Below are 57671 nucleotides of genomic sequence, written 5' to 3'. Positions count from 1 at the left end.
CGAACCAGATCGGATCCCAGTGCAGGGCCAGCATGGTGGGCAGCAGGATAGGCGTTGTTATCAGAACCATGGATGCTCCGTCAATAAACATGCCCAAAAAAAGCAGCATAACTTGTATCATGAGCATGGTGACCCAGGGAGAGATGTCCAAAGAAATTACAAAGCCGGCACAAGCATCCGGAACCCTCAGCAAGTTTAAAAACTGGGTAAAAATCGATGCTCCAACAAGAATAATAAGAATTGTTGAAGTCACCTTGGCGGCCTGTTGCAATGTTCCGGTAAAAGTCTGCCAGTCCATATTCCTGTATTTAAAAAATGCGATCAGATATGCCCCGAAAACGCCTATGGCCGCAGACTCTGTAGGCGTTGCAATGCCAACATAGATAGAAAGGAGCACCGCGCCGATAAGGAGCAGGGGAGACCACAATCCCAATATGATCCGGACGATTTCATTTATGGTAAGATGCTCGACATCTTCGTTGGATTTTTTTTTGTGCTGCGGTCTGGTCTCGTGTACCAGGATATAAGCGCACATTAAGAGAGCAAGCAAAAGACCAGGGAAAAAACCTGCCGTAAAAAGCTTGGCAACCGAAACTCCGGAAACCTCGCCGTAAAGTATAAATAACAGGCTCGGCGGCACAAGCATGGCAAGCGCTCCGGGAGCGCATACAGAGCCGGCGGCAAGTTTTGGGTCATAATCCCGTTTCAGCATCTCCGGCAGGGCGATTACTCCGATGGTCGCCACTGCCGCAATACTAACGCCGCACATGGCTCCGAATATAGTAGAGGCGGCAACCGTTGCTATGGCCAGTCCTCCGGGCAGACGATGCAGCAAACGGCTTATAGCAGTATAAAGATCTGCCCCGATGCCGCTGCGAAATATTATTTCACCCATCAGGATGAATAAAGGCGCCGCCACAAGAGTGGTTTTTGAAACAGAACCGAAAACATTTGTTTGAAGTACGGAAAGTCCGACGCCGCCAAGAAAAATATCATTAAAAAATATACCTAACGCTCCGGCCAGACCGAGGCTGACGAAAACAGGACTCCCCAGAAAGAGAAGAAGGAGAGCGATCAGGATCGACAGGATAACTATAAGGGTTACGCTCATTTAAAATTTACAAGTCTTTCCGGAATCGACCCCTAATAGGCTTTTTATTGATTTTGCTATATCTATAACACACTGCATTAACAGCAAAATCATTCCCACAGGAATTATTGCATACATTAAAAAAAGGGGTGTTTCCATAAGAGAGTTAGATTTGGAACCGTATTGCAAAGCTAAAAGCGACATCCTGAATGAAGTGGAAAAGATCAACAATGCAAACAGTGCCACCAGAAAATGGGAAAAAAGATCCAGACACCTTCGAAGGCTTTCAGGAAACCTGGCATAGAGATAATCCATCCTGATATGCGCTTTCTGTTTCTGGGTTTCAGCCAAGCCGATAAAAGTCAAAAATACCATCATATATTCACATGTTTCCTGGGCCCATACGGTAGGTGAATTAAAAACGTATCTCATAACAACATCATAAAACATTATAAACGCCATGAAAAAGAGCACCCACCTGATAGATACCGAACCCAGGGCGACAGTTCCATAAAACAGTTTTTTTAAAAAATTATTATTCTGTTCCATTTGACTTATTGTGAAAGGACTCTTTAATAAACATTAAGACCCTTCTCCCCCGCTCCTCTCCCACGTCATTAACCCAACCTTTAATAACCGGTTCAGCGGCCTGCACAAAGGCATTTTTTTCCTCATCCGTTAAAAAAACAGCCTGCATACCTTTTTTCTTAAAAAATGGGATGATTTCTTTTGTCAATTGACCATCATTCATAAGGGCATTATTATTATACCCAAAGTATTTAACCCTTTTTCCCCAATCCACAGCAACCTCTAAAATCAGATTTTTAACTTCAGCAGGCCAGCTTTCCCATTTATCCCTCAACATATAGATAGGAGTAGACTGATAAGAAACAGGATAAACAGTCATATATTTACAAAATTCTTCAATCCCGCGACCCTTGGCCGTCCATGGACAGATTGCTGCGCCGTCAATAACTCCCCTTTGCAGGGCCTGGGGGATTTCTGCCGAAGCCATTGTAACCGGCGAAGCCCCCATGGCCTGAAACAGCATGGCCTGTATCTTGCCAGGTACCCTGATTTTTAATCCCTTTAAGTCTGATGGTTTTCGCACCAATTTTTTTTTGGTCCAGATACAATCAAAAACAGCTCCTGATGCTGCAAGCTGAAAAAAATTTTTTTTCTTTAATTCCTCATTTAAAAAATTGTACAAATCTGATCCAATTTTCTGGGAACAGTTGTATTGAATACAGCCATTCCAAACAGGTAATATCTGGAAACCTATAATAGGAAAGGTGCCTAATAAATAACCATTAGTCTGGATAATTATATCCGCAGTTCCGGCTATCAGCCCGGGCAGCAACTCCTTACCCTTTAAAAGTGTGCCGCTGAAATACGCATCCAGGTGCACAATTCCACGACCGCGCTCATTGACCATATCAATAAATAGCTTTTGAACATCGTAAAAATAAGGATACCCTACCGGAATATATGAAGCAAGAATTAATCTCAGTTCTTTGTTTCCGCTGCTCTTCGCATGAACAGCAGCAGGGACCAGCATAAAGACAACAAGAAAAATTATCAGAAATAATTCAAATCGTTTTTTCATTTAAAACTGTTCTTATTTATTATCAGCAATCAAAGATTCAAGCATCTCTTCAACAACGGAATAAGGATCACGTTCCCTGGCAATAACCTGCTTTACAGTATTATCCATTTCACCTTTTTCATCCCATCTTCCACGCACATAACGGGCCACCTCTTTTTCCAGCAAGGTAAAAATTTCTTCCCTGGCGCGCTCTTCCTGCCAGTTTTTTTTCCCGCCTTCGGATTCAAGATCCTCCAAAAGTACATCGATCAGCTCCGTAACGCCTTCACCGGTGGATGCGATAGTTTTCAGGATAGGAATCTTTTTATCTGATGGATTCGAAGTCATAGTAAGCATCATTTGGATCTCCGCAGCCGTTCTATTGGCCCCTTCCCTATCAGCCTTATTAACAACAAATATACTGGCTATCTCCATGATCCCCGCTTTTATGGCCTGAATCCCGTCTCCCATTCCCGGCACACAGATAACCATTACATTATCAGCGGTTTTGACAACATCAATCTCATCCTGGCCGACCCCGACCGTTTCTATCAGGATAATATCCTTGCCTGCCGCATCCATAATTTTTACAACATCCCGCGCTGCCAGGCTCAGACCGCCCAAGGCCCCGCGGGTGGCCATAGAACGAACAAAGACGCCTTCGATGCTGCATACTTTGGTCATGCGCAGGCGGTCACCAAGCAAGGCGCCGCCGGAAAAAGGGCTGGAGGGATCCACAGCAATTACGCCGATTGTATACCCCCGTGTTACAAGTTCACGTGTTAATTTATCAGTAAGTGTGCTCTTCCCTGCTCCCGGCGCACCTGTAATTCCCACAACCTGTGCTTTTCCGGACATGTTGTGCAATATTTTCATGGCTTCAAGCCAGCCCGGCGCACGATTCTCAACCCTGGAAATAAGCCTGGCCAGGGCACGCTCGGATCCTGCTTTCATTTCATCTATTAAATTCTGCCAGTCATTAAACATTTATAAAAAAAACCTCCGGTTTTATACCTCGGAAGGTTATAAATTGCATTTTTTCGGTGAGCAATGAGCATCAAGAGCAAGGCGGGAAAGCTCGTAATAGCGGGCTATTGCAAGCCTGCGCAACACAGCTATTGATGTTCAGGGCCATTGAAAATTAAAAAATCTATAATTCTTCCGTCAGTTGCTGCACATTATCAATTTGGTCCAGGTTGTTAATCGCTGCGACCATTTTCTCTGCCTTTTCATTGCCAAGATATGCATCAGAAAGATCAAGGAACTTGGCCGTAATTTTTTCTCTTTTCGTTTCCAGTCCCGGAATATCTTTCATAACATCAAGTTCCCGGGTATACATTTTACCGGTGGTTGTTTCCAAATCTATTATAGCCTCAACAAGCACAAAATCATCATTCCGGGCAAGAGATATTTTTTTCATAAACTCTTTGACCTGTGGGTCATTTACCTTTTCATCGGTAAAAGCCTTGGTGCCGGTATCGCCCCTGAGAAGCGCATTGGCAACACAGTACGGTATGCTGAACTTACCTGCAAGCCCTGTTTGCGGGTCTGTTTTTCCTGCAGCGCCCAGGGCAAGCTCGGAAACATGTAGTTTAATAGATTTAATATCATCAATACCCAGCCCTTCTTTTTCAAGAATGGCCAAGGTCCCTTCAATGGGGGAATGGGTGGCATGGCAGGAGGCGTGATATTTCTGAGCCAAATCAGCCGCTTCCCAAGGAGCGTTCAGAACTTCGGCTGCATTTTTATTCAATTTTCCATTAAGAACTTTAAGAAAACCAAAATCAACCTCAAGAATATTATCGGTGCTGGTAAAGCCATCCGCTGCCAGCAAGGCCGACATCAAGCCTGCCTGGGATGCTTTCCCGGCATGAAAAGGCTTGCACATGGTTCCAAAAGCGCTCTTTAGTCCTGAAGCCTGTGTGCCGGCTATGCCCAGGGCATAAACTGTTTGCTGTTCATCAAGTCCCAGAAGTTTCGAGCATCCTGCTGCTGAAGCAAAATGGCCTATGGTTGATGTACCGTGCCAACCATGCATATAATGATCCATCCCACCGCAATGGCCAATTAAAGCGGCTGTTTTAAGGCCTATCAGATATGCTGCCAGCAATTCCTTGCCAGAAAAGCCTTTCCATTCGGCAAGTGCAACCAGCGCCGGATAGAGTGTAACAGTTGGATGTCCAATAATAATTTCAAGGGTATCGTCAAAATCAAGGGCATGGGATGCCGCGCCATTGATCAAGGCGGTTTCAATGATATTTTTCTTAAGACCATAACCGATCACGGTTGCCTGTTCCTTGCCTCCCAGCAAATCGGCATAATTAACCAGTTTGGCAACCAGGGGGTCCTCTTTGCCTACCAGGGTGACCGCTATCCAGTCCATTAAAGTAACTTTGGCATGCTCTATATCCGGTTGAGGAATATCTGCAGCATCAGTATTGACTATAAAGTGCGCAATTTCACGGGTTAAATCAATGCTTTTTTCTACCATTATCAATTCTCCTCCTAAAATATCAAAACAACACAATTTTAAACATTTATGTCAACCTATAGATTTCCACCTAAATAATTTCACTTTCAAGTATCCCTTTTCAAAAATATAAGGGGACTCGCAGGGAAAGACGCGAGAAGGACAAAGTTAATGACATTTTTATCCGATCCATCATCGGCCAGATAAATAAAATGCAGACAGATAAATAAAAACCGGACAGGATGGAGGGGGTAATACATTCCATCCTGAATTACTGAAACTTACTAAGGGCTCCCACAAAAATAACTTTACATTTTAAGCGTCGATGCATCCTATCTGGCTGCGTTACGCAAACGTAGAAATATCTTGATATTCCTACGTTTGCGCGCCTTGCCAGCCAAGCGCCTCAACACTCAAAATTGCGAACTTATTTTTGCTCGAACCCTAAAGAAACAACTTATATTCCGATGATTTAATTATTGTTTCCTTGGTTTCCACATGAACCGCAAGGAGCAGGCTCTCAATTAAATCCCTTGATACAGAAAGACTATATATCAAGGATTCCCTTAAGGAGCCGCCTGCAACCATAAGTTCTGCAATCATTAAACTGTGCCGGACAGAAATAGTTTCATCAATATTTGGATCACTTCGTAAATTTCCGATTATTTTTAAAATCATCTCGGCTTGAGTCTCATCGATCCCGGTCTTGTTGGTAAGTATTTTTTTTTCAATATCAACTGAAGGATAATCAACCGGCAAGATATAAAATCTATCTCTTAGCGCGACATCTAAAGAATCAGTACCGGTAAACTCTTCTCCTTCATTCATACTGGCAAAAAAAACTACACCCTTAGCTACTTTTATAAGACCAAGCTGATCCGACCAGATTGACCGATCTTCGGAAAGGACTGAAAAAAGTTCATTAAGTGCTTTAGGATGTTCCGGTCGATTAATCTCTTCAAGGTGTACAACACAATTTGGAGTAGAGATAGCTCTTGGAAATAGGAATTCCTGATAATAGGTATCCCCGCCTTTTAAAGCATGTTCACCAAAAAGCTGGCCAGGCTCTGAAAGCTGGCCAATTTGGAAAACAGCAATAGGGCGTTTATAATAAGCTGCAAACTGACTTATCAATGATGATTTTCCGCAACCCTGGCGGCCAACAACCAGAATATTTACCGAATGTTTTTTCGTCAGTTTCTCAAGACTATCCAAAACATTAATAATTTCCTCAGGCAGGTAGAAAAAATTATCCAACTCAGGGATATGTAATTCAGGTATCATCAATATTACCTCACAAGTTTAGGAGCCTGCCAAAAACAACTTCATATTTTAACATTTTATTTTTGAAACAGGCCTTAATAATTAAAAAGATTCAAAGACACAATTAATTCCCGGAACAGCAAGATGACAAGGTAGACTCTTCAACCCAGCAATTTGGATCAGGGCCCATAAAATCGCCGGTCTGAATAAATGCTGAACGTCGACATCCTCCACAAACATACCGATAAACACATTGACCGCATTTTCCTTTTAATTTTTCCCGATTTCGAAGTTTTTTAAATAAATCCCCCTCATTCCAGATATCCCTTAAATTTCTTTCCAGCAGATTCGAATTGCCGACCTCTTCCTGTATAAGACAGCCGGTAGCGACCCGTCCTTGAGCTGTGATCATATAACTATAGATACCAGTAATACAGCCAACCCCAAAATTATAAAAATCGCAATCCGAGTGAGGATCAGCAAGAAGTATCTTTGTATTTTCCTGTTCACTAACTATGTAACGATTTTCAAACTGGATATCGTCCATTCCTCTTTCTTTCTGATATTTTAACAAAAGTCTTTGTGCCTTGCGGCGCTGCTCTTTGTTCAACCCCCATTTAATTAAACCTTCAGAATGACCAACCGGCAAAAACTCAACCATTATAAATCTGATACCAAGCTCGGCTGTTAATTCAATTAACGGTTCAAGGTCATCATAATTGACATTTGAGAGTGTCATTATCAAATAAACACTAGGTATTCCATTATCCCTGAACAGTTTTAAGGCATTGATTGCTTTATCAAAATTTCCTTTTCCTCTATTCCAGTCATGATTTTTTTTAAACCCGTCGACACTCACTTTTACCTGGGACAAACCAGCCTTCGCCAGCCTGCGAACAGTATCAGCCTTGATAAGAGTGCCATTGGTATTAAGGGCCACAAAAATATTGTTATTTACCGCATGCTCAACAATTTCAACCAAATCGCGCCGCAACGAAGGTTCACCACCAGCGAATTGAATAGCTACAGTTCCTGCTCTGGCAACATTATCCAGAATAGTAAAGACCTGATCGGTTTCTAACTCATCTTTAGGTTGTGTTCTTTTTATACAAAAATGAGCATCGGCGAAACAATAACGACAGTGCAGATTACAATCCTCAGTAAGACTGAACCAGGCAAACAGGGGGGTTGCATTTTTTATGGCGCGCTGATACTTTAATTTAGTAATTGTCAAAAATTCTTCATTCGAAATCTTGCCCGATCTTTTAAATTTCATATGCTGCCTTCCTTTTTTAAGCCGGTAAAGCTGGTATACGAAATAATCATAATTAATTAGTGCTTGAACGAAAATTAAAAACAGATACTATTTCGAATATTTAAACATTATTCAAGAAACAAAAATTTTCAAAAAGCTGTCAGCATTTAGCCGTTAGCTATTGGCTCAAAAACTTTGATTTGGAAAACACCCTTAATCTATTAACTTTTCGTTCAGGCACTATCTAAAAACATAAAAACATGCCCTAAATGTATCCTATTCAAATTCCGGGGTAGAATTTTATGATATCAATAAATATTATTATAACTTACTATTTTTATTAATGCTCAAAATTTGCTTTTTGAGATTAAACGGCGTTTACCCCGAAATTTGAATAGGATACCCCTAAAACTTAAGCAGCCGCTGAAAAAGGCGCTCAAGTGCGGCAGGTAATTGATCAATTGTTTCAATAAACTGCAAGGATTTTCCATACTGTTCAAGCATGGCCTCTTTACTTTTTTTACCACAACCAAGTGTTATTATATCAATATTATCTTGCTTACAATAATCAAGGGCATACTGAACATCCACACCTGCATTTGACTCTCCATCAGTAATATGAAGAATAAATTTCCTTGAAAATGTATTTCTCGGCATAAGCAAGCCCGCGCCAATTATAGCCTGACCGGAAGGAGTCCGTCCTGTCGGCGCTATTGAATAAAGCACATTGTTTCGTAATAGTTCAGATAAAATTGAAACACCATCCCATTCAAAGTATCCAAATATTCGTAAAGTATTTTGATACCCGGCCAAAGCCTTATGGAGTGCGCTCATTGAATTTTCAACGACATTCCATTTATAACCACCCATTGATAAGGATGCATCGACCACTACAGTAAAATTCCAGGCAAATTCCACCATCATCTGATCAACTTTGAAGCATCTTCCGGAAATAGGGGCGCGGTACAAACGTCTTCGGTCAATCTTGCCGCTTTCAAGGCCCCGGCTTGTTGTTTTCACTCTTTGGGCATAATAATAAAAAACATTTTTCAAACGTTTCACCAAAAGTCGATCTATAGCGGCATTTGCCGGAATAGTAAAATTTGACAAAGTTGTTCTGATTACCTTCTCATCATTATTACATATTTTCCTTATCAAAGGAGTCAGATCCCGTCCTCCACTGGCCAGCTCAACCTCAATCTGATTAAATACTTCACGGCTGATAGCCGTTTTTCTCTTTTTTTCTTTTTTTCTTTTTTTCTTTTTAAGCTCTTTTTCCTCGTATAAACCTTTTTCAAAGTATGAAACCGGATCTTTCTGCCATTCTTTTATAAGTGGTAAAATATCCTTGATTATGCTGGAATAAAGAGCAGCTCTTTTTTTACTTCTGGCAATAACAGAAGGACTTCCATTAGTTGCAACTGAACAGATTTCAGGTGTCCTTTTACGTAAAACATCTAATGGTTTTTCATAAAGAGGATTTAAAGGCTCATAATAGCGGCCGTCAACTGCCAACTGTTCCCATAAGTCAAAAAGGTGCCAGGCTGTTGGATTACGCCTCGGATCCCGCATTAGTCCGGAAATAATAACTTTCCGAGCCTTCCTGGTATACTCACCCAGTATACTGCTTGAAGCTTTTTGTTCCAGATATATATTTTCACAGGCTGAAAAAAACTTCCAGTATATATCCTTGATTAAATATTTTGAAGGCCTGGCAAGTTCCTCATTAATTTTCAGCAGTTCCAGCCAGGCATTATGGCTCCATTCGGTTTGGCGACGCGCTTCATGAGCTGTAACACCTATCAGAACATCCATTTTGCCGGGGGGGACCGGATATACATCTAATACAAATGCAGCCGGCAATACAATGGATCCTTCATCCAGGCCTGAGGCTATTTGTCCAGCCCAAACAACACGTCCCACATTTATCCCGATATGACCGACAAACAGGGTTAAGGCCCTTAAAACAGCAGCGAGCTCGGCTGCTTCATAACCCGACTTGAGTATCCGCCAATAATCGGAATCCCCTTTAAAATACCAACTTGGCTTAGACCAAATATTGCTTGGTTGATTCATGCAATAGATGTCCAGTCGATCAATATAATTCATAGGCATCTTTAGGTACCTCTTTCTCTCCTAACTCCATCTGAACCGTTAGCAGAATAGCTTCAAGAGCTTCTTTGCTCATTTGGAGGCTAAAAATTAAAGCTTCCCTAATACTGGCGCCGGCTTTTACCAAATTGCCGATCATCAGGCTATGCCTGGTTGAAACCGCCATGGGCATTTTAGTATTATATCTTAAATCATTCAAGATTGACACAACCCTTTGGGCTTCTACCTCATTTAGTCCTGTTTTACGGATTAAAACCTCTTTTTCAACATCAAGGGGTAAATAATCCATTGAAATAACATAAAACCTGTCTCTTAAGGCCGCATCAAGCATCTCAGTACCGGAAAATTCCTCGCCTTCATTCAAGGTTGCAAAAAATACAACTCCATCTGCAACCTTTACATTACCCAAATCATCCAGCCAAGCCTGCCGATCATCACTTAAAATTGAAAAAAGCATATTAAGCGCCTTGGGATGTTCAGGTCTGTTTATTTCTTCCAGGTGAATCACACAGTTTGGAGTCGAAATAGCCTGGGGAAATAAAAATTGCTGGTAGTAGGTTTCACCGTCTTTTAACCTTAATTCTCCAAATAACTGTCCCGGTTCTGAAAGAATACCAACCTGAAAAGTTGCCAGCGGCCTTTGATGCCTTGCAGCAAATTGACTCACCAAAGAAGATTTACCACAGCCCTGTTTACCTACTACAAGCAAATTAACAGGAGTACTGGCGGACATATTGTTAAATCTATCCAGAGTGGATGCTATCTCCCTTGATAAAAAATAGTGTGGATCATTTTCAGGAATAAGAACATCTTGTAATGAATCTTTTTTATCCATATTTATAATATTTCACTCCAATTTTTAAAAAATAAAACAAAAAAACAACCTGCAACAGTAAATGAAATAAATACAGATCGTCACATAAATAATTTCACTGCGTTATCTGTTATAGAAGTATTATAATACGCCCTCTTCCCTTTTGCCAAATTTTAAAATCAAGTAATTATCCGACAAGCTACGGTTATAGATACTGCTGTTGTTTTAATTACTTAACCGCCGATTGTACAATTAATCCCATATGTTTCAAGTATCTCTTTAAAATCTTCACATTCAATAGGGTCCATATTTTCTTCTTCTATAAGCGGCCAGTAAATACCCATCCAATTGTATTTATTCTGGCACCAGTTGTGAAACGGCAAAAGGTCTAACCTGTGGACAGGATTGGGGAGTCCTTTTAAAAATTCACCCATCTGTTCAAAATTTTCAGCAGTATCATTATAATCATACATTACCGGAACCCGAATAATAATCTTTGCACCAGCTTCTGAAAGTTTCTTTATGTTTTCAAGAATTTTTTCATTTCCAGCACCTGTTCCCAACTTGTGCAGTTCGGTATCCATGTTTTTCATATCAACCAAATAAAAATCAACAAAAGGAAGGGTTTGTTCATAAACCTTCCATGGAGCTGTGCCATTTGTATCGAGACAGATATGAATGCCCTTTTCCCTGGCCTTTTGGAGGAGCTCCAGCATAAATTTGGGATGCACGGTAGGTTCCCCGCCACCAAGGGTCATACCACCACCTGAATTCTTGTAAAAAAGTTCATCCCGCATTACCTCATCCAAAACATCATCAACCGTCAGCATTTTTGCAACCGGCACAAGAGCATCAAAATCACACGCTTCAACACACTTCATACAGTCAGTGCATTTACTCCGATCAATTTTATGGTAAGTGCTTCCTTCTGCTATAGCTTCCTCGACAGGAATGGGGGGCCTGATAGCCTCTTCCGGGCATGATTCAAGACAAAGGCCGCACTGAACACATAATGCTGACTTCCAGAAAATAGTATTATGCATCGGGATTGTTTCCGGATTATGACACCATTTGCATTTAAGATTGCAGCCAACACCGATTACAAGGGTTCTAATACCGGGCCCATCATTTGTCGAAAAGCGTTGCATATTTGTAATTAAACATTTTTCAGTCATCAAATTTTCTCCTAATATTTTTCAGTACTCTCTTGTTGGTGTTTACAAACAGCCCCTGAAAAAAATTTCACATAGATTCTCCTGAAAGTAATCCAGCTAAGCTATTTATATACAATTTAACAGACCATTGCAATATATTTCCTGACAATCCGCTGCTTGAATCAAACGGTCGGAGAGATGCTATAGCATTTTCAGATAATTAATTTCACGGGGATAGAGAAAAAAATCCGGGGAAGGTGTAATGGTAGTAGACAGTAAAATTATTTATATGGAAATCTATACCTTCAGAATCACCACACCAACTGAGCTAAAGAATTTTTTCGCCTGCAATACCCATGGTAAGAGCATAAATTTCGGTCACCTTCATCAGGATAACGGCAAAAGGCTTTGGCTCATCACAAAGCTCTTTAAAAGAATCTAGCAAATCACCGTTACGCGCAACACTTGCAAGCCTTCCTTTTAATTGAAAACCGACCATAGCAGGTTCAAAAACCGCTAAAGACAAACGTGAAAATTTTTTAAAATTATCCAAGATAAACTTACGTTTTTCATTAGAAAATGGAAAAGCTATAGTATCTTTATCAACTATTTTAACAGTATTAACCGAATCCAAATTTATACTTTCCGGTACGCTATCCGAACCATCAAGAGACCCAACCATTTTATATGTTTCAGGTTTTTCCAGTATTTCCATAATTTCTTCAGGAATTTTCAGATACACAATTATTTACCCTCCCAACAATTATTTGGTCCACCTAAATTTTTATCTAAATAATTTCAAGGGGTTATCGCTGAAAAACTTCGGCCGCCTATTATGCCTCTCCAGTTTTTTTCCTAACCTTGTGAAATTAATCGGCAGCGCCTGAACGAAAAATAGATGCCATATTAATACAATCTCTATTTCCAGCTTTTTTTCTAACAAAAATTTAAAGCGATTAGCTTTCAGGCGTTGATATTAGCTAATGAATCTTTATTTTTTATTTTATCCGGGCAGATCCAGGCCGGCTTCAGACACCTCGATTACGTTGGCGATAGCCACGGATCTAAGCTGATGCATCATCATTCTTTCATAAACCGCGTCATACCAGGACTCAAATATTGAGGTTTTGTTATCAAAATGAACAAATTTACATTTAATCTGATACGCCTTTTTTTCATATCCAATAACCCCTATGGTAAGTTTTCCATTTTGTTTAAGATTTGCTTTTGTTTTTCCAAGACAGACATCCGCAAATGCTATTTTTTCAGGAGTTAAAACAGATAGGGTTGATATAATTACCACATTCGGCTCTCCCAGATCATTTACAGTCCCCAACATTTTAACCGACTCTGGCTCAGCCAGGATATCAAGTACATTATCCGGAATAACAGCCATTTCCAGTTCCCCTCCATAGATTACATATAAAAATTCCTGCTCTCCTCCTTCAAGTTATCCGGAAAAAAGCAGGAATAAAAATATTAAAATCAGCAATCACCCTGATAATTGATTGATAGGATAATTGATAGGATGATTGCTGATCCGGGCTAATTAAAGCTCCTGAATTGTTCGTGCAATGATTGTATCCTGTGTTTTCTTATTAAGCCCTACAAACTGGGCGCTGTAACCCGCAACCCGGACGATCATCTCTTCAAAATCCTCCGGTTTTTCCTGGGCTGCAAGAAGTGTTTCATTATCCACAATATTAAACTGAACATGGTTAATGCCAAGATCACACCAGCTTTGGATATAGGAATTCCAAATATCAAAACCCTTGTCACCAGCAAGCTGGGTTGGTGAAAGTCTCTGGTTAAGCAGATTGGCCCTGAACATATTTTCATGCTCCAGTTTTCCAACTGAATTCAATACCGCAGTAGGACCTTTTTTGTCATTCCCCGCTCCGGGCGAACAGCCGCCGTCATAGCAAGTATCGCCTAATCGCCGGCCATTGGGCAGAGCGCCAAGGAGATTCGAGCAAACTGTGTAAGCAGCAACATTTTGCGGAACGCACGGAACGCCTTGAGCATGAGTACCCCAGCACTTGCAGGGCATGCAGACTTCATCACGAACTCTTTCATGAATCTTGACAATAATATCATCCGCATATGGATCATCATTACCCCACTTAGGAGCCTTGACAAAATCCATCCGTTCTTTTTCATAACCTTCCCAATTGGCCTTCAAGAACTCAAGAAGCTGAGCCATTGTATATTTCTTTTCATCATAGATCAGTTTCTTGCAGGCCACCAGAGCATCACACCCGTCCATCCAGATAAAGGTTGTAACCCAGGCATTACCGTATTCTTTCCGTGTAAAGGCATTAATACCGTCTTCCACACACATTTCATAGGTAGCGCTCAAATGCGGCCGCCCATGGATTTCTTCAATATGATGGACAATATTTCTAATCTTGACCGCATCCCAATGAATAACCTTGAACTGCTCAATAAACGCATCCATAAGCTGATCAAAAGTCATCTCGCAGGGATCGCCTGTCTTGGGGCCGATCTGCATATTAAATACAGGATTAAAGCCGTTCCACAAGGCGAGCTCCATACATTTTGAACCCAGTGTAGTGCAGGAAGAATAACGCATCGGCATGCAGCCGTGCTTGGTTTCCGGGGCAGGTACAATACAAGCCTGGGCAACCCAGGTCCGGGCCTCTTCTTCGGGAGTGTTGCTCCAGAACATATTGGCCTTGATGAGAACCTGATCATTACGGATATTTGGATAACCAAGCCCGTGGCGAATACAATCGAAACAGTTTTTCAAAATATCTTCCGGCATCTCTTTATTATAACGGAGTGCAAAGGTCGGGGATACGCATCTTACATACCTGGCTGCTTCCATAAATACATTAATCAAATCCCTGTAGTCCATGGTTCCATCAGGACGCATTCCGCCAAAGGTCCATACATACGGGCCGGGGTCACCTGTCATCAGCTCACGCCATTGCCTGTTCCGGCAGCTTCCGTATTCATAAGATCTGATCAGGTATTCTCCAACATAATCTACGGCATCCTCTCTTGTTATATAACCGCTTTTCATATCCGCGTCAAACCAGTCGCCGAACCACCAGTCAGGATGTGCCGGCCAGGCGCCATCCGGTTTTTCTCTTTTCCTGGCCATAGTCTGGAAATGCTCAAACTGAAGCGCTTCAGGGAAATTTCTGGGCCGATTTGCCGGTACCCATTCACATCTTTCGGAAATATCCAAAAGCTCTTGCTTTCTTTCAGAATCGGTTTCAAAATTTTCGGAAATAATCCGCGCCAGTCTTGCCAGACGTTTAGCATAAAGAATTTCAGATTGAAGAGTCCGCTTCATTGCCTCCCAAACAGGAACTCTCTGCAGGTAATGTTCTTCATCCGGAAAATTCGGCACCGCGCCCATCTTGTAAAGAACGTTACTTGCTTCTTTAAGGCCCGCGTCAATCTCTTCGATAATGGCATTAAAACCCTTACTGTAATAAGTAAACTGGGATGTGCAGTAAAAAAGGCCTTCCAGGTGAGGTCCACCGGTATAGGTCTGGGATGTACGGCACATGATTTTGTGACGCTTGCTCATAACCTTCTCAGCCATAAACTGCTGGGTATAAGGCTTCATGATTTTCAGGCATTTTTCAACTTCATCACGTTTATCCATGTCAACCAGTTCATCACGGTCATTAAATATATCTTCATTAAGACCGAATGACAGGTTCGGTACCCAGAATACCTCATGGGGAGCAGCGGCGCAGCAACCTACGATTCGTGAATTATCAACAATATAAACAGGCAACTTTTTATTAGTATTTTCCAGCGCCCTTGAAAAGGTTGTCATATAGGGATCAGACCTGGCATCCTCATCATCAAAAATTTCAGCAAAAAGGATTGGGCCGTCAGCACCGACTTTTGTGCCGGGCAGATATGCGCCTGCTTTAGCGCCTTTTGACCAAACTGCTTTTCTCAAATAATCAATCCTGGGTGAACGTGCTTGCTCGGCCCACCACCAATGCTGGTTATTATCCAAAAATCCTTGCAATTTTGCTTCTTTTGCGTCAGCCATTTTTATACCTCCACTATCTGTAATAATTTTTATCGGTTGGAGCGCCCATCTTTACACCTGAGGGAAGATCGCTCTTTTTCATCGGCTTTGATGTCCAATATCCGCAACGTGCATCAATAACACGTTCAACCAGTTCCCCCTGTTCTTTATCATCTTCAAAAGGGAAAAACCACTTTTCACCTTCATAACTTTTTGCAGCCATTATGTTTTATCTCCTTCATTTAATTTTACAAGAATTTTAGAATCCGAGATCATACTGTCAGATATAAGCGCAATCCATACTGGTTAATAATCAACCGAATTGCATTATGATCCTTTCGGCTCAAACTCACTTTACAATACAACTATCAGGATCAGGCCCAGCACTTTTTATCAGCCACCCTGTTTGTCGGAATGAATCCCGATACCCTTATCGGAATGAAATGGAAAACTTTTGCAATGCGCGGTAAAATCAGTAACTTCACCTGTTGCTTCGGCAATCCAGTTCATTGCATGACATTTTGGGCACTCATGCCAGCTCATTCCATCATCAAGCCTGATGTTATACAGATATGCAAAAGTCTCTTTTGGACCTTCATGGCCGCATTTCTCACATTTAACGTTCATTAATAAATTCCTCCTCAATTTATATAATATTTGTATCCTGATTTAATTCCCGGTCAGGCTTTTTCTTCTTCCCTTTAAACACCTTCCCACGGAATTTCCCTGTTCCCCAGGATTGCGGCCCCCTGTACTCCTCGTTGCTGAAAAACTCATCGCAGACTTCCAGATGCCCGCACTCGGGACATTGCCTGTATGCCAGAGTTCCGGTTACATTGAGATTACCGATAAATTTCCAGATACCCCTTCCACCTTCACAACCACATTTTGAGCATTTCATGACCACAACCCGCAACCTCCCATAGTATTCCTATTTCTCGTCAAAACCTCTGCCGGCCCGAACTGCAGGACCCCACATCTCTTCAGATGAATCAGTCTTTACCCTCTCAATTTCTTTGAACTTCGGACAACCTTTTATATCTTCATAAATATTAACGATTGCGGGGAATCCATCTTCATCCGCCATTTCCATACAAGTCCCTTCTTCAGCAGCTATGTTTGCTCCATCAGGCATAAAAAACTGGCAATCACCGTGTCTTGGCATTCTAGCTCTCCTTTTTTTTAACATGTTAATATTAATGCTTATTCAATTTGATAATATTTTTCAGTTTTCTGATGTTTAATAGAACATAAATTTCAATTTAGTTATTAACTTCATCACCCCCCTTTTAATTTCTGTTCATATGGATTAGCAGTAATTCATGTTCATGCTGTTTCTACAAGCAATAGATATGCCAAGATTTTTAAATAAATATTATTTTATTGATTTAATGTGATATCAATAAGTTATTTTAAACTTATTCCAAAAATAAATTTTTTCAATTTCGGCCAAAAATTCTTTTTAGGACAATATGTCCGATATGCCGGCCGGCTTTTTGAAAAACAGGCAAGGCGCCTTCTTTGAAATCAATCACCCCAGCCAGGTAACTTTTTGCAATGAACGATGACGTCAATTGTTATCTATAACGCAGTGAAATTATTTCTATTGAAATCTATCCTGGTTCCGTTTCAAATCAGTATTTTTGCTTGCTACTTTGGCTGAATTGATATATCTTAATAACATAATCTGCTTCAATATCTGGACGGAATTTAATTATAGATTTTCAGGCATACTTTATTTTTTAGTATGGGAACGGGGACGAAATTATTGAATGCCTGAACTAAAAATAGACAATAATTTTGAAATATGAAATCCAAAAAGATGAGTGTCTATGATGCAAAAAACAAATCTGCCTTTATTTGATCCAAAAAATTGTTCCTATTCTTTTTTAAAAATCCTGGCCCATGCTTTTGATCAAATGGATTCCATGACCTGGGTTTTAGATACCGAAGGAAAAATTTTATTTTCAAATTCAGCAGCTCTGAAGTGTGCGGATATCTCGTTAAACCGGGTTGAAGGGTCTTTTTTGGGCGAGTCACCCTGGAGAAACTATTCCCCTAAAGCCAAAAACATTACTGCCGCAATGATAAAAAACGCTCTTTCCGGCAGGTCTGTCGTGGCAGAAGACTCAATCGCCGCACCTGACAGGTTGATCCCTGTTCTGTTTTCAATATCCCCAATCCGGGATTCCAACGAAAACATTATTGCATTAATTTCTGAAGCAAAAGTAATCCAGGAATTGAAAAATCTTCAAAGAGAATATTCAACCCGCCTTGAAACCAAAATCCATAAAGTTGCCAAGGCGCTTAAAAAAACCAACCGGCTCAATAGAAATCTTGTTGATTCCGCACCTGTCGGTATAATTTTTATTAATGAACAGGGTCGACTTTTGTTTGCCAATCCCCGGATGAAGCATATAATAACGGCATTGGGAATTGCCGGGAACTCCATAAAAAATAAAAAATTATCCGAGATTGGTATTTTTCAAGCCGATTCCTTCTGGAAAAAGATAAATAACGATTCGCTCCTGGAAATCAGCCCGGGCCAGGTAAAAATGCTTTTTTGTCATAATAAAAATATAAAAATGTATTTTGAGGTTCATGCCGCTCCCCTTAGAGGCATTTCAAATAATTACAAGGGAACTGTTCTGATTTTTGATGATGTTACTGAACGTAAAGGTCTGGAAGAAAAATTACTTAAAGTACGAATCCGATCGGAAAAAATGAGCTCAATTAAACTCCTTATTTCAGGGATCGCTCATGAGCTTAACAATCCTCTAACCAGTATCATTGGCTGTGCGGAATTTCTTATGGAAGACGCAAATTTAACCAATGACGTCAATGAAGCAGCCCGGATCATAGAAAACGATGCCAAAAGAGCCGGCAAGATTGTGAAAAACCTGCTTGCGTTTTCATGGAAATCCACTTTTGACGGAAAGGCTGTCAATATAAATGAGGTTATCAGAACTGTTATGGGGATCAGGGTACATCAGTTGATAGAAAGGAGAATTAAGGCCGTTCTAAAGCTTACCGAAGAAATTAAACCGGTAAAGGCAGACTTGACCAAGATGCAACAAGTGATTCTCAACCTGCTCAGCAACGCAGTAGATGCGATTGGATCCAGCAGGATCGGGAATAAAATTATTATTCGGAGTAATATGGATGGGGATTGGATTGTTGTGGAGATAGCAGACAACGGTCCCGGTATCTCTGAGGAACACTTATCAAAGATTTTTGACCCCTTTTTCACTACCAAACCACATGGCAAGGGAACAGGCCTTGGTCTTTCCATTGCTTACGAAATTATCCAGGAGCATGGTGGTTCTATTACAGTGAATTCACCTCCAACAGGCGGCTCCACTTTTATTATCCATCTTCCGGTTTATACCGATTTTATACCCAAGCCTGTTCAACAAGTAATAGGCCATCCCTGGATTCCGTCAAAAGTACTTGTTGTTGATGATGAAAAAAATATTCGTCTTACCCTTTCAAAATATTTAACTGACCTGGGGTGCCGGGTAGATACTGCTTCAAATGGCAAGAACGCCCTGGATAAATTAAAAGCACAAGTTTATGATCTGATGCTTTCCGATTTAAGGATGGCTAACATGAACGGACTGGTATTATACAATCAAGCAAAAGAAAAATACAAAAAATCGGTGAAACAGTTTGCATTTATGACCGGTTTTTCAGAATCACATATGGAAAGTGTTATTGAAGCGCCGAATATTCCAATTCTGCACAAACCATTCAGCCGCCGGGATATTTTGCGTTTTTTAAGAAAAATTGAAATATAGATTATCAGATAATTACCCGATTTTAAAATTGGACGCAAGGCCGGGGGGTGTAGGGGTTCAAAATTTTGAACCCCTACACATACGACCGATAACGCAGTGAAATTATTTATGTGACAATCTATATAACTTACAAAACAAGGGATCTCCCAGGAGAAGCGGGAGCAAAAAATGAAATTAAAAATACTGGTAATTGATGATGAAAAATCAATCCTTCAAACGTTCAAGTTACGGCTTACCCGCTGGGGGCATGAAGTTTTCCTGGCTTCAGACGGAAATTTCGGTATGGATTTATTGTCCCAGGTTGATTGCGATCTTGTTGTTACTGATCTGAAAATGCCGGGTATGGGTGGAGAAAAAATAGTAAAATTAATAAAACAAAACCATCCTGAAACCGAAATTGTGGTTATTACCGGTTATGCCTCAGTGGAAGTAGCTGTAGATATAATGAAAGAAGGGATTACCGATTTTTTTGTAAAACCCCTTAATTTTGATCAAATACATATTGTTATTGATAAAATCTGTGAACGAATTGCTTTAAAAGAAGAAAACCGTCTCCTTAAAGACCGGGTCGGAGAGCTGAAAAATAAAATCGAGCAGCAAGACCGTATGTACAACCTGGTGGGTAAAAGCAAAAAAATGCGGGAAATATTTAAACTTATCACTAAAGTTGCACCCTTGAACACCACTATTTTGCTTTCAGGTGAGACAGGTACCGGCAAAGAAATGATTGCAAAGGCTATTTATCATGTAGGTACACGAAAGGACGGCCCAATAATTACAGTTGATTGCGGCACCCTGACGGAAACTCTCCTGGAAGCGGAACTGTTTGGTTATGAACAAGGGGCCTTTACCGGAGCTGTGGGAACTAAACGGGGCCGCTTTGAACAGGCTGACGGTGGAACCATATTTTTGGATGAGGTTGAAAATGCATCGCCGGCAGTTCAAAAAAAACTTTTAAGACTTATCCAGGAAAAAACATTTCAAAGGCTCGGTGGTGATGCCCCCATCAAGGTGAATGTTCGGGTTATCGCCGCTTCCAACCAGAATCTGCTTCAACTGGTAAGGGAAAAAAAATTCAGGCAGGATCTTTATTACCGCCTGAACGTAGTTCCCATTAATATTCCCCCTTTGAGAGAAAGAACCGAAGACATTCCTTTATTGACACGCTATTTCGTAGATATTTACACAAAACGCCTTGAACAAAAGCCTATGGAAATCACCCCGGAATCAATAAAATTACTCATCAACTATTCATGGCCCGGTAATGTCAGAGAACTTATCAATGTAATTGAGCGCACAATTATTATGACACCGGGCAATACGATCAATAAATTTTATCTTAGTGATGAGCATGAACCGGAAGACAACTTTTCAATAACAACAAAAATCAGTCTGGATCCTCCCTTAAAAGAACAGATTAGCCTCCTGGAGCAAAGGTATCTTTGTCTGGCACTTGAAAGATATCATGGCAGGATAAAAGATGTAGCGGAGCGATCGGGATTAAATGCCCGCACACTTTTCCGAAAAATGGAACAGTATAAATTGAATAAAAGAGATTTTAACTAGTGCATGGACGAAAACCATCTATCATTTCGAGCTTTTTTTCTAAACGAAGATTTAAAGCGATTAGCTTTTAGGCGTTAGGTATTAGCGGGTGCAATATAAAAAAGTTATTCGATTATCAGCCCTGAAAGGGCTATACATACCAGCCCAGGGCACAACGGCCCTGGGATTTTAATATCCTATAACCAACGTTAACTGTGAACCTATAACTGTGAACGGTTACAATTTGTGTAACTTTTTTGTATTGCACCCTAATTAAACCAATAATTTTGATTTAAGAACTTCTTCTAAACGCATTGGCAGTTGATCCAGGGAATCCAAAAGGATTGCATCATTACCATACTGCCTGGATAATATTGCTTTCATTTCTTCATCTTCGCAAACACCAATGGTAACAAAATCGACATGTTGCCTTTTGCAAAATTCAAGGGCTTTTTTTACGCTAAGACCACAGTTAGGTTCCCCGTCGGTAAGATGAATAACAAGTTTCCGCTTATCATCCGGCAATTTCATGGCAGTAGTAACAATGGCCTGACCTGTTGGGGTTCTTCCTGTGGGACGGACAGTGTAAAGTGTGCTGCTGTAAGATAAATCATTTACTTTGCAAATTCCGCCGCTTTCAAAATAGGCATACACAACCAGTCTGTTTTCAGTACCTTTAACTGCCTGGCAAAGTGATGCAAAAATACGTTCGGTTTTTACCCAATCCTTTCCCCCACGTGTCACCCCTCCCGACATGGAAGCTGAACCATCAACCAGGATGGCTATATTCCTGGTATTATCATTCAAAAAATACTGTTTTTGCCTGAATACCAAACCATCAATTCCGGATCGGTAGAGTCGTCTTCCATCAAGTTTTCCCAATGTCAGATAACGTCGATATCGATAACGCCTGCTTCTGAGGTTTCTCTGCTGCTTGAAAATCCGCCTTAATCTTGCCACCAGGTCTACATCCGGGTCAATGAGACAGCGCAAGGTTGATTTTACAAAGCAGGTTTCCATTATTCTACCTTGTTCATTATCGGAAATTTCTTCAATTTTTTCATCAAGAGTTTTACCTTCCCGTTTTTCCAAAGAATCCTTAATATTCTGCATTAAAACAAGATTTGATTCAATCTCCGGGCTATCCTCTTGCACTTCTTCATTTTCAGCAAGCTGATCTTCTCCTTCAGCTTCATCTCCTTCTTCAGATTCCCCTTCAGTTTCTCCTTCCTTATCAGGGGCTGAATATTTTTCATAAACAGGTTCAACCCAGGTATCGGATCCGGCTATTAAATCATACCAGATATTTAGATAAAACTCGATCCTGGCCTGAAAACATTTTGAGATAGACTTTATCTCCAAAAATTTAATGATTTCTTTTTTTGCCTGAAGCAGTCTTTCAAACAGGGGATAATATTCCGGATTCATATAAACAGCTAATTTATCGAGGAAAATATGGTCGGAAAAAACAGATAGAAGGTTTCTGAGGGTCGGCTTATTTTTTATATTAGATTTATTTTGGGGTCTAATATATTGCCAGCAATCCGGGAGATAATATCTCCAAACAGTATCATTGGCCAATTCCCTAATATAAATATCTTCGAAAATATTGACAAACAATTCTACGAGTTCCTCCCTTTTCGCAGGCATTGTACCAAATTTTTTGTTAAGCTTTTTTTTGAGCATTGATATAACCACATCTGAAAGAACTTTACAATGGAATGCCTCCCTTGCAGTGACGCCCACAAGAATATCCATCTTTCCAGGAGACAATGGATAGGCACCTTTTGCCAGATTAATGTCGATTTCAATTTTTTTTCTGGGATTGGGAGCAGACATTCCTGTCCATTCAATCTCTTTTAAATTAGTAGCTATATGCCCCCCAACTTTGCGCAAAGATAATAAAATCTTCAGCAATTCCTGGGATTCTACGGGAGACTTATCTTTTCTCCAATATTCAGAGTATCCATACGATTGAGAAGTGCTCATAATATTTTTCCTGTAAACGCTAACTCGACAAAAAACCTGGGAAAGTAATGTTAAAATATAAAATTATTTTCAAAAAAATCTTAAAAAACAAGTCAATAGAGTTTATCCGGCAAAAGGCTCGTGCGGATGATCAAGAATTGCACCAAATTTTTGAAGTGAATCCTTTCTTACTTTTTCGGCCTCTTTTTCACTTAAATTTTCCGATTTAATCCAATCTTCCAATAACCTGCCACCGGGGAGCCACATTGAAACTGTGTCCCTTTCAGGAACCCATGCTTTAAGTTTTATTCCGTACTGTTTCAATATATCCCAAACTTTTTCACTGTTCCGTTTATCACAATAAACATACATGATGCATTCTTCCAGCCCAAGATGTTCAAGCGGCTTCCGGTCATATTTAAAACATGCGATTAACCCTTCTTCCAAATAAGGATCCAATTTTTCAGCAAGCTTGTCATGCATATCTTTTGATCCCAAAACAAGCCATTTGCCCCAATAATCAAGATACTCTTGATTGGTTAAGGGCTTTCCTTTATAGGCTACGTATTTGTATCCTTGATAAATACGCGAATGGTAACCAAAAATAAAATGGCTGGCAGGTTGATCAACAATCATTATATGGAACCTGATCTATTACCTCATCCGGAAAGGTAATCTTTAAGGATTCATCCAAAACTTACTCCAGGTTAAAAGCCCGCGATAGAGACGCAAAATTTTGCGTCTCTACCTCATAGAAAGATATGTCTGTATATAAATAATTTCACTACGTTATCAGTCGTCGGAGTAGGGGTTCAAGATTTTGAACCCCTACCACCTCCGGCCTTGAGCCGAATTTTAAGATCGGATAATTTATATAAAAATCTATATTATGCTGCCCAAGCGGCAACTTTTTTTGTTTTAGATTTTATTTCCTTTAATTTTTTATATAAAATTCTTATTTCCTCCTCAATTCCAGGCAATGTGAGGACACGATTTTTTTCAGAAGCATTATTGATAAGTTGCTTTGCTTCATCATATTGTCCGTTTTTAATAAATTCCCGAGCCTGACGTAACTGGTCAGGCACTTCCGATTCTAATTCAATATGTCGATTGCAGCTCACCTGAGCGCCACAGCGAGGGCATTCCCTCACATCAACAGGGCCGCTTCAAGAGCTTTGACAGATATATTTAAAATCGGAAATCAAACCTTCATACTCACATTTATCGCATTTCATAAGAAAACCTCCTTTTAATTTTTTATATGAGATACTTATAGTATTTTCAGATAATTAATTGCACAAGGCCAGAGGTGGTAGGGGTTCAAAATCTTGAACCCCTACTCCGACGCCCGATAACGCAATGAAATTATTTACGTGGGCATCTATATCACCTCTTTAATCCCAAACAATTCAAGTCGGCATTTTTTTAGAAGCATACTTGATAATCAAGTCATGGCGGAAGCTATAACCGATATCTGTTTAGCAGCTTCTTTTGCGTTTCTTATATTACAAATCATCCTGACGGCTTCCACCATAGCTTTAAATTCATCAGTGCCATTAACATAAATTGGATCATTTCTTCTTATATTTGAGTCAACTACGGGTGATTCCTTGCCTTCGGGACGTAACCACACAGTATCTGTTTCAGCAACCGTACCATATTCAAAACGGTTATTATCTATGGTATAATAACCAGATGGATTTTCCCAGATCTCCCACATTTCCTCATCCCATAATCCATAATCACGTGTTTCAGACATATCCTTATCCCCTTTAGACATATTCTTATCTCCTTTAATAAAATGTTAGGGGGTACAAATCCTTTTTAACCTGCAGCTTTCATTCTTGTTACAGTTGCATATTTAAATTACCGGGGAAAACTCAATGCTTTTTTTCATTCCCATGCCCCGTCATCAGTAACATCAGGTTAAGGATACCCCTTTTTAAAAACCTAATGTAACAAATTAATCATGTTCTGCTGTTATGTCAATCATTTTATCCGGCTCCTGCTATACGTTCAATCCAATTATATAACATTATACCATAATATTATATAAATGCATAAAATTTTAACCTTGTGTAACCTTTTTTATATTGCACCCTGGAAAAGTTCTTTGACTTTCGTTTCATCTTCAATTATGCTTTCTAATAAGATTGATAGATGTTCAAATAAATAATTTCACTGCGTTATCGGTCGTCGGCGTAAGGGTTCAAGATTTTGAACCCTTACGCCACCCGGCCTTGTGCCAAATTTTAAAATAGGATAATTATCTAAAAATCTATAACAGTACGCCTCCCTCAGGTAATTATCCAAAAATCTATAAGTTAAAATTCCGCTTGAAATAAAATTAATAAAAGGAGTTACAAATGACGCAAGCAAAAACAGGTGATACCGTAGAAGTCCATTTTGTCGGAAAACTTGATGATGGGTCGATTTTTGATTCTTCGATGGAGCCGATTAAATTTAAAATTGGTAAAAAAACTATGCTGCCTTTATTTGAAAATAGCCTGGTTGGAATGCAAAAAAATGAGAGCAAGACTATTACAATTGCACCTCAGGATGCTTATGGGGAATATAATGATCAACTTTTATTCATAATAAACAGATCAGACTTTCCACCGGATTTTGTACCTAAGAAGGGAAAATTGATGCAGGGTAGATCTGATCAGGGAAATGTCGTTGATGCCTATATAAAAGATATCAATGAAGATAAGATAACTATGGATGCCAACCATCTACTTGCCGGTCAAACTCTTACTTTTGAGATTACATTGATGGATATTCTGCCTGATGATGGCAAAGATTAGGCTCATCGAAATGAGCACCAATGTTGGCCCGCAGGGGCACGATGCATCGTGCCCCTATTTTAAATTCGTAATTATTACCACTCAATTTGGGCTGATTTCCCAATCTCTTTTTGCAGTTCCTCCAGGTTAAGTTGATACTTATTATCAACCTGCCTTGTGACACTTTTGATTATTGACTTCATGTCATATCCCCGCATATCAGGTTTTTTATGCTCCTCTACCATTTTTTGTTTTAATTCATTATTATCTTTTTGAAGTTTGGTGATGTACTCATCGCCTTTATCAATATTTTCACTTGCTATTTTTATATTTTGCTCACTCAGGTTTCTCTGGGTCCTTTGAACATGTTTAGCATCCTGGGAACAATCATTGATCAATATATCTATTTTATTATCAATAACATATTTCATGATATCATACGTGCTTTCCCTGGATATCATCGGGGATATATAAAACTGGGACAAGTTCCGGTCCAGAACAGATCTGCCCAGGAAAGAATCATAAACATAGACTTGATTTCTCTGAAAATATTCAATGACTCTTTTATGTCCCTGGAGAAATTTTTGCATTTCGTTTACTCCCACCGTGCTCATTTCTCCAAAATTCATTTGATACACACCCATCTCTTCCAGGCGGTAGATCCACTCTTTATCAATCAAAAACTCCTTGAGCTTCCGGCATCCAGGGGTCTCTACATTTACATAATCCATTATTCCTGTCGCAATTTTGAGATTATCCAGGACTTTGGGATTAAAATTACTTCCTCCTATATGGAATCTTATTTCTCTTATACCGACATCATAAAGCATTTTCAGCTTATCCTCAGTAACAAGCAGACCATTCGTATATATCCACTGATAAATGTGATTATGATATGTAGAAATAAAATGAGCCAGGTTGAAAACCTTGTCCAGATATATGAATGGTTCGCCCCCGGAATAGCCAATGCCACCTGTATTTTTAGCTGACCAAATTGCCTCTGGATCATTGAACATATTTTTAGCGTCTTCAATATGATATGTATCATTTATGAGATCCGGACGCTCCGGATCCATCATTTTCTCCTGCTTTGTGCCCTGGGCGCAATAGACACAATCTATATTACATTTCTTGCCCATATACAGGCACAGCCATTTCCCGGCTTTACAGGCCTGACAGCCCTTTGACAGAGTCTTGGAGCTTGGAGTTTTAGTCCACACGGATAATTCATCATCAGAAATTTCAAGTGAATCTTTCAGCTCTTCCCGTCTTTTGTAAATTTTTTCAAGAAACTCCATCCGGCTTAATATAGGATATGGACTATTTATATTTATGTCTTTTAAAGAAATCATCAGTTAAGCTTTCTCCAGATAATCAATAATTGATTTTGCCAATTCTTCCAGTTTAATATGCCAGCCATTTTCGTCTTTGCGGGTGGTCCGCCGGATTAACGGTTTCAGCCAGTCCTGTGCCTGAGGTCCGTTGTATTGTTCCAGCATTTTCATCTTTTGTGATTCGATTTTTGCCAATTCTCCTTGAATATATTCAGGAGGCTGAAAAGCAGCACTTTTCGCCATGCTTGTCGTGAGTTCAATAACATTTCTCTGAAACCTTTGAAAATGCTTGGCATCCTGGGAACAATCATTTATCACAACATCTACCTTATTCTCCACTGCATATTTCATTATATCATACATAATCTCTTTAGAAACTATTGGAGATATATAAACTTCCGACATATCTTTAGCGGTTGTCGATTTCCCAATAACGGATTCACAAACATAAAGTTGGCCAAGTTTCTGAAAATATTCTATGACCCGCTTGTCTCCAATCTCATTTATCTTATTTAAATGTAAAATAGAAGTGGAGCCAAGTTCACCCATGCCTATCTGGTATACACCGACATTCTCCAGCCAGTGTATTCTCTTCTTGTCAATCAAAAACTCCTTTAGCTCAGGAGTTGCCGGTGTCTCTATGTTTACGTAATCCATAATTCCACTGGCCATTTCCAGATTATCAAGAACCTTTTTGCTGAAATTTGTTGCTCCGATATGAAATTTTATTTCTTTTACTCCATTGTCGTACAGCGCCTTTAGTTTATCTTCGGTAACAAGCAAACCGTTTGTAATTATCATCTGATAGATATGGCTGTAATATCTGGATACGAAATATGATAAACTTAAAACTTTATCCAGATATATAAAAGGCTCCCCGCCCGAATAAGCGATGCACCGGACATTGGGACCTGCCCATATTGCATCCGGATTATTAAACATTTCCATAATTTCCGTAAGATGATATTTGTCATTTATTAGGTCAGGGTCTTCCGGCTGATTCCACTTCTCCTGTTTTGTACCTTGAGCGCAATATATGCAGTCCACATTACATTTTTTTCCGACATAGAAACATAAATATCTTCCAGCCCGGCATGCCTGGCATCCCTTCGACACTATCTTGCCGCTGGGAGGTTTTGCCCAGACGGATAGTTCATGGTTGTCAATCTCGAAAAGATTTTTCAATCCCTCTTTTTTTTTACGAATTCCCGCACTGAACTCTAACCGGCTCAATATCGGATATTTTGAATTTATTTCAATATCTGTTTCCATAAATAATTCTTACTCCCTACCCTTGGAACCTGTTTCAAAGTTGCCAGGACTGCCGTTCCCATGATTAAAACACCACCGCTCAAAGTTCTAAGCGATGGAACCTCACCAAACAGGATCAACGCAAATATAATTCCATAGACCGGTTCAAGTCCGGCCACGATGCTTGCAATTTGTGCTTTTACATGCATCAAACCACTAATAAACAACGTATGTGCCAGGGCCGTGCAAAATATACCCAGAACCATCAAAAAAAAAATATCTCCGGTGTGGATCTCCCATTCTTCAAAAAACAGAAATGGAAAAAGAACAACCGCGGCAAATGAATTCTGAAAAAATGTTATTATTAAGGGTGAATAGGTTTGAACATACTTTCTGTTTAACAGCGATAATACAGCAAATGTAAATCCTGACAAAATGCCCCAGGAAATACCCTGGGTAATATTATTACTAAAACTAAAAGAAGGAATGATCAACGCTACCCCGATACAAACCAAAACCGCCAGGCAAACAGAGAAAAAGGTTAATTTTTCCTTAAAAAAATAAGGCTCCAGGATTGTGACGAAAAAAGGGTAAGTTGAAAAGGTTAACAACCCTACCGCCACTGTTGAAACCTGGATAGAATGAAAAAAAGTAACCCAATGAATTGATAGAATAATGCCCATCGCTGCCAGAATTTTAAAATCCCTACCGGATTTAATTGTTAAACTTTTTTTATGACAAGCTATTATTAAAATTAAACATATAGAGGCGAAAACGGTGCGTCCCAAAACAATCAGCAAGGGCGGCAACGAAAGAAACTTTCCGAATAAACCGGCCAGGCCGAATAAAAAGACTGCACAATGTATTTCAATCATACCGGGCTATTCCTTCCGAAGTATAACAGTAGAGACGCAAAATTTTGCGTCTCTACCCCTCTGGCCTTGTGCCAAATTTTAAAATCATGTCATTATCTAAAAATCTATATTATCCAATTTTTCTTCAGAACGACCGCGCCAGCAAAGGGGGTCTTCCGCAAAGACATCTTTTTGCATATGGTAGGCGTTTCTCCGACAGCCTCCACAGATATATTTGTAGGAACATTTTCCACACCGGCCGGTCAACTTTTCACGGTCCCGCAGCTCTTTAAGAATTTCTGAGTCCTGCCAGATTTTAGAGAGAGGCGTTTCCTTTAAATTCCCCAGCAAACCGTCACCATATCCGCCGCAAAGTCTTACTTCACCGGTGGGAGATACAAATAATGAGTATATTCCTGCAAAGCAGCCAACACAAAAATCATAAAAATTGGTGCCCAGGTTTAAATTGGTACATATTCGTTGCCCTTTTTTATCCTCGGAGATAATATAGCGGTTCTCAAAACCAATTGAGCCTGCCCCTCGTTCAGCCTGGGTTTTATAAAGGAGGCGCTGCATATCCCGGCGCTCCCTCCTGGTTAGGATCAGGGAGTCCTGACCTGCGGCCCGGCCTCTTGCAAAAAATTCCTGCACATTCAGATTAACGCCATATTTGGCTGCAATCTCGATCATTCCAGGAAGCTGATGACAATTGGTTCGGGAAATAGTAAAGGAAATGCGCACCGTCAGACGGGCATCCTGCAAATTCTTCATAGCTGCGATTACCTGGGCATAACTCCCGGCGCCCCGGTTGGCATCATGGGTCTCAATGTCGACCCCGTCCAGGCTTACCATGACCTGTTTCACACCAGCACTCGCAATCCGGCGGGCCATGTTGCTGTTCAGGGCCAGCCCATTGGAAACTATGCCAACACTATCTATCTTGCGAGCAGCATAAGCGGCCAGCTCAATAATATCCTGCCGTACCAGGGGTTCACCGCCCCCAAAGGATAGATGACTAATCCCCGAGCCGGCAAGGTTGTCAATAACCTTTTTAGCCTCTTTGGTGGTCAATTCGCCTTCAACAGGCTCTCCGGCACCTGCACCACACAACTTGCAGTTAAGGTTACAAGCATTGGTTATACTGAAACCAACCATTAAAGGAACCGGATTTTTAACCGCATCGTAATATTTTTTTTTAGTTATTTCTAAAAAATTCATTGATAAAATCGCTGTCAGCGTCTCCTCCAAAATTTCTGCCTTGACCGGCTGAACAAACGTAAAAGAAAATTTTACTTTCCAAGCCGGTTACAAAACACGTCAGGTTATAAAAATATCCTACTGCGGCCAGCCTGCAAAAGGCCTGTCCGGATAATCCAGGATTTGTGAAAATCTGCCCCTGGAATCATTCCGAACCTCTTCCGCTTTAATTTCATCCAGTTTCTCAGACCGAATCCAGTTCTCCAGCAATCTTCCCCCGGGCAGCCACATATTAACGGTTTCCCGATCATGAATCCAGGCTTTGAGCCTTTCTCCCTGGATTGCTAATATTTTCCAGATCTCATCCCGATTCCGATCATCGCAAAAAACACACATAAAACATTCCTGCAGTCTTAAATTAGTAAGAGGCCGACGGTCATATTTAAAGCAGGCAATCAGACCGGATTCTACATATGGATCCAGTCTGATTGCCAATGCATCAAGCTTGTTTCTATCTCCGGAAATAAGCCATTTCCCCCAATGTTCAAGATATTCCCGATTGGTCAACGCTTTGCCTTGATAAGCAACATATTGATATCCTTTATATATTTCAGAATGATAACCAAAAATAAAATGAGATTGAGGCTGATCGACAATCATGTTTTAACTCCTGAATTTTATACTATGGGTTTTCATAAAAATAATTTCGTGCCCTGTTTTAGCGCTTTCGTAATTGTTTTATTTTTTTTACCTTCAAGCTTCCTACCAGGGATTCAATTCATATTTTTTTAAATGTCTTTTTAATATTTTAACAGATGGTCTGTCCAGGGGAAGATCCTTTTCAAGGCAGTTCATAAAAATATGTAAAGGAGTATTCTTTCTCGCATTCATCATCTTGTTAATCAGGATATTATCGGTAAACCTTTTATACTTACGGATAATCTGTTTTTCCTTTTTAGAATTTACCACCAGCTCTCTTATGGCTTCAACTACGTGCATATAAAAAATCTGCCGCGTATCCGCCTCCAAAACATTGGCAGGGCCCTGCAGGGAGGCCTGGTTAAAAAACTCGGAAATCATGCCCAGCCTCTCCCTTTTCTTCTGCATGGGAAGGCCGGCATACTCCTGCAGAAAGCGCCCCAAGCCCCCGATTTCTCTGAGCAGGGCCTTTATCCGAACTTTGGTCTCCACATTTATATTCTTGATAATCCGGTTAATTCGGTTAACCTGCTTCCTGTAAGTCTTAATGCTTTTAGAAAGCTTGCGAAACCTTTTTTCTTCAAGTTCGGAACGACTTTGATTCTGCATCAACGTCTCAAGCTCTTCCTCCAGCAGCAGCAGATTCATAAAGGGATCGGCAGTTGTCCGAAAACGGTTCACCGGTGTGGGGAATGGGATCGATACCTCTCCGCCTGCTTTCTGCAAAGAGATATTTTCCAAACCCTCGACGAACTCAATATCAATTATACCTTCATCAGGGTCAGATAACTCTTTAATCTGAAAATCTTTTTTGACAGCACGATCATACAGAGGAGACCCACGAACAAGACCTATTTTAACAGGGTTAATAAAGACTGCGCTGATCTCGATAAAATCTTTATATGATTCCATTACCAAGAACCTTCGGCAGGTTGACTCTATGGCCTCTTCCGGATACGCATCAGGACTCGGCCAGATGACAAAATGTACAACCGTAATCCCCCTTTCTCCTGACTTTCTGGTCAAACGCATTGCATCAACAGCAGTATAACGCGCTTCCGGTTTCAGCCTTACAATATCCGCATCATTAAAGGATTCCGTGCCGAAGGATATCTTTTTCACTCCAGCTTTTTGCAGCAGATCAAGAAGTTCAACATTAATCCTGTGGGGCGCATATTTTTTATCATTTGATATGAAATTATCTATCCTGCCGTTAATCAAAAAGGTGAAACGTTTATTCAATCCCTCTTCAATAATTCTGCCAAATAGTTTATTTGCCCTCCTTAAGTTATAAATCATATTGTCATTGGAAAACATTACCCTCGTTATATCACGATTTTCAGCGATTTCTTTAAGGATAGCTATTATCCGATCTATCGAAAGAAACCTAAGCCTTTTGCCGAGTACCCGCGAGCAGAAAGTACACCCGTACGGACACCCACGTTCCGTAAAGACAGAGACCATATCACTTCCGTAATCACAATAATGTGAAAAATCAAGCGCTTCGAGTTGATTCCTGGTTAAAAGGGGGTATTCGCCGTTCATAAACAGGCGGCCGTCTTTCAGAAACATAATGCCGGGAATATTTTTTAATCGTTCTGAATCCGGTATTGTTTTAGTGATCTCTTGTATTAGCAAACTAAAGGTAAAATCGGCTTCACCTCTCAGGGCATAATCGGCCTTCAAGCTCCTGAAAAAAGATATCGGTCTGCTTTTAAAAGCAGGGCCTCCGAGTATAATCCTGGTGGCCGGCAACCTATCTTTAATTTCTTTGACCCATTCCCGGGCAAGAATATGTTCTGCTAACTGATCGTAAACTGTAATCAGAACGAAATCAGGTCGAAGCTGGATTACTGCTTCAATATTAGGAACTATTTCAAAACGGTGAACGCCTTCGCCCCGTATTAATCCGGCAAAATATTCAGCTGCGATACTGTTGGTTTGGGTTAAAAAAACAAATAAGGACATAAACTCTACTCGGCATATTTAAAATATTTAGAATATATATATTCCCAGGCTCGATTATTAACCCGGGCTTTGGCATTTTTAATTCATAAGACTCAAAAAAATTCATGGCATTCCGCATCTATGCTGGAAGGTCACCTTCAAATCTATATAATCAATAATATGTTGCCTGAGCGCTGCAACAAGTTTCTAACCACCGACAGTTACATCCAGGCCCCTCTCGGTAAACAATTCAACAAAACTCAAAATATCATCATCCGAAAACTCTTTCGCAGCAGGGAAAGGATAATCATAACCAAAAAGTCTGTATTTTGCTCCTGCGTATGGATGATAAGGCAGCAAGTCCACACCAAGAATCTGCCCGGTCTCATCAAGCGTTTCAACAAACTCCGCTGTTTTGGCTAAAGCTTCAAGAATATCCGTACGATCGGGAATAACGGGCACCCTGATCCTCATGGGAATCCCTTTGGCTGACAGCTTTTTTGCGTTTTCAAGACATAAAGCATTATCTCTACCTGTAAAATCCTTATGCACTGCCGGATCCATATGTTTTATATCATATAAAACAACATCGGCCCAATCGGTCAGCGCATCAAGTTTTTGCCATGACACATACCCGCATGTATCAAGCGCGGTATTTATACCCCGTCCCTTGGCACCTTTTAATAATGCAAGGGTAAACGCAAACCTTGTTGTTGGCTCGCCGCCTGAAATAGTGAGACCGCCTCCGGATTTTTCATAAAACACATGGTCCTCTTCAACAACATCCAATAGATCGCCGGCCCTGATAAAAATGCCAAAGATATTCAAAGCGTCAAACTTGCAGGCTTCCACACAGCTTTCACACATGATGCATAAATTTTTATCAATGCGCAGTTTTTTTTCTTCAGGAAAACTAATTGCTCCTGTTGGACAGGCTTTAACACATTCACCGCAGCCTGTGCAATTAATAACTTTAGGCAGTATTTCAGGGTATTGAGACATCCCCTCGGGATTATGACACCATTTGCAGTTCAGAAGACAGCCCTTCAGAAACACGGTTGTTCTTATCCCGGGCCCGTCATTTGTTGAAAATAATTGAACATTTGTAATCACACCCAAGGTATCGTCAGATACGTTAAGATCTAATTCTTCCGGTTCATTATCTTCCGTTTCATTATTATGAGATTCATGTTTTTCCACCAAAAAAACCCTCCTTTTTATAATCCTTTTGATAATATAACAAGTAAGTATAAAGCGCCTGGATTTGATGGATCGTTTGGCACCATCATTTTATAAAATTAATAAAATCCAGTAACTTTAGTTAGTGCCTGAACGAAAACTAAAAACAGATACTATTTAGGATAGTTAAACATTATTCAAAAAACGAAAATTTTCGAAAAGCTGTTAGCATTTAGCCGTTAGCTATTGGCTCAAGGAACTATCTGTTTGATTTTAAAAGCTAACAGCTAACGGCTAACGGCTAACGGCTAACGGCTAACGGCTAACGGCTCAAAAACTTCGATTTGGAAAACATCCTTAACCTACCGTAAATATGACAATTTCAGCTTTTCGTTCAGGCACTAGTTAACTTCAAACTGTATAGATTTTTAGATAATTAATTTCTCAAGTATATAAGGGAAAACCTGGGGGGCAGCGTACTTGCAGTACTTTGACCGAAGGTTTTGACCGATACCGCTGTAAAATTATTTAAATGGAAATCTATAGCTCATTCGATTAAACGGTCAGCGGTTAACCACACAGATGGTAACTTTTTATTGTAACTGTTCACGGTTGCCGGTTTACGGCTGACATTTTTGTCAGAGCTTCCGTTTCCGTTCCCATAGTTGAGTTGTTGTTGAAATTGTGGTGATGGCGGCCGGGCTGTAGAGACAAGGCATGCCTTGTTTCTACTGTGTTGCCGGCGTTACAGTTCTATTTTCAACCGTAAACCGTCACTTTTTATTCAACATATGATACCAAAAACGAATTCAGTTTACAAGGTCTGAATATTATAATATTGAGTCATATAAAATTGTCCCCAGACCTGTTGCGCTAATAGAGCAGAATAAAATTTGCAAAAACAATGCCGAAATATTGATACAGCTTTTATTTAACTATGGCTTTTTAAATAATTAATCCATAAGATCAGGGGAAAAAGGCGTATGATAATACTCCGACGATCGATAACGCAGTGAAATTATTTATGTGATAATCTATATAATTTCCTAACCAGTTGGCAACAGCAGCCGCCTGGATCAGGTTTTATCCCAAAAAAATAATTTTTATAGAAGATATAAACAGAACAAAAAAAAACGGTCATTTTGTCAATACCGGCCAATATTGTCCAATATTATACCCTCCGCCAAGCCCTTCTATTATTTTTTACTGGATCCAAAGTATAAGATGTTAATAATCTTCTTGGCAATCAATAAAATTTTATATATATACCTCATAAAGTTATAAATTTAATGGACTGAACTTCAATAGCTGCGTTGCTCAGGCTCTGATGGTTTGCAAACTCAACAAATCAATTCGATATGTGACTAAAAAAAATGGTAATTGCAGACATAGGGTGGATACCTAAGATTGTTTATTCACAAACATTAATAATAAGGGAACTGGAAGGAAATAATGGAAATATGACAAAAACACATTCATTCCATATTCCTGTAATGGGAATCGGATTTACTGTTGATACTCCATTAAAGGTTTCTCAATACGGAATTGATTCTGTAATTTCTTTAGTTGATGACATTCTACTTGAAAAGTTAAGAAAGATGTACTGCGATAAATTTGAAATTCCTTATAATGAGATTACAGAAAAAACCGAGGATTTCAGAGCAAAAAGGATTACGTCCTATCTTAATTTAATGAACAACCTGGCAAAAAAAAAATTTGAGAAATTAAAAAAAGTCACTATTGAGAAAGGTAACAAGATAAAAGAATACCTCAATATGTTACCTGACAGTTCAAGCATAAATCAAAAATTCAATAGGTTAACGGCAGAATATTTTGATTTAAATGAAGTTGGAAACTGGATAAAAGACAACTTGTCAATGGGCAGTATTGATGTAAATATTATGACCAAGATTGATAAGGGGAACTATATTAATGATGAAAAATTACCCATAAAATACAATGACGCTCATGCTGCGCTCAGGGGGTATGCGAATAGCGATTTAAAATCTTCCATAATACTTTCGGCAGGAATGAATCCTAGATTATATAGCTATTTAGAGCAATTTGAAGATTTCCATCCTGATAAAAATGGGGAACTAAAAAAGAAAATTGTTTTAAAGGTCAGTGATTACAGATCGGCTTTGATCCAGGGTAAATTTCTGGCTAAAAAAGGACTGTGGGTTTCAGAATACAGAGTTGAATCAGGACTTAATTGCGGTGGACATGCTTTTGCAACAGATGGGTATCTCTTGGGACCTATATTAGCTGAATTCAGGGATAATCGAAAAGAACTGATGAAATTAATTTACGAAATCTTGGTTCAGGCGCTTTCCAACAAAAACCGTTCAATACCTGAAAAAAAATTACCGTTAAAAATTACTGCTCAAGGTGGTGTTGGTACGGCTGAAGAACATCAATTTTTAATCGAACATTATCAACTTGATTCCATTGGATGGGGCTCCCCTTTTCTTTTAGTCCCGGAGGTAACTAACGTTGATAAGCCGACTATGAATAAATTGAGAGAAGCTAAAGAAGATGATTTGTATTTAAGCAATATCTCTCCTTTGGGCGTTCCTTTCAATAATCTTAAAGGGAACAGTAAAGATCTTGCAAAATTATCTTTTATTGCAAAAGGAAAACCTGGTAGTCCATGCCCTAAAAAATATCTTGTTTCCAATAAAGAGTTTACTGAAAACAAAATTTGTACGGCTTCACGTCAATACCAACATTTAAAAATAAAAAAACTTGATAATGAAGGACTATCTTCTGATGAATACCAAAATAAATTTAAAAAAATAGTTGATAAATCATGTCTTTGTGTGGGGTTAGGTACGTCTGCATTGTTGGTGAATCAAATAGATACGAAGGCTGAAGGTGATGGAGTCTCTATTTGTCCGGGTCCAAATATGGCGTATTTCTCAAAAATAATGAGCTTAAAAGAAATCACCGATCATATTTACGGCAGAGCGAATATGATCACAAGAACCGATCGTCCGAATATGTTTATAAAAGAACTAAAAATTTACATTGATTTTCTAAAAAATAAAATAGAAAAAACAAAAGTTTCCATGACAAAGAAACAAGGAAAATACCTGTTAACTTTTGCAAAGAATCTAAATGAAGGAATCAACTATTATTACAGCTTATTCACTGATTTGAAGGAGGTATTTGAAGACACAAAATCCAGTATTCTAAGTGGGTTGGATGATAGTAAGAAAACTTTACATCTTCTATATTCAGAAATAAAAAATCTATCAGTAACAGAAAACAGAATTAAACCGGGCGGCTTACATGAAAAATCTTGACCTCTTATTTATCATAAGATAAATTAAATTTTTTACTTGGTTAACGGAACACGGTGCAATTCCGTGGCGGTCCCGCCGCTGTAATCTGAAATATCGATTGCTTGCAAATTTTCTTGCTGTCACTGGGTTATGAAAAATAACCTGGGAAGGCGCTGTCGATTGTTATCAGTAAGTCAGAAGACGAACCAGGGAATTTTTTTGTAGAATTCGATGGCAAAGGGTTCTGTAGAACAGTTATGTTCTGCCGGAGCCCTTTTTTAATTTCCGGCGGGTCATATTTTATAAAAAGGAGTATAATTATGACTACCCAGATTGAATTCGCACAACAAGGAATTATTACAGCCCAGATGAAAAAGGTCGCGAAAGATGAAAACTTTTCACCTGAAATTATACTAAAGAGGGTGGCTTCCGGTGAAATCGTTATCCCGAATAATCCCGGCCGTATAAATCAGAATGTTGTCGGTATAGGCCTAGGGCTTAGAACCAAAGTTAATGCATCCATAGGCACTTCATCGGATATATGTAATATTGATGCTGAAATTCGCAAGGCCAAAGCAGCCCGGGAAGAAGGAGCCGATACCCTTATGGAACTCTCCGCCGGCGGTGATCTTGATGCAATCCGCAGGGCGGTTCTTGCAAATACCAGCCTCCCTGTAGGGAACGTTCCCCTGTACCAGGCATTCTGTGAAGCGGCCCGGAAATACAAAGATCCAGGCAAACTCGACCCTGAATATCTATTTGATCTTATTGAAAAACAGTTGGCGGATGGTTTAAGCTTTATGGCGATCCATTGCGGTATTAACCAATATACGATTGAAAGACTGCGCAAACAGGGATATAGATATGGTGGTCTGGTATCAAAAGGGGGTACATTCATGGTTGCCTGGATGGACAGAACAGGCAGGGAGAACCCTCTTTATGAACAGTTTGACAGGGTCTGCGCAATAATGAAAAAATATGATGCCGTTCTTTCACTCGGCAACGGCATACGGGCCGGAGCCATACACGACAGCCATGACCGCGCTCAAATGGCTGAGATGATAATAAACTGTGAGCTTGCCGAAGAAGGGAGAAAAATGGGATGCCAGATGATGGTCGAAGGCCCGGGCCATGTGCCCCTTGATGAGATTGAGGGTAATATAATGCTTGAGAAGAGGATGAGCGGTAATGCTCCCTACTATGTTCTAGGCCCGCTCCCTGCAGATACCGGCGCAGGTTATGACCATATTGTAGCTGCGATCGGCGCCGCCAGTTCCGCCAGATTCGGAGCCGATCTTATTTGTTACATCACCCCGGCTGAGCACCTTGCCCTGCCCAATGAGGATGACGTGCGCGAAGGTGTCAGGGTGACTCGTATCGCAGTGAGAATCGGAGATATATCTAAATATCCTGATCGGCGTGAAAATGAAAAAAAAGCCGCAAAAGCCAGACGCGATATGCGCTGGGGAGACCTTGAAAAGGTTTTGATGTTTCCTGATGTGGCGCGATCTGTACGTCAAAGCAGGGAGCCTTCCAAAGAAGAGACATGCACTATGTGCGGTGATTTTTGTGCCATGAAAAAAGGAATGGAAGTCTTTATGACTGATATTGCAGGCGACAAGGTTTCAACACAAAGATAAAAATGAAAATACTTGAGAAGACAATTAACAGGATTGAATCTACGGATTCAATTATATACAAAAAAGCCCTGGATCGTCTTGCTCAGCAGGCCCGCCCGGCGGGAAGCCTCGGTGTTCTGGAGCCGCTTTCCGCCAGACTGGCTGGCATAAAAGGCGTATTAGACGTTAGATTGACCGAAAAGGTTATCGTTACCTGCGCCGGTGATCACGGTGTTGTCGCAGAAGGAGTAAGCCTCTTCCCACAGGAAGTTACAGCTCGGATGGTTTATAATTTTGTAAATGGCGGAGCTTCCATCAGTGTGCTGGCACACCATGCCGGAGCCCGGGTAGTTGTGGCTGATCTTGGGGTGAACCATGATTTTGAGCAGGATCTGCCGATTTTTCATAAAAAAATCCGTAAAGCAACCGGGAACCTGGCTGTGGAACCTGCAATGACAAGAGATGAGGCAGTACGATCTATTGAAGCGGGTATAGAAATAGTTGATGAATTACTAAAACAGGGCCCCGTCGATATAATCGGAACCGGGGACATGGGTATCGGCAATACAACCCCGTCAACTGCGATTATAGCCGCTTTTTCAGGTATTCAGCCTGAAAAACTTACAGGCCGGGGCACAGGCATAGATGACAAGACGCTGCAGCATAAGATCGAGGTAATAGAAAGAGGGATTGAGCTGCATAAGCCGAATCCTGATGACCCTGTTGATGTGCTTTCAAAATTAGGCGGATTTGAAATAGGCGCTTTGGCCGGACTCGTTATCGGAGCCGCCGGCCGGAAGATCCCTGTTATTTGTGACGGTCTGATTTCCACAGCCGGGGCTCTTATTGCATGCGAGCTTGCGCCGCTTACAAAAGAATATCTCTTTGCAAGCCACAATTCAGTGGAAGCTGGTCACAAATTTATGTTTGACCGGCTCGGGTTGTCGCCTTTGCTCGATTTAAAGTTCAGACTTGGAGAAGGTACGGGCGCTGCGGTAGCCATGGAGATTTTAGACGCTGCAACCCGTGTGCTGGCTGAAATCAAAACCTTTGAAGAAGTCGGAATAAAGGGTGCTCATTGAAGCTGCATATCACCAATTTAGGCTGCGCAAAAAACCTGGTTGACACCGAGCTTATGCTCGGAAAACTCTTGAAATCCGGTTTTGTATTAACTGAGCATCCTGGAGAAGCTGACACAATAATAATAAATACTTGCAGCTTTATTGAATCTGCTATTAATGAATCTATAGATACCATTCTTGAGCTTGCAGAATTTAAGCAAACAGGGAAATGTAAAAAGCTTATTGCAGCCGGATGCCTGCCGGAACGATTTAGAGAAAAAATTACGGAGGCTCTGCCTGAAGTCGATATTTTCCTGGGAACCGGCGCTTTTGATAAAATATTGGAAGCGATTGCCGGATCTCTTGCCCCGGGTTCCTGTCATTTGCCGCGGCCTGATTTACTCCCGCTGCAGAATTGGGATGATTCAAGGTATCTTAGCACTTCCCACATGGCCTATATTAAAATAGCAGAGGGTTGCGATAAAAAGTGTACTTATTGCATAATACCAAAATTGCGTGGTAAACAAAAAAGCCGCTCAATAACAGATATCCTCGCGGAAGCGGATAGCTTAATATCTGCCGGAGTAAAAGAAATACTGCTGGTGGCCCAGGAAACAACCGACTATGGCAGGGATTTGACATCCTGTGATAACCTGGCAAAACTGCTCGAAGAATTATCAAAAATATCTGATGATATATGGATCAGGGTTTTGTATTCTCACCCGGAGAGCATTAATGAGACTTTGATAAACACCATATCACGACATGACAATATTTGTTCTTATTATGATATACCGATTCAGCATGCGAGCAATGCAGTGCTGAAAAGGATGGGTAGACAATATACTCGTGATGATTTGTATAAACTTTTTGAAAGCATAAGGCTGATAGATCCCCAGGCGGCTCTCAGGACAACGGTTATGACGGGTTTTCCCGGTGAAACGGACCGGGATTTCCAGGAGCTTTTAAGTTTTATCCAGGAAATCCGTTTTACCAATTTGGGCGCTTTTATATACTCGGATTCAGAGGATATTTCTTCTCACAGACTGCCTGATCATATCAATAAGGAAAAGTCAAAAAAACGGTATGACAGACTGATGTCAAGCCAGGCGGAAATATCTCTTGAAAATAACCGGATGCATATAGACAAAATTTACAAAATACTGCTGGAAGAAGAATTAACCAGGGATAATTTTAAGGGGCGCACCTTTTTCCAGGCTCCGGAAGTAGACGGCATAACATATGTCAATTCGAATATCTCCGCAGGCGACCGCGACCATCATGCCGAAGATTTTGCCATGGTAAGGATTACAGGGACCAATGAATATGATCTTACAGGTGAGGCTATATGAACAGCCTTAAAGAAAAGATAATATCTGAAACTGAAGGCCTGATTGCCGATATTGAAACAGCCGTCAGGATTAATTTAAATCCCCATTTCGACCTGGTTTCAGACATTGCCGGCCATATTCTCTTTGCGGGGGGTAAAAGATTAAGACCCCTCCTGATGATTCTGTCGGCCGGAATCTGTGGTAATATAAAAAAAAATTATGCGACCCTTTCCTCAATGTTTGAGTATCTGCATACTGCATCACTTTTACATGACGACCTTATTGACGGCGCTTCAATACGACGGGGCAAACCTGTTGCAAATTCAATCTGGGGTAATTCAGCCGCTGTGCTTACAGGCGATTTTCTCCTGGCGCGTTCACTCTCCATAGCTGCAAAAACAGGGATATCCGCAATTGTCGAGGTTCTTGCTGAAATTACGGAATATATGTCCCAGGGGGAAATTTTTCAGCTAATGAACAAAGAACGCTTAGATCTTTCGAAAAAGGAATATATGAAGATTATAAAATGCAAAACAGCCGTATTGTTCCGGGGGGCATGTAAAACAGGCGCACTTATTGCCGGCGCCGCAAAGGATAAGGAAGCCGCCCTTGCATCATATGGAATGAATCTCGGCATTGCTTTTCAGATGGCTGACGACCTTCTTGATTACACTTCTGATTCAAAACTCCTTGGGAAAAAGACAGGGGCAGACATCCGGGAAGGAAAATTAACACTGCCTGTTATTTATGCTTTAGATAAAACCGATTCGGAAGACCGCAGGTTTATAGAAAAAATAATCATAAATAAAAATTTTAACGATGATGATTTCAATAAATTAATAGACTTATTAAAAAAGTATCAAGGCCTTTCCTATACCCAAAAACTGACGTCGGAGTATGTTGAAAAAGCAAAAAATTCCCTTGATATTTTTACACCTTCGAAAACTAAGGAGACCCTGTTGAATGTTGCCGATTATGCAATGGATAGAAAAGCATAAAATAAGACTGGCTGTAATAATATTATGCGGCCTATTTTTAACGCTGGCAGCTCCTGCGGAAGCTTTGCGAACAGCTACCGTTGATGTTATCGGAACCGGGAGAGCCTGTGATGAAAATATTTCCAAATCCAGGGAACAGGCCATTGCCGACAGTTTGGTTTCCGCTTTAGAAGTAGTGCTGTCAGAAATAATATCAAGGGATTTGTTGATCCATAATTTTCAAAAGTTGAATGAAATATTTTATGGGCATACAGACCGGTATATCACTGACTACAAGGTATTTGCCGAGGTCTCTTCAGGAAACAGATACAGGGTAATGGTTCAGGCCAATGTATCCGTCGACAGAGTTGAAAAAAGACTTGTCGAGGAGGGGATACTGCTTGGCAAAGCGCCTCTTCCCAAAATATTATTTCTTGTAACAGAACAAAATATAAATGATCCCATTCCCAAATACTGGTGGGGCCGCGGCATGCTTTTTTTTGAATCGACAGTGGAGAAAGCAATGGCGGCAACCATGGCTGATAAGGGCTTTCCTGTTATAAAACACGGGATCAGGATGCCGTCACTGGATGGGGATACAATTGCTTATCCAATGAACCTTAGTGATATAGAGGCTGTGAACATAGGAATTCTTTTAAATGCCGATATCGTTGTTATCGGAAATGCTGTTGCCGGCAAAACAATAAATATCATGGGCTCAAACATCAGATCATTCAAAGGTATTATTAGTGCACGTATTTTACGCACAGATACCGGGGCTGAGATTGCTGCAATCAAAAAGGCTGCTGCTGCAGTCGATTCTAATGAAACCAAAGGGGCTGAAAAAGCACTTTCCCATGCAGGACAGCTTGCGGCGAAGGAGCTTTCAGTTCAAATCATTGCCGCCTTGCAGGATAAGAAAGAGGCTGAAGTGCTGGAAATTCTTGTGCAGGGGACAGATGATCTTTCCAATTTTGTAATGTTTCGAAAAACTTTAGAGACCATACCCGGAGTAAAAAATGTACAAACAAAGCTTATCAGACCCGGCGAGACAACAATTATGGTGTTGTTTCAAGGCAGCGCAAGGGAGCTTGCTGATGCTCTTATGTTGAAAACATTTGTCATGTTCGGTATAAGTATCGATAAAGTATCTGAAAACTATTTAAAACTTGAACTGATTCCTGGTTAAACCATACTATTGCATTGAAAAAAACTAACGCTACTATTAATATCCCCAACCTGATAACTGTAATCAGAATACTCCTTGTACCTGTTTTCATTATATTCATAACAAAAAACAGATTATCAAGCGCGCTTATTGTTTTTACAATAGCAGGTATAAGTGACGGCCTGGATGGTTTCCTTGCAAGATTTTTTAACCAGCAGACATACCTTGGAGCCTACCTTGATCCAATAGCTGATAAAATTCTTTTAACCTCTGCCTTTGTTTCTTTAGCTGTGATTAAAATCCTGCCGGGCTGGATGGCGGTCATTGTTATAAGTCGTGATATATTAATCCTGTTAGGCATTGCGATTCTTACCGTCCTTGATATCAAGACACCAATCAAACCGACGCTCGTCAGCAAGTGTACAACCGCAGCTCAGCTGTCCACAATTTTTTTCATCCTGCTTGATCCTGATTTCACAAAAGCATATCTGGTTCGCAATTTAATATACTGGCTTACTGCCATTTTAACGGTAACTTCGGGACTTCACTATATTGCCATCGGGTCTAAAATATTACAGAGTATCACGCTTAACAACCATACGAATAAATAGATAATATCCTTTGCTGAACTTCATTCAGCCTGATTATCTACTCCCTGATTATCTACTCCCTGATTATCTACTCTTTAAAGCCCCATAAACCTTATCTGCCATATCTTCCAGGTTTTTTATATAATCCATGGCAAGCGGGTCAATCGAAACCACAACGCCGCCTATTGCACCGGCAATTTTTGAGGCGGCATTATGGTCAAACTCCGGTTGTACAAATATCACATGCACTCTTTCCTTTTTTGCCTTTTTGATAAATATAGATAGATTTTTTCCTTTGGGTGCTTTTCCTTCCATTTCAACAGCAAGCTGCCTTATGCCGTAAGTATCGGCGAAATATCCAAAGGCCGGGTGGAAAACAAAAATTGATTTCCCCTTTACATTTGCAAGAGCTTGAGAAATTTTTTTATGTAATTCATCAAGATCACATAAAAACGAGTTCAAACCTTTTACATATTCTACCCTGCCCTCCGGGTCGAGGGACACAAGTGTTTTATATATTGTTTCAGCCTGTATCTTTACCAGTACAGGGCTCATCCAGATGTGCGGGTCATTTCCACCTTCTTGATGATGGTTGCCCCCCCCCATCCTTCTCAGCCTAATCCCTGTTCGAGTATCCACAATCCGGACATGCTCTGATGAGCTCGCAATCTTGGGAACAAGAAAATTTTCAAATGGAACACCGATGCGAAAATATACCCTTGCTTTTACAAGTTTTAACATTTGTGCCGGAGAGGGCGCATAAGTTGCCGGGTTCTTCCCGGCCTGGAGAAGCACATCGACAGTGACCCTGTCGCCTCCTATACGTTTAACAAAATATGCCTGGGGCTGGATACTGACAAATACGGGTATAGGCTTTGATGGTTTTTCAGCAGCGTTTAATCTGTTTGACAGCATTATTGCAATAAAAATAATCAAACAGTAATAAATTGTTTTATGTTGACAGAAATTCATTTTATATACCTCGTTTTATTTCCTATAGATTTGCAGAATTAACTGCAAGCTATTTTTTGTAACGGAAATAATAAGGGTGATTGTGGACAATGAGGCCGCCAGGCCGAATGTCACACGCTTCCTGGAATCGAGGCATTTCGAGATTTCCACAAGGCAAGCTGACGAAGCTTTTTATCTTACCGGCAAAATAGACAGGGAGATGCCTGATTCCGCATTTTCTGAGATTAAGGAACAGGAAAAGCCGGCGTTAAACTGACAATTTCAGATGCAGAAACCCTGCCTGTTCTCAAGGCTCTGCCTTTTTTAGACCATTTGATTTTTTGTAACCGTTCACGGTTATAGGTTCACAGTTAACGATTGAAAAATACAGCAGGTTTCGGTGGATTCGCTTCGCTTAATCCACCCTACAAACTTACGTTGCTCTTGAACCGTAGGGTGGATTAAGGAGCGTAAGCGACGAATCCACCAAAATAGCTGTCCCGCCTTACGTTGATGGCCTGAGATTCAATTTATAAACAGAAAATTATGCCGCTTGTAACCGTGAACGGTTACGATTTTTTTTATTTTCATTGGCTACGTTCCCAATTATCACAGCAAACGACGCGCGAGTTCTTCATAAAGTGGAAATTTACGATCCACTGACATCAGCCGTCCCTCATGGGCCAGTGCAGTCGCAATGATAATTCTGTCTTGTGGGTCACTGTGATGTTCGGGAAGGTCAACCGCCATACCAGCAATCTGCGGTGTAATGGGCAAAAGCATAATTCCAGACCCATGCAACGCCTTTTCGAACCAAGCGCTCCTGTCGCAAGGTAGCACGATGCGACCATGACGCTCAAGCCAGGCAACTTCAAAACAACTGATTGCGGAAACCGCTACTGCATTACCAGCCTCAATCAACTCTTTTCGATTGGCCCCGAGCGCAGCAACGTCGCTGTTAACCCACCAGAGCCATATATGAGTATCCAGGATAATCACTTGGGCAAATCCCAATCATCTTCAGGAATACTGCTGATAATGTCGCCAAGGATGCGTGTTTTGCCGGCGATATCCGGATGGGGGCTACGACGCATGGGCTGCCCCCCCCGCGCATCGTCAAGCACCAGGAGGATGATCTCCAGTTGTTTGTTGGGTGGAAGTTTCGGTACATGCTTCAGGGTACCGGACTGGTCTGTTTCAAGTATCAAACGTTCCGCATACATGATTTTGTCCTCACATAATAAACATAGTTTTCCATAATGGGGGGACGATGTTACGAGTTGCTATTCAATTGTATTTTTTTAAAATATCTCAAACCTCCCCCACAGTTGTCAATCAATTTCTTAGGGTTCGCACAAAAATAAATTCGCAATTTTAAGTGTTGAGGCGCCTGGCCGGCAAGGCGAGAAAGCGTAGGAATATCAAGATATTCATACGCTTTCGTAACGCAGTCAGGCAGGATGCATCGACGCTTAAGATGTAAAATTATTTTTGCGCGAGCCCTTACCTTTTTCCGCACACCTTGCAGATGTTATAATAGTATAGTCCTTCATATCACTTCAAAAGTAGTTTTCTCGTTCCCACGCTCCAGCATGGGAACGCATACCATATGGGTTCCCACGCTGGAGCATGGGAACCAGGCGAAAAGCAACATTTAAAATGTGTAAACCAAAATTGAAAGATGCCAAAAAAAGATAGGAAAAAAATTTGCAAATACTTTGAATATCTTTCAAATCTTCAGATTGCATTGTTCTTAAAGCCATGAACCATTTTTTAAATCGGCATGGTAAGGTTATTATTGACAAGGATCCTAATCTCCGGGCTGAATTTACGGGAAAAGTCTTAAAACAGTATTTCGATTTTTCTATTTTTAGAAAACGGTATCTAAACGAGGTAATCAATGCCCCTGTTTGACCAGGATATTATCCTTAAATTAGTCTCTGAGCTGAGAAAAAGCATTATTCGACTTCGGGAAATATCGAAGCTGTCTCAAAAAGACTTTCTTGGCGATCAGGACAAGATTGGAAGCTCGAAATATCATTTTATCGTTGCGATTGAATCGACTATCGATATGTGCAACCATATTATTGCCCGTAATGGTTATCGGATGCCTGAAAATTATGCTGATACGTTCAAAGTAATGGCGGAGGCCGGCGCTATTGACGCGGACTTTTCGAATGCGCTTAGGAGCATGGCTAAGTTCAGAAACCGTCTGGTAAACCTATATTGGGAAGTCGATGATCAGCAATTATATAAAATACTTCAGGAACATTTAGTCGATTTTAAAAAAATTTTAAATTCCATCACTGATTTCCTTGAATGGGAGAAGTACTAAATAATATTCAAATCAACAAAGGGATTCCGTGATTAATATTTGACCCGCAACCAGGTTTTTCAAGAATTGCTCGCAGGGCAGGCAAAGGATATTATCTATTAAAAGTCGTTCATTGCCACGGTAGAGAAGGAGACCCCTGGCCTCAGGATAATCTTTTAGAAAGGCATTCAACCCCTTAAGCATTTTGTTGTTAATCCCGGCAGAATTTTTAACCTCAATGGCCAGGAAGGTATCCTGGCCATAAAGTATAAAATCCACCTCAACACCTGATTTTGTGCGCCAGTAATAGAGCCTGCAGTTCATATTGCTGTATGCAATCCAGGCTCTCAGGTGCTGTGCAACAAGGCCTTCAAGCGCTGCGCCGTCAATTTCTTGAGGGCTGTCCAGGGGGCCTGTTGGCCGCAAAGACCGGAAGGCGCCACTGTCAAAATAATAAAATTTTTGGTGAGAAATAAGGCGGCGCTTGGCTCGTCTGGAAAAAACAGGGATCCGGAAAGAGAGCAACAGGTCATTAAGGACGGCAAGATAGTTGTCAACGGTCTTTCGTTTGACCTGACATTCCCTTGCCACTTCCGAGACATTCAATATGCTGCCATGAGAAAAGCTTACTGTTTCTAAAAATCTGCTGAATGCCCCAATATTACGCACAGCTCCTTCCATCTGTACTTCTTCTTTTAAATAAAATAAAGAGCGACATACGAGGATAGAGTTACCTGTGGATCAGGAAAACTGGTAATTAATGGCACCAGCCCGATGCGCAGACTTTCAGCCAGGCTAAAGGATTCTCCAAACTCAGCAGCCATAAAGGGATGCATTGTTTTTACAATTGCACGACCGGCCAAAAGATCAACACCTGTTCTTTTCAATTTCCTGGCGCTGGATCCGGTGAGAACAAACTGACGGCCTCTCCCTTCCTCAATAAGCTCATGCACTACATCCAGGAGTTCAGGAACCTTTTGTACTTCATCAATAATTATTCTATTACTCTCCGTCCCGCCCACCACTTGGCGTAATCGTTCCGGTCTTGCTGAATAAGCTCTGAACACCTCCGGAGCCAGAAGATCAATCGTTTCGGCGCTGGGGTAATGCTGTTTAAGCCAGGTTGATTTGCCTGTTCCTCTTGGCCCGAAGAAAAAAAAACTTTACTTGGGAGCCTGAAAAAAACAAATCACTGTTTCCATTTTTGCATGTCAGGTGCAAAAAATAGCATACTTATTCGGCAGATACAAGATAATCCAAGGGCGTTGCCCCGGGATGGTATGTATAGCCCTTTCAGGGCTGATAATCGAATAACTTTTTCATATTGCACCCGTCAAAAAAAGTATTGCAAACGCATAATGGTAATACTATAGTGGTATTACCATTTACTTGGGAGGTAAAACTATGCGTGTTACTACAAAAGGGCAAGTTACAATTCCTATAAATGTAAGGGAGGTATTGGGTATCATGCCTGAAACTGAGATTGATTTCAGAGAAGATAATGGAAGGTTCTACATAGTTAAAGCTGATAAACCTAAAATTACAAAGCAGTTTAAAAAACTTAGAGGAATAGCGACAGCAAAAATGTCAACTGACGAAATTATGAACCTCACAAGGAAATCATAATGAATGGAGTCTTTGTTGATTCATGTATATTGCTGGATTTATTCACAGATGATCATAATTGGGCTGACTGGTCGGAAAATATACTGGATAAATACAGCCAAACCAATACTTTGTATATAAATTCAATTGTTTACACTGAAGTATCAATTGGTTTTAATAAAATCGAGGAGGCAGAAAAGGCTATCTCTCAGCTCGGTATAAAAGTATTGGAAATTCCTCGTGAGGCGCTTTTTCTGACAGGTAAAGTATTCCTTAAATATAGAAAACACAAAGGAACAAAAAAATTACCCTTACCTGATTTTTTTATAGGTGCACATGCAACTGTATCAAAATTTGTTTTAATAACCAGAGATTCAACAAAATATAAAACCTATTTTCCCCAGCTTAAACTCATACATCCTGATAAAGGATGGACGTGCTGAAACTGTGCTATTTGGCATGCCAGCCAGCTACAATATATTCTGACTAAAATAGTTCTTTTTATATGAAAACTCAAGGTACGGTAATTGTTAAATCCTTTGTATGATATTAAAAAAATAGAGCGCCTCTTGGCGGACGCCATGCCCGCCGACAGCAGCAAAGCACGCCGGAGATTGAACAACATCAGGCGTTTTAATGAAAAAAAGATTCAAACGGAACTTGCCGGGATCCGGAAACTGCTGAAAGCTTCGATAAAAAAAAAATGGCGCCGGGATAATCTGCCCCAACCTTTATTCAACCGTGATCTGCCTGTTTTTCCAAAAAAAAATGAAATAATCGAGGCTATCAGCAAGAACCGGATAATCATCATTTCAGGAGAAACCGGTTCCGGGAAAACCACCCAGATCCCACAATTCTGTCTGGCAGCCGGGCGCGGAATAAACGGCCTCATAGGCTGCACCCAGCCGCGGAGAATAGCCGCAATAACCGTGGCCGGACGCATAGCAGAAGAACTTGGAGAGCCTGCCGCCGGAGGCCTGGTAGGTTACAAGATAAGATTTAAGGATAAAACAGATGATAATTCATTTATAAAAATAATGACCGACGGAATTCTGCTGGCAGAAACCCGGCGCGATCCTTTTTTAAATAAATACGACACATTAATAATCGACGAAGCCCATGAGAGAAGTCTTAATATCGACTTTGTGCTCGGTTTTTTAAAAACTTTATTAAAAAAAAGAAAAGACCTTAAGCTGATCATAACCTCAGCGACTATCGATACTGAAAAATTTTCCAAAGCTTTTGATAATGCCCCTGTTATTGAAGTGTCAGGGCGGATGTATCCGGTGGAGGTACGATACTTCTCGGACAAGCATGATCAGGTTGATGATATTACCCATGTTGAGATGGCCGCGCTGGCTGTCGATGAGCTGCAAAGGAAATGTCCTTTCGGAGACTTACTGGTTTTCATGCCGACCGAGCATGATATTCATGAAGCACGCCGCATCATAGAGGGCCGAAAATATAAAGGAGTCGTTGTTCTCCCGTTGTATGCACGCCTCCCTGCGGCGGAACAGAAAAAGATCTTCAGGCGCGGAGCAGGGCGAAAGATAATTATTGCAACCAATATTGCCGAAACTTCGATTACTATTCCGGGGGTTAAATATGTTATTGATACAGGACTGGCACGGATATCACATTATATGCCCGGCTCAAGAATAACCTCGCTTCCGGTTGTGCCTGTATCGCAAAGCAGCGCTGAGCAGAGAAAGGGACGATGCGGCCGTGTGGAAAACGGCATATGCATTCGTCTTTTTTCGGAACAGGATTTTAATTCACGCCCTATTTATACTCCACCCGAGATTCTCAGGACAAACCTTGCTGAAGTAATATTGAGAATGATGGCCCTTAATTTGGGAGATATAGAAAAATTCCCTTTTATAGACCGGCCTGCGTCTAAAAGCATAAAAGACGGATTCAACCTGCTGGCTGAGCTTGGAGCCATAGTCCCCTTGCAAACCCGGGGAAAAGCAAAAAAAAACAGGTTTGGTCCGGAAGAGGCCAGGGTCAATTCTTCTTCCGGGAGCTTCAGGTTGACAAAATATGGACGACTTATGGCAAATATACCTCTTGACCCGCGCCTTGCAAGGATATTGATTGAGGCTGCAAAATTCGGGTGTTTAGATGAGATGGCCGTGATCGCTTCTGCCCTGAGCATCCAGGATCCCCGGGAACGCCCCCCCGACAAAGCTGAGGAGGCTGATAAAAAACATAAGGAATTTATAGATCCTTTATCCGATTTTATTACCCTTCTGAATATCTGGAAAATGTATAATAAGACCTGGAAAAAGGTGAAAACCGGAAACAGGATAAAAAAATTCTGCCGGGAATATTTTCTTTCATATAAACGGATGCGGGAATGGATCGATATCCATTATCAACTTACCGATATTATAAATGAATATAAGCGAAACAAAAAATCGGGCGCTGAGCTTTCAAAAACAGTTTCCAAAAGCGCTGATAATGACTGGCACCCCCTTTATGTTGAAATCCACAAAGCGGTTTTAAGCGGCTTTCTTTCCAACATTGCCTTAAAAAAGGAAAAAAACATTTATCAGGCCGCAAAAGGACGGGAAGTGATGATTTTTCCGGGTTCGGGCCTGTTTAACAGGGCCGGACAATGGACTGTGTTTGCGGAACTTATAGAAACATCCAGGCTTTATGCCAGAAAAGCAGCCAACATAGATAATGCCTGGCTGGAAGAAGCCGGAAAAAAACAGTGTAAATATACCTACAACCAACCCCACTGGGAACGAAACAGGGGTGAAGTTGTCGCTTTTGAACAGGTAAGCCTGTATGGTCTTATAATCGTTTCGCAAAGGCCTGTATCCTACGGCAGAATTGATCCCGGGGAGGCCGCCCGGATTTTTATCGAAAGCGCCCTTGTGCAGGGAGATGTAAAGAAAGTATTGCCTTTTATGCAACATAACCTGGAGCTTATTGAAAAAGCTGCTGATATGGAAAATAAATTCCGCAGACGAGATATTCTTGCAAGCGAGGAGGATATGTTCAACTTTTACATAAACAGACTGGCAGGAATTTATGATATAAGGTCCCTTGAAAGGCTCATCAAAAAAAAGGGGGATGATGGTTTTTTGCGAATGGAGATGAGCGATCTTATAATCAATGAACCTGATACTGAGGAACTGGCGCTTTACCCCGATAATATTCCTTTGGGCAATAGAGAATTTCAATGCGCCTATAATTTCAAAATAGGGGATCCGGATGACGGCGTAACCATCAAGGTGCCCTCAACTCTGACGGCCGGCATACCTATTGACAGTATAGACTGGCTTGTTCCCGGTCTTTTTAAAGAAAAAATTTCAGCGCTTATCAAAAGCCTTCCCAAAAAACATAGAAAAAAACTGGTTCCGGTTGCAGATACCGTAGATATGATTCTCAATGAAATGCCCCACGGCCAGGGATCGCTTTTCTCTGCTTTGAGTTCATTTATTTATAAACGTTTTACGATAGATATACCTGCGTCCGCCTGGAATGACGATGCTCTGCCGGATCATCTTAAAGCCGTGATTGCGATAACGGATGAGAACGGGAAAGAAATAAGATCCGGCAGAGATAAAGCCCTTTTATATGAGAAGGTTCAGCAGAGAGGCAAGGAAAAAGAATCAAAGGAACTCGTATCCTTAAAAAAAATATGGGAAAGAAGAGGAATCACAAAATGGGATTTCCCCGACCTCCCCCAATCTATCTCAATTAATAATTCAAACGGAAAAAAATGGGCTGTATATCCGGGACTTGAGGTAGATGAAGCAGGTAACAGCAAAAAAATTAACCTTCATATTTTCAGGAATGCAGAAGCCGCGCTTGAATCTCATAAAAAAGGGGTTGCAGCTTTATTATCCGGGTTTTTCTCCAACGATCTGAAATTTCTGAAAAAAAGAATCAAAATTCCTGAAAAACTGCAACAATCAGCTAAACATTTCGGAGGCACCGGACGGATAAACAATAAACTTTATCAAAGCGTGACTGGCAAGCTTTTTGAAAAAAACATCCGCTCCAAAAAAGAATTCCACTCTTATACGGAATCGATTGGCCCGCTTATCTTAAAAAAAGGGGATGAACTGCTGAAGCAAAGTCTGCCCGTGATGTCTGTTTATAATGACACTTTATTGAATCTGGCAGAATTAGAAAAGAGACAAAGATTTAACAAAAAATATTTGCTGTTTTTAAAAGAATTAAGAGAAGAGATGGAAAGGCTCGTGCCGGAGAACTTCATGGAGTTATACGAGACTGCCCGCCTTGTCCATATTATAAGATATATTAAAGCTTTCTCCATTCGCGGGGAACGGGCTCTGGTAAATCTGGAAAAGGATAAGACCAAAGCCGGCTTGGTAAACGAATATAGAGAGCGGCTTAACTCTTTTCTTCAAGGATTATCTCCCGGCACAACAAAAGAAAAACGGACTAAAATTGAAGAATTTTTCTGGCTGATAGAAGAATACAAGGTGTCTGTCTTTGCCCAGGAGCTTAAAACGATTGTGCCGGTTTCCAGAAAAAGGCTCGATAAAATGATCAGGGAAATAGAGCGAATGGTATAGATTTCCCATTGGCAAAAAAATGGTCTATTTGTTAAAAAAGCCCTTAAGCTTGTCTGTGGATTTGAAAGTTTCTTTTACGGCGCTGTCAATATCGCCTTTTTCAAGGGCTTCCTTGCTTTTTTCAAGAGTCCCCTTTCCCTCCTTCAAAAGTTCATCTCCCTTTGCCTTTAATTGCGCAACATTTTTTAGCAGCATTTCGCGATTGTCCGCCACGCAGCCTTTGAGACTCTTGAATATCTCGTTATAATAGCGTTCAACTGCCTCCCCCACGGTTACCCCGCCTTCATTGCGGCCGATTCCGGTAAGATGGATATTCGGGAGCTTCAGGCTCGCCACCTCCTGACCGCCCAAGACAACATCGACGGCGCTGTTTTGAAATATAAAGTCGTCTATAATGACCTTTTTCCCAGGACTTGATTTTTCTTCCGCTCCTGCCTTTTCAACCGTTTCTTGTTTCGACCCTTCACTCTTAGAAAACTTTGTAATATTTTCCATAATCTTCTTATGGTTATCTCCGGCAAGACCCTCCCATGTTATTTTGGCGCCATCTATCAAAATATTTCTTACCACTACAACGTCACTAATAACCGTGCACGTATCAACCTTTACGCTGAACTGTCCGAGTTCAAAAGCACTTTTGGAACTGAAACCCGGTGGATTGCCGATAACAAAGCCTCCTATGGCTGCCTGCCCGGAGAGAAGGCTGATATCCACGTCTGCCAGTTGGACATCACCGCCCGTGGCTTTAGGGCCTATAGTTTCAACACCTGAGCGGACAATGCTTCCCAGCATGCTGTAAAGTATAACTGCCCCTATGATCAAAACCAACAAAACCGCCGATCCCGCATAAAAAAATTTTTTCATAATTTATCTCTTTAAAAATTGGGCGCCCTAAGCCAGCTTAAATAGCGCTTGAACGAAAAGCTAAAATTATTATATTTCCGGTAGGTTAAGGGTATTTTTCAAATTGAAGTTTTTGAGCCATTAGCTGTTAGCTGTTAGCTGTTAACTGTTAACTGTTAACTGTTAAAATCAAACAGATAGTTCCTTGAGTCAATAGCTAACGGCTAAATGCTAACAGCTTTTCGAAAATCTTCGTTTCTTGAATAATGTTTAAATATCCGAAATAGTATCTGTTTTTAGTTTTCGTTCAAGCGCTAAATATCCTACCAGAACATCCAGCTTTCCGTATACAGAACATAAATTCCTAATCCGAGGTTGGTTATTGCGTGGGCTGCAATACAGCCCCCCAGTTTTTTCTAACGGATCATCAATAAATTGTAAATAACACCGGCTGCAATCCCTACAAATACACGATGATGCTCTAATCCAAAAAGTATGGCCACGCCTATAAATGAAAACCAGGTAAAAATGCCCGGGGGGACAGCGCGAAAATCCTGATTAATAAGATAGCGCAATAAAAAAGAACGCCAAAAAAGTTCTTCCATAATCGGGACAACCACTGCCGCGCCGATAATGCGCACGGCAATCAAGCTTATCACGGCCGCATGGGACCAGCCGAAGGCATAGGGGTTAAAGCCGGTATGCTTGCCGAACTGGGGGAGATATTCTTCCGGCAAAATCCAGATGAGCAACACCAAGAGACCAATCAAGATGGCTGTCAAATATTCAAAGAATGAAAGTTTTGGAGCAAAATCTGGTTTATACTCATGCCTCCAAAACCAGAGCAGGAGTCCGACAATAACGGTTCTGCCGATATACAGAATGTGGGTACAGGATGGAAAAAGACGAGCCAGCTCAGTCAGAATTAAAAACAGGGCAAAGGGGAAAACATAAGGAAACCAAGGCCTTTTTAAAATTTTTAACATATATATTTTTGTGGTCGGGGCGAGAAGATTTGAACTTCCGACCCCTTGAACCCCATTCAAGTGCGCTACCAGACTGCGCTACGCCCCGACTGCTTGCTTAATTAACAACTTGCTTTTATTATGTCAAGCAACGACTTCATAAATGCAAATTCCGATGAAAATTATTTTCAAACCCAAACATCCTCATGGTGTCAGCAAGCGGCCTGCCGAAGAGAAAATCGAGCATTTCCGGATCCACTCCGCCCCGATCTATAATTAAATGCCTGAAGTGCATATCATAGTTAATAATTTCAATAAGCCCTTTCATAGAGTCGGTTTTTTTATCGCTCTTATCACGGTTTATAAAATTTTGTATTATTTCATAAGAGCATCGGCGCTGATGCTCTTCAACCAGATCCCACAACCCGGCAACCCCGGATATTAAATCTTTTCTGACAAGACGGTTTTTGGAATATATACGTTCAATCTCTTCCGTATCCCAGCATTTCAAGACCCTGCATTCTAAAGCTCTGTGTTCATATATTTTACAAATATTATCTTCCGGGTTAAAAAATCTACATACCAGGGTATTGTTTTGTCCCTTGATTTTAATTATATCCGTATCAGCAGGTTGTATTGATCTCCTGATATTATCGTTTGCGGGCTCCCCTTTCCTGATTGTAAAAAGGTGCTTTAAAGGTATTATGCCGCCTTCGACCAACTCCCTATCTTCCATATGTAAAGAAGGTCCGCCTTTTTTACAGCATGTACCGCAACGCCTGCACTTGTCAATTTCCGAATTTTCACTTATTATTTTTGTCATCAAACCACCTGCTGTTTCAAACAGCACCCGTTACTAAAAGCTCTGTCAAGAATAAAGACCCGGCCACTTTTTGCCCTTAGTCGATCCTCGGCAAACAGCTTTATACATTCAGAATAAAGCTCCCATTCAAGTTCCAGGCCCTTTTTTTTAATCGAATCGAGAGTGTCATTCCCTGTAATCCGGAAAGCTCGCTGCCCGATAATAGGCCCGGAGTCTTCGCCGTAGTCAATAAAATGCACCGTACACCCTCCTACTTTGCATCCGTACCTGAACGTGTCTCCATATCCGTCCACCCCCGGAAAAGCAGGCAGCAGAGCCGGATGGATATTCATTATTCGAGGTTTTTCGGGTTCAATATTAATCCGGTCAATAAAATAGGGTGTCAGATTTCTCATAAAACCTGCAAGTATAAGCAGATCAAAAGAATAGCGCTTCATATTTTCTATAAGTTTCGCTTCCGCTGCAGCTCTTGTGGCCAAAAAAAACTCGATAATTTGAGGGTCATCATCTGAAAATATATTCTGCTTTGCCATAATTTCATCCTGATCGAAATCTGCGGGGAGATGAAATTTTTCCGGGTTATTCTTATAATCCTTGATAATTGATCTGTAATCTACAACAAAGGTTGGGATATTATGTTTTTTTCCTCTTTCAAGCCCGTATGCATCCGGATTATCGGAACCGATAAATACAACACTGCCGTTTATAGCGCCTGATTCACACGAATCAATAATTGCCTGAAGATTTGTTCCGCCTCCTGATACAAGCGCTCCTATGCTGATTTTTTTATTCATATATTCGGCCTCCCCAAAAAGGACAGGGCAACCGCATTTGGAAAACCGTAACAAAGCGGAATGGATGGAATTATTTTGGAACGTGTGCTGTTTGAGTATGTTAGAGCTTGTTAAGAAAAAACAGGTTTATTATCAGCATTTTTTAATTTTACATATATTGCAATACCTTTAACCTGGTTTAAATTTTTGCCTCTGTTTTTTCTTTACAAACTTTTATATACGAGTTCACACGATCCAAAATAATTTTATCCATGCAGCGGTATTATGGCACAATCCAGCTAAATGCAGTTCCCCTGCCAAAAAAAATAAATTCTGTTTTACATTTTATATAAACCGGATATACTACAAAGTTAAGCCTTTTTTCAATATGATAATATGGCTCAAGGAGTTATGAGATGAACTCACTGGTACTGGCAGGGCTTGTCATGGGCGGTTATTTATTGGCTTACCATACTTATGGCAAATT

52 protein-coding genes, 1 tRNA gene, 1 pseudogene and 1 riboswitch (2 of these 55 running past the window's edge) are annotated in these 57671 nt (G+C 40.7%); of the genes and pseudogenes, 16 read left to right on the top strand and 38 right to left on the bottom strand.

The genetic code is table 11. From position 1 onward, the window contains the following. From BuS5_RS06610 to BuS5_RS06530, 17 genes are all read right to left on the bottom strand, one after another. Positions 1 to 1111, bottom strand: the 5' portion of a protein-coding gene (locus BuS5_RS06610) for a TRAP transporter large permease (RefSeq protein ID WP_027352806.1). The gene continues 209 nt to the left of window position 1, outside the view; only the first 1111 of its 1320 coding nucleotides appear in the window; the start codon lies at positions 1109 to 1111; its stop codon lies off the left edge, out of view. Next, positions 1112 to 1639 (bottom strand): TRAP transporter small permease subunit, encoded by a 528-nt coding sequence (locus tag BuS5_RS06605; RefSeq protein ID WP_027352805.1) that lies wholly within the window; start codon positions 1637 to 1639, stop codon positions 1112 to 1114. Further along, on the bottom strand, positions 1626 to 2696 hold the full coding sequence (locus BuS5_RS06600) for a TRAP transporter substrate-binding protein (protein WP_027352804.1): 1071 nt from the start codon (positions 2694 to 2696) through the stop codon (positions 1626 to 1628). Before BuS5_RS06600 ends, BuS5_RS06605 begins: the two co-directional genes overlap by 14 nt. 12 nt (positions 2697 to 2708) lie before the next feature. Next, a complete protein-coding gene (meaB, locus tag BuS5_RS06595; RefSeq protein WP_027352803.1) occupies positions 2709 to 3662 on the bottom strand; it encodes a methylmalonyl Co-A mutase-associated GTPase MeaB in 954 nt (317 codons plus the stop codon). 163 nt (positions 3663 to 3825) lie between these two features. Then, positions 3826 to 5166 carry an MmgE/PrpD family protein gene (locus BuS5_RS06590; protein ID WP_027352802.1) on the bottom strand — a complete coding sequence of 447 codons (1341 nt, stop codon included), beginning with the start codon at positions 5164 to 5166 and terminating at the stop codon, positions 3826 to 3828. Between the two features lie 423 nt (positions 5167 to 5589). Then, positions 5590 to 6429 (bottom strand): AAA family ATPase, encoded by an 840-nt coding sequence (locus BuS5_RS06585; protein WP_027352801.1) that lies wholly within the window; start codon positions 6427 to 6429, stop codon positions 5590 to 5592. Between the two features lie 103 nt (positions 6430 to 6532). Then, complete coding sequence (locus tag BuS5_RS06580) at positions 6533 to 7684, bottom strand: radical SAM/SPASM domain-containing protein (protein WP_027352800.1); 1152 nt, start codon at positions 7682 to 7684, stop codon at positions 6533 to 6535. Between the two features lie 384 nt (positions 7685 to 8068). Further along, positions 8069 to 9772 (bottom strand): vWA domain-containing protein, encoded by a 1704-nt coding sequence (locus BuS5_RS06575; RefSeq protein ID WP_027352799.1) that lies wholly within the window; start codon positions 9770 to 9772, stop codon positions 8069 to 8071. Further along, the gene (locus BuS5_RS06570) at positions 9759 to 10610 is read right to left on the bottom strand and encodes an AAA family ATPase (RefSeq protein WP_157487293.1); all 852 of its coding nucleotides are present in this window, start codon (positions 10608 to 10610) and stop codon (positions 9759 to 9761) included. The genes BuS5_RS06575 and BuS5_RS06570 overlap by 14 nt, the downstream gene beginning before the upstream one ends. A 212-nt stretch (positions 10611 to 10822) precedes the next feature. Beyond that, positions 10823 to 11764: a glycyl-radical enzyme activating protein gene (locus BuS5_RS06565; RefSeq protein WP_051374532.1), complete on the bottom strand. Its 942-nt coding sequence runs from the start codon at positions 11762 to 11764 to the stop codon at positions 10823 to 10825. Positions 11765 to 12071: 307 nt separating this feature from the next. Continuing rightward, entirely contained in the window at positions 12072 to 12458 is a 387-nt protein-coding gene (locus BuS5_RS06560; RefSeq protein WP_274428112.1) for a hypothetical protein, read from the bottom strand. A 288-nt stretch (positions 12459 to 12746) separates the two neighbouring features. Next, entirely contained in the window at positions 12747 to 13139 is a 393-nt protein-coding gene (locus BuS5_RS06555) for a hypothetical protein (protein WP_035264138.1), read from the bottom strand. Positions 13140 to 13292: 153 nt separating this feature from the next. Continuing rightward, entirely contained in the window at positions 13293 to 15785 is a 2493-nt protein-coding gene (locus BuS5_RS06550; RefSeq protein WP_027352796.1) for a pyruvate formate lyase family protein, read from the bottom strand. A 13-nt stretch (positions 15786 to 15798) separates the two neighbouring features. Continuing rightward, positions 15799 to 15987 carry a hypothetical protein gene (locus tag BuS5_RS06545; protein ID WP_027352795.1) on the bottom strand — a complete coding sequence of 63 codons (189 nt, stop codon included), beginning with the start codon at positions 15985 to 15987 and terminating at the stop codon, positions 15799 to 15801. A 170-nt stretch (positions 15988 to 16157) separates the two neighbouring features. Then, the gene (locus tag BuS5_RS06540) at positions 16158 to 16391 is read right to left on the bottom strand and encodes a hypothetical protein (RefSeq protein WP_027352794.1); all 234 of its coding nucleotides are present in this window, start codon (positions 16389 to 16391) and stop codon (positions 16158 to 16160) included. 19 nt (positions 16392 to 16410) lie between these two features. Further along, positions 16411 to 16665 (bottom strand): hypothetical protein, encoded by a 255-nt coding sequence (locus tag BuS5_RS06535; protein ID WP_027352793.1) that lies wholly within the window; start codon positions 16663 to 16665, stop codon positions 16411 to 16413. 30 nt (positions 16666 to 16695) lie between these two features. After that, positions 16696 to 16929 carry a hypothetical protein gene (locus BuS5_RS06530; protein WP_027352792.1) on the bottom strand — a complete coding sequence of 78 codons (234 nt, stop codon included), beginning with the start codon at positions 16927 to 16929 and terminating at the stop codon, positions 16696 to 16698. A gap of 667 nt (positions 16930 to 17596) precedes the next feature. Between BuS5_RS06530 and BuS5_RS06525 the strand changes: the two genes are divergently transcribed. Together BuS5_RS06525 and BuS5_RS06520 are read left to right on the top strand one after the other, a co-directional pair. After that, the gene (locus BuS5_RS06525) at positions 17597 to 19561 is read left to right on the top strand and encodes a PAS domain-containing hybrid sensor histidine kinase/response regulator (protein ID WP_027352791.1); all 1965 of its coding nucleotides are present in this window, start codon (positions 17597 to 17599) and stop codon (positions 19559 to 19561) included. A 168-nt stretch (positions 19562 to 19729) separates the two neighbouring features. Beyond that, on the top strand, positions 19730 to 21127 hold the full coding sequence (locus tag BuS5_RS06520) for a sigma-54-dependent transcriptional regulator (protein ID WP_027352790.1): 1398 nt from the start codon (positions 19730 to 19732) through the stop codon (positions 21125 to 21127). Between the two features lie 252 nt (positions 21128 to 21379). On the opposite strand, the gene BuS5_RS06515 is transcribed toward BuS5_RS06520, so the two are convergent. The 4 genes from BuS5_RS06515 to BuS5_RS06500 form a co-directional block, all read right to left on the bottom strand. Continuing rightward, positions 21380 to 23095, bottom strand: a complete 1716-nt coding sequence (locus BuS5_RS06515; RefSeq protein ID WP_027352789.1) for a vWA domain-containing protein — start codon at positions 23093 to 23095, stop codon at positions 21380 to 21382. Positions 23096 to 23197: 102 nt separating this feature from the next. After that, positions 23198 to 23710 (bottom strand): hypothetical protein, encoded by a 513-nt coding sequence (locus tag BuS5_RS06510; protein ID WP_051374531.1) that lies wholly within the window; start codon positions 23708 to 23710, stop codon positions 23198 to 23200. 251 nt (positions 23711 to 23961) lie between these two features. Continuing rightward, positions 23962 to 24159: a hypothetical protein gene (locus BuS5_RS06505; protein WP_035264135.1), complete on the bottom strand. Its 198-nt coding sequence runs from the start codon at positions 24157 to 24159 to the stop codon at positions 23962 to 23964. A gap of 359 nt (positions 24160 to 24518) precedes the next feature. Further along, positions 24519 to 24854, bottom strand: coding sequence for a hypothetical protein (locus BuS5_RS06500; RefSeq protein WP_027352787.1), 336 nt, complete (start codon positions 24852 to 24854; stop codon positions 24519 to 24521). A gap of 586 nt (positions 24855 to 25440) precedes the next feature. Between BuS5_RS06500 and BuS5_RS06495 the strand changes: the two genes are divergently transcribed. Next, positions 25441 to 25881, top strand: coding sequence for an FKBP-type peptidyl-prolyl cis-trans isomerase (locus BuS5_RS06495; protein ID WP_027352786.1), 441 nt, complete (start codon positions 25441 to 25443; stop codon positions 25879 to 25881). Between the two features lie 74 nt (positions 25882 to 25955). Here BuS5_RS06495 and BuS5_RS06490 read toward each other — a convergent pair whose 3' ends face one another. From BuS5_RS06490 to BuS5_RS06460, 7 genes are all read right to left on the bottom strand, one after another. After that, complete coding sequence (locus BuS5_RS06490) at positions 25956 to 27212, bottom strand: radical SAM protein (protein WP_027352785.1); 1257 nt, start codon at positions 27210 to 27212, stop codon at positions 25956 to 25958. Between the two features lie 3 nt (positions 27213 to 27215). Further along, positions 27216 to 28466, bottom strand: a complete 1251-nt coding sequence (locus BuS5_RS06485; RefSeq protein ID WP_027352784.1) for a radical SAM protein — start codon at positions 28464 to 28466, stop codon at positions 27216 to 27218. Further along, a complete protein-coding gene (locus BuS5_RS06480) occupies positions 28445 to 29320 on the bottom strand; it encodes a DMT family transporter (protein WP_027352783.1) in 876 nt (291 codons plus the stop codon). The genes BuS5_RS06485 and BuS5_RS06480 overlap by 22 nt, the downstream gene beginning before the upstream one ends. A gap of 96 nt (positions 29321 to 29416) precedes the next feature. Continuing rightward, on the bottom strand, positions 29417 to 30517 hold the full coding sequence (locus BuS5_RS06475) for a radical SAM/SPASM domain-containing protein (RefSeq protein WP_027352782.1): 1101 nt from the start codon (positions 30515 to 30517) through the stop codon (positions 29417 to 29419). Between the two features lie 117 nt (positions 30518 to 30634). After that, positions 30635 to 31156 carry a hypothetical protein gene (locus BuS5_RS06470; protein ID WP_051374530.1) on the bottom strand — a complete coding sequence of 174 codons (522 nt, stop codon included), beginning with the start codon at positions 31154 to 31156 and terminating at the stop codon, positions 30635 to 30637. 102 nt (positions 31157 to 31258) lie between these two features. Further along, complete coding sequence (locus BuS5_RS06465; RefSeq protein WP_027352781.1) at positions 31259 to 33163, bottom strand: B12-binding domain-containing radical SAM protein; 1905 nt, start codon at positions 33161 to 33163, stop codon at positions 31259 to 31261. 186 nt (positions 33164 to 33349) lie between these two features. Then, complete coding sequence (locus BuS5_RS06460) at positions 33350 to 34342, bottom strand: glycyl-radical enzyme activating protein (protein WP_198012169.1); 993 nt, start codon at positions 34340 to 34342, stop codon at positions 33350 to 33352. Positions 34343 to 35694: 1352 nt separating this feature from the next. On the opposite strand from BuS5_RS06460, the gene BuS5_RS06455 reads away from it, so the two are divergent. From BuS5_RS06455 to pgsA, 7 genes are all read left to right on the top strand, one after another. Further along, positions 35695 to 37626: a hypothetical protein gene (locus tag BuS5_RS06455; RefSeq protein ID WP_198012168.1), complete on the top strand. Its 1932-nt coding sequence runs from the start codon at positions 35695 to 35697 to the stop codon at positions 37624 to 37626. A 20-nt stretch (positions 37627 to 37646) separates the two neighbouring features. Then, positions 37647 to 37830, top strand: a riboswitch (cobalamin riboswitch). A gap of 95 nt (positions 37831 to 37925) precedes the next feature. Further along, positions 37926 to 39245 carry a phosphomethylpyrimidine synthase ThiC gene (thiC, locus tag BuS5_RS06450; RefSeq protein ID WP_027352778.1) on the top strand — a complete coding sequence of 440 codons (1320 nt, stop codon included), beginning with the start codon at positions 37926 to 37928 and terminating at the stop codon, positions 39243 to 39245. Positions 39246 to 39247: 2 nt separating this feature from the next. Continuing rightward, on the top strand, positions 39248 to 40306 hold the full coding sequence (gene cobT, locus BuS5_RS06445; RefSeq protein ID WP_027352777.1) for a nicotinate-nucleotide--dimethylbenzimidazole phosphoribosyltransferase: 1059 nt from the start codon (positions 39248 to 39250) through the stop codon (positions 40304 to 40306). After that, positions 40303 to 41637, top strand: a complete 1335-nt coding sequence (gene rimO, locus BuS5_RS06440; protein ID WP_027352776.1) for a 30S ribosomal protein S12 methylthiotransferase RimO — start codon at positions 40303 to 40305, stop codon at positions 41635 to 41637. The genes cobT and rimO overlap by 4 nt, the downstream gene beginning before the upstream one ends. Further along, entirely contained in the window at positions 41634 to 42614 is a 981-nt protein-coding gene (locus BuS5_RS06435) for a polyprenyl synthetase family protein (RefSeq protein ID WP_027352775.1), read from the top strand. The genes rimO and BuS5_RS06435 overlap by 4 nt, the downstream gene beginning before the upstream one ends. Continuing rightward, entirely contained in the window at positions 42580 to 43782 is a 1203-nt protein-coding gene (locus BuS5_RS06430; protein ID WP_027352774.1) for a hypothetical protein, read from the top strand. The genes BuS5_RS06435 and BuS5_RS06430 overlap by 35 nt, the downstream gene beginning before the upstream one ends. A 14-nt stretch (positions 43783 to 43796) precedes the next feature. Beyond that, on the top strand, positions 43797 to 44372 hold the full coding sequence (gene pgsA / locus BuS5_RS06425) for a CDP-diacylglycerol--glycerol-3-phosphate 3-phosphatidyltransferase (RefSeq protein ID WP_198012167.1): 576 nt from the start codon (positions 43797 to 43799) through the stop codon (positions 44370 to 44372). A gap of 63 nt (positions 44373 to 44435) precedes the next feature. Here pgsA and BuS5_RS06420 read toward each other — a convergent pair whose 3' ends face one another. After that, positions 44436 to 45323, bottom strand: a complete 888-nt coding sequence (locus BuS5_RS06420) for a metal ABC transporter solute-binding protein, Zn/Mn family (RefSeq protein WP_027352772.1) — start codon at positions 45321 to 45323, stop codon at positions 44436 to 44438. Between the two features lie 76 nt (positions 45324 to 45399). On the opposite strand from BuS5_RS06420, the gene BuS5_RS06415 reads away from it, so the two are divergent. Beyond that, complete coding sequence (locus BuS5_RS06415) at positions 45400 to 45579, top strand: hypothetical protein (protein WP_027352771.1); 180 nt, start codon at positions 45400 to 45402, stop codon at positions 45577 to 45579. Positions 45580 to 45911: 332 nt separating this feature from the next. Here the strand turns inward: BuS5_RS06415 and BuS5_RS06410 are convergent, their stop codons facing one another. Next, entirely contained in the window at positions 45912 to 46316 is a 405-nt protein-coding gene (locus tag BuS5_RS06410) for a type II toxin-antitoxin system VapC family toxin (protein ID WP_035264133.1), read from the bottom strand. Continuing rightward, entirely contained in the window at positions 46298 to 46525 is a 228-nt protein-coding gene (locus BuS5_RS06405) for a hypothetical protein (RefSeq protein ID WP_027352769.1), read from the bottom strand. Before BuS5_RS06405 ends, BuS5_RS06410 begins: the two co-directional genes overlap by 19 nt. Before the next feature lie 677 nt (positions 46526 to 47202). On the opposite strand from BuS5_RS06405, the gene hepT reads away from it, so the two are divergent. Further along, on the top strand, positions 47203 to 47637 hold the full coding sequence (gene hepT / locus BuS5_RS06400; protein WP_027352767.1) for a type VII toxin-antitoxin system HepT family RNase toxin: 435 nt from the start codon (positions 47203 to 47205) through the stop codon (positions 47635 to 47637). 12 nt (positions 47638 to 47649) lie between these two features. Here hepT and BuS5_RS06395 read toward each other — a convergent pair whose 3' ends face one another. Continuing rightward, positions 47650 to 48297 carry an ATP-binding protein gene (locus tag BuS5_RS06395; RefSeq protein ID WP_198012166.1) on the bottom strand — a complete coding sequence of 216 codons (648 nt, stop codon included), beginning with the start codon at positions 48295 to 48297 and terminating at the stop codon, positions 47650 to 47652. 14 nt (positions 48298 to 48311) lie between these two features. Then, positions 48312 to 48758, bottom strand: a pseudogene (locus BuS5_RS06390) (AAA family ATPase); the annotation flags it as partial. 262 nt (positions 48759 to 49020) lie between these two features. Here BuS5_RS06390 and BuS5_RS06385 point away from each other — a divergent pair. From BuS5_RS06385 to hrpA, 3 genes are all read left to right on the top strand, one after another. Beyond that, entirely contained in the window at positions 49021 to 49242 is a 222-nt protein-coding gene (locus BuS5_RS06385) for an AbrB/MazE/SpoVT family DNA-binding domain-containing protein (RefSeq protein ID WP_027352766.1), read from the top strand. After that, positions 49242 to 49664 carry a type II toxin-antitoxin system VapC family toxin gene (locus BuS5_RS06380; protein ID WP_027352765.1) on the top strand — a complete coding sequence of 141 codons (423 nt, stop codon included), beginning with the start codon at positions 49242 to 49244 and terminating at the stop codon, positions 49662 to 49664. Before BuS5_RS06385 ends, BuS5_RS06380 begins: the two co-directional genes overlap by 1 nt. An 84-nt stretch (positions 49665 to 49748) precedes the next feature. Next, a complete protein-coding gene (gene hrpA / locus BuS5_RS06375; protein WP_051374528.1) occupies positions 49749 to 53780 on the top strand; it encodes an ATP-dependent RNA helicase HrpA in 4032 nt (1343 codons plus the stop codon). A gap of 24 nt (positions 53781 to 53804) precedes the next feature. On the opposite strand, the gene BuS5_RS06370 is transcribed toward hrpA, so the two are convergent. The 5 genes from BuS5_RS06370 to purN form a co-directional block, all read right to left on the bottom strand. After that, positions 53805 to 54644: a hypothetical protein gene (locus tag BuS5_RS06370; protein WP_027352763.1), complete on the bottom strand. Its 840-nt coding sequence runs from the start codon at positions 54642 to 54644 to the stop codon at positions 53805 to 53807. A gap of 395 nt (positions 54645 to 55039) precedes the next feature. Then, on the bottom strand, positions 55040 to 55609 hold the full coding sequence (locus BuS5_RS06365) for a CAAX prenyl protease-related protein (RefSeq protein ID WP_051374527.1): 570 nt from the start codon (positions 55607 to 55609) through the stop codon (positions 55040 to 55042). Between the two features lie 11 nt (positions 55610 to 55620). Next, a tRNA-Pro gene (locus BuS5_RS06360) sits at positions 55621 to 55697 on the bottom strand. Between the two features lie 48 nt (positions 55698 to 55745). Beyond that, positions 55746 to 56411 (bottom strand): YkgJ family cysteine cluster protein, encoded by a 666-nt coding sequence (locus tag BuS5_RS06355; RefSeq protein ID WP_027352762.1) that lies wholly within the window; start codon positions 56409 to 56411, stop codon positions 55746 to 55748. Continuing rightward, complete coding sequence (purN, locus tag BuS5_RS06350; RefSeq protein ID WP_051374526.1) at positions 56411 to 57205, bottom strand: phosphoribosylglycinamide formyltransferase; 795 nt, start codon at positions 57203 to 57205, stop codon at positions 56411 to 56413. The genes BuS5_RS06355 and purN overlap by 1 nt, the downstream gene beginning before the upstream one ends. Before the next feature lie 395 nt (positions 57206 to 57600). Between purN and BuS5_RS06345 the strand changes: the two genes are divergently transcribed. Further along, positions 57601 to 57671 carry the start of a carbon starvation CstA family protein gene (locus BuS5_RS06345; RefSeq protein WP_027352760.1) on the top strand. The gene runs 1639 nt beyond the window's last position, so the window shows 71 of its 1710 coding nt (coding positions 1-71); the start codon lies at positions 57601 to 57603; its stop codon lies beyond the right edge, outside the window.

Source organism: Desulfosarcina sp. BuS5 (assembly GCF_028752835.1).
In the GTDB taxonomy this organism is placed as follows: domain Bacteria; phylum Desulfobacterota; class Desulfobacteria; order Desulfobacterales; family BuS5; genus BuS5.
This window is presented reverse-complemented; position numbering and strand designations above follow the sequence as displayed.

Coding starts and splice junctions, on each gene's coding strand:
- BuS5_RS06480 (WP_027352783.1), bottom strand. CDS start 29,320: ATGATTGAAATACATTGTGCAGTCTTTTTATTCGGCCTGGCCGGTTTA.
- BuS5_RS06540 (WP_027352794.1), bottom strand. CDS start 16,391: ATGAACGTTAAATGTGAGAAATGCGGCCATGAAGGTCCAAAAGAGACT.
- BuS5_RS06465 (WP_027352781.1), bottom strand. CDS start 33,163: ATGTCCTTATTTGTTTTTTTAACCCAAACCAACAGTATCGCAGCTGAA.
- BuS5_RS06455 (WP_198012168.1), top strand. CDS start 35,695: ATGGTAATTGCAGACATAGGGTGGATACCTAAGATTGTTTATTCACAA.
- BuS5_RS06570 (WP_157487293.1), bottom strand. CDS start 10,610: ATGGATAAAAAAGATTCATTACAAGATGTTCTTATTCCTGAAAATGAT.
- BuS5_RS06395 (WP_198012166.1), bottom strand. CDS start 48,297: ATGGAAGGAGCTGTGCGTAATATTGGGGCATTCAGCAGATTTTTAGAA.
- BuS5_RS06600 (WP_027352804.1), bottom strand. CDS start 2,696: ATGAAAAAACGATTTGAATTATTTCTGATAATTTTTCTTGTTGTCTTT.
- BuS5_RS06605 (WP_027352805.1), bottom strand. CDS start 1,639: ATGGAACAGAATAATAATTTTTTAAAAAAACTGTTTTATGGAACTGTC.
- BuS5_RS06485 (WP_027352784.1), bottom strand. CDS start 28,466: ATGGAAACAGATATTGAAATAAATTCAAAATATCCGATATTGAGCCGG.
- BuS5_RS06355 (WP_027352762.1), bottom strand. CDS start 56,411: ATGACAAAAATAATAAGTGAAAATTCGGAAATTGACAAGTGCAGGCGT.
- thiC (WP_027352778.1), top strand. CDS start 37,926: ATGACTACCCAGATTGAATTCGCACAACAAGGAATTATTACAGCCCAG.
- BuS5_RS06550 (WP_027352796.1), bottom strand. CDS start 15,785: ATGGCTGACGCAAAAGAAGCAAAATTGCAAGGATTTTTGGATAATAAC.
- BuS5_RS06575 (WP_027352799.1), bottom strand. CDS start 9,772: ATGAATTATATTGATCGACTGGACATCTATTGCATGAATCAACCAAGC.
- BuS5_RS06510 (WP_051374531.1), bottom strand. CDS start 23,710: ATGATTGTTGATCAACCTGCCAGCCATTTTATTTTTGGTTACCATTCG.
- BuS5_RS06405 (WP_027352769.1), bottom strand. CDS start 46,525: ATGTATGCGGAACGTTTGATACTTGAAACAGACCAGTCCGGTACCCTG.
- BuS5_RS06370 (WP_027352763.1), bottom strand. CDS start 54,644: ATGAAAAAATTTTTTTATGCGGGATCGGCGGTTTTGTTGGTTTTGATC.
- BuS5_RS06470 (WP_051374530.1), bottom strand. CDS start 31,156: ATGATTGTCGATCAGCCTCAATCTCATTTTATTTTTGGTTATCATTCT.
- BuS5_RS06435 (WP_027352775.1), top strand. CDS start 41,634: ATGAACAGCCTTAAAGAAAAGATAATATCTGAAACTGAAGGCCTGATT.
- BuS5_RS06555 (WP_035264138.1), bottom strand. CDS start 13,139: ATGGCTGTTATTCCGGATAATGTACTTGATATCCTGGCTGAGCCAGAG.
- BuS5_RS06545 (WP_027352795.1), bottom strand. CDS start 15,987: ATGGCTGCAAAAAGTTATGAAGGTGAAAAGTGGTTTTTCCCTTTTGAA.
- meaB (WP_027352803.1), bottom strand. CDS start 3,662: ATGTTTAATGACTGGCAGAATTTAATAGATGAAATGAAAGCAGGATCC.
- hepT (WP_027352767.1), top strand. CDS start 47,203: ATGCCCCTGTTTGACCAGGATATTATCCTTAAATTAGTCTCTGAGCTG.
- BuS5_RS06430 (WP_027352774.1), top strand. CDS start 42,580: ATGTTGCCGATTATGCAATGGATAGAAAAGCATAAAATAAGACTGGCT.
- BuS5_RS06420 (WP_027352772.1), bottom strand. CDS start 45,323: ATGAATTTCTGTCAACATAAAACAATTTATTACTGTTTGATTATTTTT.
- BuS5_RS06530 (WP_027352792.1), bottom strand. CDS start 16,929: ATGCCAAGACACGGTGATTGCCAGTTTTTTATGCCTGATGGAGCAAAC.
- BuS5_RS06380 (WP_027352765.1), top strand. CDS start 49,242: ATGAATGGAGTCTTTGTTGATTCATGTATATTGCTGGATTTATTCACA.
- BuS5_RS06535 (WP_027352793.1), bottom strand. CDS start 16,665: ATGAAATGCTCAAAATGTGGTTGTGAAGGTGGAAGGGGTATCTGGAAA.
- BuS5_RS06495 (WP_027352786.1), top strand. CDS start 25,441: ATGACGCAAGCAAAAACAGGTGATACCGTAGAAGTCCATTTTGTCGGA.
- cobT (WP_027352777.1), top strand. CDS start 39,248: ATGAAAATACTTGAGAAGACAATTAACAGGATTGAATCTACGGATTCA.
- BuS5_RS06585 (WP_027352801.1), bottom strand. CDS start 6,429: ATGATACCTGAATTACATATCCCTGAGTTGGATAATTTTTTCTACCTG.
- BuS5_RS06490 (WP_027352785.1), bottom strand. CDS start 27,212: ATGATTTCTTTAAAAGACATAAATATAAATAGTCCATATCCTATATTA.
- BuS5_RS06565 (WP_051374532.1), bottom strand. CDS start 11,764: ATGACTGAAAAATGTTTAATTACAAATATGCAACGCTTTTCGACAAAT.
- BuS5_RS06500 (WP_027352787.1), bottom strand. CDS start 24,854: ATGTCTAAAGGGGATAAGGATATGTCTGAAACACGTGATTATGGATTA.
- BuS5_RS06580 (WP_027352800.1), bottom strand. CDS start 7,684: ATGAAATTTAAAAGATCGGGCAAGATTTCGAATGAAGAATTTTTGACA.
- BuS5_RS06525 (WP_027352791.1), top strand. CDS start 17,597: ATGATGCAAAAAACAAATCTGCCTTTATTTGATCCAAAAAATTGTTCC.
- BuS5_RS06560 (WP_274428112.1), bottom strand. CDS start 12,458: ATGGAAATACTGGAAAAACCTGAAACATATAAAATGGTTGGGTCTCTT.
- BuS5_RS06515 (WP_027352789.1), bottom strand. CDS start 23,095: ATGAGCACTTCTCAATCGTATGGATACTCTGAATATTGGAGAAAAGAT.
- BuS5_RS06385 (WP_027352766.1), top strand. CDS start 49,021: ATGCGTGTTACTACAAAAGGGCAAGTTACAATTCCTATAAATGTAAGG.
- BuS5_RS06590 (WP_027352802.1), bottom strand. CDS start 5,166: ATGGTAGAAAAAAGCATTGATTTAACCCGTGAAATTGCGCACTTTATA.
- purN (WP_051374526.1), bottom strand. CDS start 57,205: ATGAATAAAAAAATCAGCATAGGAGCGCTTGTATCAGGAGGCGGAACA.
- BuS5_RS06475 (WP_027352782.1), bottom strand. CDS start 30,517: ATGAATTTTTTAGAAATAACTAAAAAAAAATATTACGATGCGGTTAAA.
- BuS5_RS06365 (WP_051374527.1), bottom strand. CDS start 55,609: ATGTTAAAAATTTTAAAAAGGCCTTGGTTTCCTTATGTTTTCCCCTTT.
- BuS5_RS06520 (WP_027352790.1), top strand. CDS start 19,730: ATGAAATTAAAAATACTGGTAATTGATGATGAAAAATCAATCCTTCAA.